General features: G+C 37.4%; 42 protein-coding genes and 2 tRNA genes (2 of these 44 cut by a window edge). 34 read left to right on the forward strand and 10 right to left on the reverse strand.

The features are described 5' to 3' along the window. The 13 genes from ACFSQJ_RS16145 to tsaB form a co-directional block, all read left to right on the forward strand. Positions 1–523: the 3' portion of a hypothetical protein gene (locus ACFSQJ_RS16145; RefSeq protein WP_377767997.1), read on the forward strand. Its footprint begins 110 nt before the window's first position; 523 of the gene's 633 nt are visible here — the last part of the coding sequence; the start codon falls outside the window, past its left edge; its stop codon occupies positions 521–523. Next, positions 504–1,247, forward strand: coding sequence for an SCO family protein (locus ACFSQJ_RS16150; protein ID WP_377767998.1), 744 nt, complete (start codon positions 504–506; stop codon positions 1,245–1,247). Before ACFSQJ_RS16145 ends, ACFSQJ_RS16150 begins: the two co-directional genes overlap by 20 nt. Continuing rightward, positions 1,248–1,781, forward strand: coding sequence for a DUF420 domain-containing protein (locus ACFSQJ_RS16155; RefSeq protein WP_377767999.1), 534 nt, complete (start codon positions 1,248–1,250; stop codon positions 1,779–1,781). Further along, the gene (locus ACFSQJ_RS16160; protein WP_377768000.1) at positions 1,778–2,008 is read left to right on the forward strand and encodes a hypothetical protein; all 231 of its coding nucleotides are present in this window, start codon (positions 1,778–1,780) and stop codon (positions 2,006–2,008) included. Before ACFSQJ_RS16155 ends, ACFSQJ_RS16160 begins: the two co-directional genes overlap by 4 nt. 93 nt (positions 2,009–2,101) lie before the next feature. Continuing rightward, positions 2,102–3,352 carry an ABC transporter permease gene (locus tag ACFSQJ_RS16165; protein ID WP_377768001.1) on the forward strand — a complete coding sequence of 417 codons (1,251 nt, stop codon included), beginning with the start codon at positions 2,102–2,104 and terminating at the stop codon, positions 3,350–3,352. Positions 3,353–3,356: 4 nt separating this feature from the next. Beyond that, the gene (locus tag ACFSQJ_RS16170; protein ID WP_377768002.1) at positions 3,357–4,616 is read left to right on the forward strand and encodes an ABC transporter permease; all 1,260 of its coding nucleotides are present in this window, start codon (positions 3,357–3,359) and stop codon (positions 4,614–4,616) included. A gap of 79 nt (positions 4,617–4,695) precedes the next feature. Continuing rightward, positions 4,696–5,808: an efflux RND transporter periplasmic adaptor subunit gene (locus tag ACFSQJ_RS16175; protein WP_377768003.1), complete on the forward strand. Its 1,113-nt coding sequence runs from the start codon at positions 4,696–4,698 to the stop codon at positions 5,806–5,808. A gap of 103 nt (positions 5,809–5,911) precedes the next feature. Then, positions 5,912–6,616: an ABC transporter ATP-binding protein gene (locus tag ACFSQJ_RS16180; RefSeq protein WP_377768004.1), complete on the forward strand. Its 705-nt coding sequence runs from the start codon at positions 5,912–5,914 to the stop codon at positions 6,614–6,616. Beyond that, the gene (locus tag ACFSQJ_RS16185; RefSeq protein WP_377768005.1) at positions 6,606–7,841 is read left to right on the forward strand and encodes an ABC transporter permease; all 1,236 of its coding nucleotides are present in this window, start codon (positions 6,606–6,608) and stop codon (positions 7,839–7,841) included. Before ACFSQJ_RS16180 ends, ACFSQJ_RS16185 begins: the two co-directional genes overlap by 11 nt. A gap of 1 nt (position 7,842) precedes the next feature. Continuing rightward, entirely contained in the window at positions 7,843–9,105 is a 1,263-nt protein-coding gene (locus tag ACFSQJ_RS16190; RefSeq protein ID WP_377768006.1) for an ABC transporter permease, read from the forward strand. Between the two features lie 34 nt (positions 9,106–9,139). Beyond that, positions 9,140–10,288 (forward strand): efflux RND transporter periplasmic adaptor subunit, encoded by a 1,149-nt coding sequence (locus tag ACFSQJ_RS16195; RefSeq protein ID WP_377768007.1) that lies wholly within the window; start codon positions 9,140–9,142, stop codon positions 10,286–10,288. Between the two features lie 31 nt (positions 10,289–10,319). After that, the gene (locus tag ACFSQJ_RS16200; protein WP_377768008.1) at positions 10,320–11,708 is read left to right on the forward strand and encodes a TolC family protein; all 1,389 of its coding nucleotides are present in this window, start codon (positions 10,320–10,322) and stop codon (positions 11,706–11,708) included. Between the two features lie 20 nt (positions 11,709–11,728). Continuing rightward, on the forward strand, positions 11,729–12,403 hold the full coding sequence (tsaB, locus tag ACFSQJ_RS16205) for a tRNA (adenosine(37)-N6)-threonylcarbamoyltransferase complex dimerization subunit type 1 TsaB (protein ID WP_377768009.1): 675 nt from the start codon (positions 11,729–11,731) through the stop codon (positions 12,401–12,403). Positions 12,404–12,405: 2 nt separating this feature from the next. Here the strand turns inward: tsaB and ACFSQJ_RS16210 are convergent, their stop codons facing one another. The 4 genes from ACFSQJ_RS16210 to ACFSQJ_RS16225 form a co-directional block, all read right to left on the reverse strand. Further along, the gene (locus ACFSQJ_RS16210; RefSeq protein ID WP_377768010.1) at positions 12,406–13,227 is read right to left on the reverse strand and encodes a mechanosensitive ion channel family protein; all 822 of its coding nucleotides are present in this window, start codon (positions 13,225–13,227) and stop codon (positions 12,406–12,408) included. A gap of 91 nt (positions 13,228–13,318) precedes the next feature. Continuing rightward, positions 13,319–15,346 (reverse strand): thioredoxin domain-containing protein, encoded by a 2,028-nt coding sequence (locus tag ACFSQJ_RS16215; RefSeq protein ID WP_377768011.1) that lies wholly within the window; start codon positions 15,344–15,346, stop codon positions 13,319–13,321. 132 nt (positions 15,347–15,478) lie between these two features. Then, entirely contained in the window at positions 15,479–15,679 is a 201-nt protein-coding gene (locus tag ACFSQJ_RS16220) for a dodecin family protein (protein ID WP_377768012.1), read from the reverse strand. A gap of 70 nt (positions 15,680–15,749) precedes the next feature. Beyond that, on the reverse strand, positions 15,750–16,646 hold the full coding sequence (locus ACFSQJ_RS16225; RefSeq protein ID WP_377768013.1) for a NifU family protein: 897 nt from the start codon (positions 16,644–16,646) through the stop codon (positions 15,750–15,752). A gap of 123 nt (positions 16,647–16,769) precedes the next feature. Between ACFSQJ_RS16225 and ACFSQJ_RS16230 the strand changes: the two genes are divergently transcribed. After that, the gene (locus ACFSQJ_RS16230; RefSeq protein WP_377768014.1) at positions 16,770–17,792 is read left to right on the forward strand and encodes a PorP/SprF family type IX secretion system membrane protein; all 1,023 of its coding nucleotides are present in this window, start codon (positions 16,770–16,772) and stop codon (positions 17,790–17,792) included. Between the two features lie 46 nt (positions 17,793–17,838). Here the strand turns inward: ACFSQJ_RS16230 and ACFSQJ_RS16235 are convergent, their stop codons facing one another. Further along, positions 17,839–19,023 carry a VWA domain-containing protein gene (locus tag ACFSQJ_RS16235; RefSeq protein ID WP_377768015.1) on the reverse strand — a complete coding sequence of 395 codons (1,185 nt, stop codon included), beginning with the start codon at positions 19,021–19,023 and terminating at the stop codon, positions 17,839–17,841. Between the two features lie 207 nt (positions 19,024–19,230). Between ACFSQJ_RS16235 and ACFSQJ_RS16240 the strand changes: the two genes are divergently transcribed. From ACFSQJ_RS16240 to ACFSQJ_RS16270, 7 genes are all read left to right on the forward strand, one after another. Then, positions 19,231–21,429 (forward strand): tetratricopeptide repeat-containing sensor histidine kinase, encoded by a 2,199-nt coding sequence (locus ACFSQJ_RS16240; RefSeq protein WP_377768016.1) that lies wholly within the window; start codon positions 19,231–19,233, stop codon positions 21,427–21,429. Then, the gene (locus ACFSQJ_RS16245; RefSeq protein WP_377768017.1) at positions 21,429–22,160 is read left to right on the forward strand and encodes a LytR/AlgR family response regulator transcription factor; all 732 of its coding nucleotides are present in this window, start codon (positions 21,429–21,431) and stop codon (positions 22,158–22,160) included. Before ACFSQJ_RS16240 ends, ACFSQJ_RS16245 begins: the two co-directional genes overlap by 1 nt. Before the next feature lie 11 nt (positions 22,161–22,171). Beyond that, positions 22,172–22,690, forward strand: coding sequence for a gamma carbonic anhydrase family protein (locus tag ACFSQJ_RS16250; protein ID WP_377768018.1), 519 nt, complete (start codon positions 22,172–22,174; stop codon positions 22,688–22,690). Positions 22,691–22,765: 75 nt separating this feature from the next. After that, positions 22,766–23,650, forward strand: a complete 885-nt coding sequence (gene fabD / locus ACFSQJ_RS16255) for an ACP S-malonyltransferase (RefSeq protein WP_377768019.1) — start codon at positions 22,766–22,768, stop codon at positions 23,648–23,650. A gap of 147 nt (positions 23,651–23,797) precedes the next feature. Beyond that, positions 23,798–28,699: a Calx-beta domain-containing protein gene (locus ACFSQJ_RS16260; RefSeq protein ID WP_377768020.1), complete on the forward strand. Its 4,902-nt coding sequence runs from the start codon at positions 23,798–23,800 to the stop codon at positions 28,697–28,699. A gap of 12 nt (positions 28,700–28,711) precedes the next feature. Next, positions 28,712–29,686 carry a PorP/SprF family type IX secretion system membrane protein gene (locus ACFSQJ_RS16265; RefSeq protein ID WP_377768021.1) on the forward strand — a complete coding sequence of 325 codons (975 nt, stop codon included), beginning with the start codon at positions 28,712–28,714 and terminating at the stop codon, positions 29,684–29,686. A gap of 11 nt (positions 29,687–29,697) precedes the next feature. Beyond that, entirely contained in the window at positions 29,698–31,641 is a 1,944-nt protein-coding gene (locus ACFSQJ_RS16270) for an OmpA family protein (protein WP_377768022.1), read from the forward strand. Positions 31,642–31,660: 19 nt separating this feature from the next. Here ACFSQJ_RS16270 and ACFSQJ_RS16275 read toward each other — a convergent pair whose 3' ends face one another. Then, on the reverse strand, positions 31,661–32,914 hold the full coding sequence (locus ACFSQJ_RS16275) for an NRAMP family divalent metal transporter (protein WP_377768023.1): 1,254 nt from the start codon (positions 32,912–32,914) through the stop codon (positions 31,661–31,663). 93 nt (positions 32,915–33,007) lie between these two features. Here ACFSQJ_RS16275 and ACFSQJ_RS16280 point away from each other — a divergent pair, with 93 nt between their 5' ends. From ACFSQJ_RS16280 to ACFSQJ_RS16320, 9 genes are all read left to right on the forward strand, one after another. Further along, positions 33,008–34,015, forward strand: a complete 1,008-nt coding sequence (locus tag ACFSQJ_RS16280; RefSeq protein WP_377768024.1) for an alpha/beta hydrolase — start codon at positions 33,008–33,010, stop codon at positions 34,013–34,015. A gap of 130 nt (positions 34,016–34,145) precedes the next feature. Further along, positions 34,146–35,159: a GntR family transcriptional regulator gene (locus tag ACFSQJ_RS16285; RefSeq protein ID WP_377768025.1), complete on the forward strand. Its 1,014-nt coding sequence runs from the start codon at positions 34,146–34,148 to the stop codon at positions 35,157–35,159. 156 nt (positions 35,160–35,315) lie between these two features. Beyond that, complete coding sequence (locus ACFSQJ_RS16290) at positions 35,316–38,387, forward strand: SusC/RagA family TonB-linked outer membrane protein (RefSeq protein ID WP_377768026.1); 3,072 nt, start codon at positions 35,316–35,318, stop codon at positions 38,385–38,387. A 31-nt stretch (positions 38,388–38,418) separates the two neighbouring features. After that, positions 38,419–39,999 carry a RagB/SusD family nutrient uptake outer membrane protein gene (locus ACFSQJ_RS16295; RefSeq protein WP_377768027.1) on the forward strand — a complete coding sequence of 527 codons (1,581 nt, stop codon included), beginning with the start codon at positions 38,419–38,421 and terminating at the stop codon, positions 39,997–39,999. A gap of 115 nt (positions 40,000–40,114) precedes the next feature. Continuing rightward, entirely contained in the window at positions 40,115–43,471 is a 3,357-nt protein-coding gene (locus tag ACFSQJ_RS16300) for a VCBS repeat-containing protein (protein WP_377768028.1), read from the forward strand. Further along, the gene (locus tag ACFSQJ_RS16305) at positions 43,468–45,237 is read left to right on the forward strand and encodes a glycoside hydrolase family 36 protein (protein ID WP_377768029.1); all 1,770 of its coding nucleotides are present in this window, start codon (positions 43,468–43,470) and stop codon (positions 45,235–45,237) included. Before ACFSQJ_RS16300 ends, ACFSQJ_RS16305 begins: the two co-directional genes overlap by 4 nt. 16 nt (positions 45,238–45,253) lie before the next feature. After that, positions 45,254–46,912, forward strand: a complete 1,659-nt coding sequence (locus ACFSQJ_RS16310; protein WP_377768030.1) for a solute:sodium symporter family transporter — start codon at positions 45,254–45,256, stop codon at positions 46,910–46,912. A gap of 217 nt (positions 46,913–47,129) precedes the next feature. Next, entirely contained in the window at positions 47,130–47,564 is a 435-nt protein-coding gene (locus ACFSQJ_RS16315) for a hypothetical protein (protein ID WP_377768031.1), read from the forward strand. Position 47,565: 1 nt separating this feature from the next. Continuing rightward, positions 47,566–47,766: a helix-turn-helix transcriptional regulator gene (locus ACFSQJ_RS16320; RefSeq protein ID WP_377768032.1), complete on the forward strand. Its 201-nt coding sequence runs from the start codon at positions 47,566–47,568 to the stop codon at positions 47,764–47,766. A gap of 140 nt (positions 47,767–47,906) precedes the next feature. Here ACFSQJ_RS16320 and ACFSQJ_RS16325 read toward each other — a convergent pair. From ACFSQJ_RS16325 to mutS, 3 genes are all read right to left on the reverse strand, one after another. Next, positions 47,907–47,993 (reverse strand) — tRNA-Leu (locus ACFSQJ_RS16325). 82 nt (positions 47,994–48,075) lie between these two features. Beyond that, a tRNA-Gly gene (locus ACFSQJ_RS16330) sits at positions 48,076–48,148 on the reverse strand. A 109-nt stretch (positions 48,149–48,257) separates the two neighbouring features. Next, positions 48,258–50,840, reverse strand: a complete 2,583-nt coding sequence (gene mutS / locus ACFSQJ_RS16335; protein WP_377768042.1) for a DNA mismatch repair protein MutS — start codon at positions 50,838–50,840, stop codon at positions 48,258–48,260. A 128-nt stretch (positions 50,841–50,968) separates the two neighbouring features. On the opposite strand from mutS, the gene ACFSQJ_RS16340 reads away from it, so the two are divergent. Beyond that, the gene (locus tag ACFSQJ_RS16340; RefSeq protein ID WP_377768033.1) at positions 50,969–51,499 is read left to right on the forward strand and encodes an RNA methyltransferase; all 531 of its coding nucleotides are present in this window, start codon (positions 50,969–50,971) and stop codon (positions 51,497–51,499) included. 148 nt (positions 51,500–51,647) lie between these two features. Here ACFSQJ_RS16340 and folK read toward each other — a convergent pair whose 3' ends face one another. Continuing rightward, on the reverse strand, positions 51,648–52,793 hold the full coding sequence (gene folK / locus ACFSQJ_RS16345) for a 2-amino-4-hydroxy-6-hydroxymethyldihydropteridine diphosphokinase (protein WP_377768034.1): 1,146 nt from the start codon (positions 52,791–52,793) through the stop codon (positions 51,648–51,650). A gap of 119 nt (positions 52,794–52,912) precedes the next feature. On the opposite strand from folK, the gene sppA reads away from it, so the two are divergent. The 3 genes in view from sppA to ACFSQJ_RS16360 are tightly spaced (at most 46 nt apart) and all read left to right on the forward strand, a layout consistent with a single transcriptional unit that may run on beyond the window. After that, positions 52,913–54,673 (forward strand): signal peptide peptidase SppA, encoded by a 1,761-nt coding sequence (sppA, locus tag ACFSQJ_RS16350; RefSeq protein ID WP_377768035.1) that lies wholly within the window; start codon positions 52,913–52,915, stop codon positions 54,671–54,673. Between the two features lie 46 nt (positions 54,674–54,719). Further along, positions 54,720–55,427: a queuosine precursor transporter gene (locus ACFSQJ_RS16355; protein ID WP_377768036.1), complete on the forward strand. Its 708-nt coding sequence runs from the start codon at positions 54,720–54,722 to the stop codon at positions 55,425–55,427. Positions 55,428–55,460: 33 nt separating this feature from the next. Further along, positions 55,461–57,671, forward strand: partial view of an AsmA-like C-terminal region-containing protein gene (locus tag ACFSQJ_RS16360; RefSeq protein ID WP_377768037.1) — the 5' portion only. The gene runs 498 nt beyond the window's last position; the window shows 2,211 of its 2,709 coding nt (coding positions 1–2,211); its start codon is at positions 55,461–55,463; the stop codon falls past the right edge of the window.

Here is a 57,671-nt window from a genome sequence, read left to right on the forward strand (position 1 = left end):
AGTCTCTGATATTTCCACCATATCCAAAAATTATACTTTTGAAGATAAAATCACCATCTTGGGTTTTGTAGGTAACGATGTTAATCGCGTTAAAGGGAATTTATTTAATCTAAATCAAAAAATTTACAAACGTTTTCACGAGTTTAATGATTTTCAAATGATAATGGTTGCCCCTATCGGGGTTGAAAAAGAAGTTGTAGATCTAAAAGAAGAATTAGGGCAACTGGCAGATGCGAAAAAATGGAATTTTGTATTTGTAAAACCTGAAGAGATAAAGAACCTTTTTGATGGTTTAAAAACTGATTTGTCACTTGATAAAAACCTTGGGAACCCTAATGTATTTATTATAGATAAAAAATTGAGCTTGAGAGGAAGAGATGATGACGAAGACGAGAAAGTGAAGTACGGTTTTAACACGATATCTGTAGCGGAATTGAACAATAAGATGGAGGATGATGTAAAAATCATTCTTGCTGAATATAGACTAGCCTTAAAAAAGAACAATGCCGACAGGAGCAAATAATAATAAAAAATACACCTATGTATGGGTCTCTTTAGTGATACTTGTATTTGGTATAATTTTTATCCCAAGAATTGTTGACCGTTTGAAAAGCGATTCTGTAGTGGTTAATGATAGGCTGGCAAATGCAAATACCATAAGCGATTTGTCTTATATCATGAATAATGGTAAAAAGCGCAAGGTCCCCAACTTTTCTTTTTTAAATCAAGACAGTGTTTTGATTTCCAATAAGGATTATCTGGGTAAGGTTTATGTTGTTGAATTTTTCTTTACCACCTGCCCGACCATTTGCCCTATCATGACGCAAAATTTGGTGACGCTACAGGAAACCTTTGAGAATGAAGCAGATTTTGGGGTAGCATCGTTTACCATAAACCCAAGGTACGATACGCCGACCGTTTTAAAAAAGTATGCCGTGAAACATGGGATTTCGAATCCTGATTGGCATTTAATGACCGGCGAGCAGAGCGAAATCTATGATCTGGCCAATAAAGGCTTTTACATTATGGCGAATGAAGAGAATGAAGCTCCTGGCGGGTTTGAGCACTCTGGCGCATTTGCTTTGGTCGACAAAGAGGGGTATATCCGTTCGAGAAATGATCGTTTTGGTAATCCGATTATTTATTACCGAGGTACTATAACAGAAAAGCAAGGAGTCAATGATGAGGGAGAGGTACAGCAGATTACTTCATTAAAAGAAGATATTAAAAATTTATTGGCCGAATAAGTGAAGACACAGAAAGTAAATGAGAAAAAAATAAGGGTTTGGATAACTATTTTGTCGATAGCCATACCCTTGGTTGTGGCTGTTCTTTTTGGGTATAAAATACCAAATGCTGAGCCACTCCGTTTTTTACCACCTATTTATGCTACAATTAATGGGCTAACAGCATTATTTCTAATTGCAGCAGTTATAGCAATAAAAGAAGGAAATCAAAAATTACATCAAAACCTTATGACCACCTGTATTTTGTTTTCGGTGGCCTTTTTGGGTATGTATGTGGCATACCATATGACATCGGAATCAACCTCGTACGGTGGTGAAGGCATAAGCAGGTATTTTTATTTTTTTATTTTAATATCGCATATCGCACTTTCTATAATTATAATACCATTAGTTTTAATCACTTACAGTAAGTCATACTTTTTTAAAGATTTTGTGGCCCACAAAAAGTGGGCAAGATTTACTTTTCCAATATGGTTGTATGTGGCTGTTACCGGGGTAATAGTTTATTTGATGATATCACCTTACTACCAATGAAAAAAAAGATAATAATAGTATTAATATTGGTTTTGATGCTTTTTCCAGAAATGGTTGAGGCACAGTGCGCCATGTGTCGGGCGGCCTTAGAAAGTGAAGCCGATAATAGCCAAGCAGAGGGTATTAATAATGGCATTGTATACCTGATGGCCATTCCTTATATCTTGGTTGCGGGGTTATTTTTCTTTATTTATCGCAAGTTAAAAACCAGAAGTACAGCGGTTTAACATTTTTTTTACAAAAAAGTGTAACAAATAAGGCTAACTTCAGTCTTATTAGGGTACGGTAACGTATTCATCAATCATCAAAAAACCAACCCAATGTTTGACATCGAGAGATGGCAAGAGATATTTGACACTATTCGCAAGAACAAATTGCGAACCTTCCTCACTGGTCTATCTGTTGCTTCAGGTATTTTTATTCTAGTTATTTTATTAGGTTTTGGGCAAGGCATGCAAAATGGTATTGAGGCCGAATTTAAAGGCGATGCCGCAACCAGTATCTGGGTATGGCCCAATAGAACTACAATTGAATATAAAGGTCTTAATCCGGGTAGAAGAATTCAGCTAAGAAATGAAAATTTTGATGTCATTGAAAATCAAATGGGTGATGAATATGACAGTGGTTCTGTACTATACTTTCCTAGAGGAGTAAAAGTGGTCTATAATAATGACCTTTTGGTCTATAATGTGGCTGGTACGACCGGCGACTTACAGCCCATTGAAAATGAATACTTATCAGAAGGGCGATATATAAACCAGGCAGATGTAGAAAATAATGCCAAGGTAGCTGTTATCAGTAATAAGATTAGAAGAGAAGTCTTTGCCCATGTAGATTCTCCGCTTGGAGAGTATTTGACCATTTCTGGAGCAGGATTTAAAATTGTTGGTGTTTTCGGTGAGTACGGTGATGATGAGGGAGAAGAGGAAAGAATATTTATTCCTATCACCACTGCTCAACTTGCTTTTAATGGCAGCGATAAGCTGAATAACTTAAATTATCTATTGCCCGATCAGGGATCGCTCAATGCAACTGTCGCAAATACAGATAGATTCATTAAAGAAATGAAAACCTACCTGAACGAATACCATGGAGTATCTCCCGAAGATGATAGGGCAATCCGCGTATGGAACCCTATTGAAGAGGCAAAACGCTATTACGGACTCACAGGTAACATTAAGTTTTTCTTCTGGTTTGTGGGAGTCTGTACCATAATTGCCGGGGTAGTTGGGGTAAGTAACATTATGTTGATCGTAGTTAAAGAACGGACGAGGGAAATAGGCATTAGAAAAGCTTTAGGTGCCAAGCCATGGGGAATTGTAGCCATGATTTTACAAGAATCTGTTTTTGTTACTGCTATTTCGGGGTTTTCAGGACTAATTTTTAGCATGGCCATTTTAGAAGTAGTGGGCCCTAATGTAGAAATAGATTATGTGGTTAACCCATCGGTGAATTTTACAGTTGCCTTTTCAACGGTGATTGTTTTGGTAGTTGCAGGTGCAATTGCGGGTTTTTTTCCTGCTTGGCATGCAGCTAGAGTACATACCATTGAAGCATTAAGAGACGAATAGCATTATGTTTAATAAAGATCGTTGGAAAGAAATTATTGAAGTGCTGACTAGTAATTGGTTCAGAACGATACTTACGGCTTTTGGTGTCTTTTGGGGCATTCTTATTTTGATTATACTTCTTGCTGCAGGTAAAGGTCTGGAGAATGGCATTAAGCAAGACTTTAACGGGGTGGCCACAAATACGATGTTTATGTGGACACAGAATACCACAATGGCATATCAAGGCCTACCTGAGGGGAGAAGGTTCAATTTTAAACTTGAAGACGTAGAACTATTGCGGCAGAATGTCCCCGAGCTCAAAATCATTTCGCCTAGAAATGCCCAACGAGGGCCAAGCGGTGTAGATAATGTGGTTTACGGCACGGAAACCGGATCCTACAGAATTTTTGGAGATTACCCTGAAATAATTCTGCAAAACCCCATGTATGTCGCCAAAGGACGCTTTATAAATTATAACGACATAAAAGAAAAGCGTAAGGTGGTTGTTATTGGAGATGGAATAAGAAAAGACTTATATAAAGAAGACGAGGAGGTTTTAGGTACTTATCTTAAGATTAGCGGCGTAAATTTTATGGTCGTTGGCACTTATAAGGAAAAAACAAGTAATGGTAGTAACCAAGATAGTGAGCGGCAGATCTATGCTCCATTTACATCGTTTTCCCAGGCTTTTAACAGAGCCGATAATGTAGGGTGGATGGCCTTGACCGCAAAGGATGGAAAATCAATAAGTAACCTAACGGATAAAATAATAAATACCGTCAAAAAAAGTCGAAAGGTACACCCTGATGATGAAAGGGCTATTGGCTTTTTTGATTTATTTAGACAGTATAATAGGGTAGAAACTCTTTTTTCCGCAATGCGATGGATAGCTATTATCGTTGGAACATTAGTTTTAATCTCGGGAGTTATAGGTATTAGTAATATCATGCTTATAGTGGTTAAGGAGCGGACAAAGGAAATAGGTATAAGAAGAGCACTTGGTGAAGCACCATGGTCTATAAAAAAACAGATTCTTATGGAGTCTATATTTCTAACTATAATCTCTGGCATGACAGGTATTATAACGGGGTCTTTGTTTATCTATGGTATTAACGCCCTTTTGGATAGTGTAGGCCCGGTAGACATGTTTTTAAATCCAAATGTAAGTGTTGGTGTAGTTGCAATGGCCTTAATAATACTAGTTGTTTCGGGCTTATTTGCTGGCTTTATACCAGCTCAGAGTGCCATAAAAGTAAGACCTATAGACGCATTAAGAACAGAATAAAAATAGAAGATAGCTAATTAAGAGATTTTCAAATTGAAAATCTTGGAGTGTAAATTCCGAATAAATAAATCAATCAAAAATGAAAAAATCAGTAACCATTATCATCCTTTTAATTATTGTTCTAGGTTTTGGAGGAGCCATGTATTATTTGTATCAAAAGAACGCTGAAGACCCTGTTGTATATGAGACGGAACAGGCAGAAAAACAAAATATTATAAAGAAAACCGTAGCTACAGGAAGTATTTTGCCTTTAGAGGAAGTATTGATCAAACCAAATATTTCTGGTGTTATTGAAGAAGTGTATGTTGAAGGTGGTGATTATGTGAAGTCTGGCGATCTGTTGGCGAAAATAAAGGTTGTGCCAAATTTGAATGCTTTGATTGATGCACGCAATGCTATAGAAGATGCAAAAATCAACTTAGCCGATCAAAAGCGTAATTATGATCGGCAGCTCTCCATTTTTAATAAAGGAGTAATTTCTCAAGCGGATTTAGATAGGGCGCAAGTCACTTATGATCAAGCAAAACAGGCCTATAGCGCGGCAAATAAGCGTTTTGACATTGTAAATACGGGTACTACTCGTGGTTTTGGCAATTCGGCCAATACATTGATAAAATCTACTGTAAGCGGAATGGTGTTAGAGGTGCCTGTAGAAGTAGGTAATCAGGTCATCGAAAGTAACAATTTTAACGAAGGTACTACGATCGCCGCCATTGCCGACGTCGAAAAAATGATTTTTGAGGGTAAAGTTGATGAATCGGAAGTAGGAAAAATTAAAGAGAATCTTCCTCTCGAAATAACTGTGGGTGCAATTGAAAATAAAGTTTTCAATGCGGTATTGGATTATATTGCGCCTAAAGGTAAAGAAGAAAACGGCGCCATTCAATTTGAAATTAAAGGAACACTTAAAAAACAGGATACTACATTTATTAGAGCTGGCTTGAGTGCCAATGCATCTATTATTTTGGCCAGAGTAGATAGTGTTTTGGCTATCAAAGAAGCCCTGGTGCAGTTCGATGAGGAGACAAAAAAACCTTTCGTGGAAATTGAAACCGGAAATCAGCAATTTGCGCGTAAAGATATCGAGCTGGGTATTAGTGACGGTATTAACGTAGAGGTCAAATCTGGTATTTCAATTGAAGATAAAATTAAGGTTTGGAACGGAATCGAGTCTGAAGAGGAGAACGACTAACCTTTTAACAAAACTTTTTAATATTTCTTGTAACAAATCTACAACTTGTAAGTCCTATTGACACAGGATTGCAAAGTTCTGTATAGCTAACAAACCAATCATCATGATAGAAATTAAAGATCTTCACAAATCCTATAAAATGGGGAGTAATTCCCTTCATGTTTTAAAAGGAATCAATTTTTCAGTAGAAGATGGCGAATTGGTCGCTATCATGGGATCCTCGGGTTCTGGAAAATCAACCTTGCTAAATATTCTTGGAATGCTAGATGAAGCGGATGAAGGAGAATATACCCTTGATAATGTTCCTATCAAAAACTTAAGTGAAACCAAAGCTGCTCAATACCGCAATAAGTTTTTAGGCTTTGTTTTTCAATCGTTCAATCTTATTAATTATAAGAGTGCAATGGAGAATGTAGCACTTCCTTTATACTATCAAAGGGTTGCTCGAAAAGAACGCACAGAAAAGGCGCTACAATATCTAGAAAGAGTAGGATTAAGGGAATGGGCAACACACTTGCCGAGTGAACTTTCGGGGGGTCAAAAACAACGTGTTGCCATAGCAAGGGCAATGGCGGCCGAACCTAAGGTGCTTTTGGCAGATGAGCCTACTGGAGCTTTGGACAGTACTACTTCGTATGAAGTGATGGATTTAATTCAAAAAATCAATGATGAGGGTAATACCATATTGGTAGTTACGCATGAAGAAGATATTGCCCATATGTGCAAACGTATTGTACATCTAAAAGATGGGGTTATAGTAGAAGATAAAAAAGTGAAACAAGTTAGAGCAGCGGAGTATGTTCAGTAGAGATACTTGGAAAGAAATATTTGAAACTATTCGCAAGAATAAACTGCGAACCTTTTTAACGGGGTTTACAGTGGCGTTGGGTATTTTTATCTATGTGGTGCTGTTCGGAATGGGCAATGGTTTAAAAAACACCTTTGCAAAGTTTTTTAATGATGATGCCCAAAATGTCTTTTTTGTATTCCCCGGTAGAACAACAGTTCCTTTTAAGGGATATAAAGCGAATAGAAGAATAGAATTCGAAAACGATGATCTAGTAGATATAGCCGAAAATTTCCCTATGTTCTTAGAGTACATAACACCTCGTATATCTAGAGGAGCATCGGTGACTTATAAAGAAGAATCTGATAATTATACTACAAGAGCAGTGGCCCCTGCACATCTTTTTGCGGAAAAAACCATAATTATGAAAGGGCGCTATTTGAATGAGACCGATATTATTCAAAAAACGAAGTATGCCGTTATTGGAAGGCTTGTAGAACAAGACCTTTTTAAAGGAGAGGAATCAATAGGGAAGTTTATAGATGTTAGTGGTAGTGTCTTTAAAGTTATCGGTGTTTTTCAAGATGATGGTGGCGATAACGAAGAACGTAATATTTATATTCCATATACTACAAGACAACTTATAGAAAAGAATAACGATAAAATAGACCAGATTATATTGGCTTTTAAGCCAGAAATTGGATATGCGGGGGCGATGGCTTTTGAAGGGAAACTTGATAAATTCATCCGAAATAAAAAGATTATTAGCCCAAGCGACCCTAATGGTATTTTTATAAGAAACGTGGCTGATCAGTTTAAACAGAACCAGCAATTCGCAGGGGTTTTGCAGACCATAATTTCAATAATTGCTTTTGCCGTAATCATCTCTGGTATGATTGGTATTGGCAACATCATGGTGTTCATGGTAAAAGAACGTACTAAGGAAATTGGTATTCGTAAAGCTTTAGGAGCTACCCCAAGAAGGGTAACCAATGGAGTTATTTTTGAAGCCATATTTATTACCACGATTTCTGGATTTGTTGGATTGCTGATTGGGATTTTTGTATTGAGGTCAATAGGGGGTAAAACTTTGGAAGATGACTATTTCATTACCAACCCAGAGATTAATATCACTAATGCCATTTTTGTAACCATACTATTAATAGTTTTTGGAGCAGCTGCAGGATATCTTCCTGCAAGAAGAGCAGCTAAAATTAAACCTATAGTAGCTTTAAGAGACGAGTAAAATGAAACAACTATTCGACGGAAATACTTGGCAAGAAATTTTTCAGTCTATTCGAAAGAATAAATTGCGGACTTTCTTAACTATGATAGGGGTTTTTGTAGGAATCTATATTTATATTGGCTTGTCAGGGGCTTCAAAAGGTTTGGATAACGGTTTTGAGCGTCAGTTTGAGACTATAGCAAAAAATAGCCTATTTGCTTGGGGGCAACGAACAAGTATACCTTATGCAGGTTTTAAAACGGGGCGTCAAATACAACTAAAATTAGGAGACGTTGAAGTGCTCTATAATAGAGTTCCAGAAATTGAAACAATCGCCCCGCGTAATGTTAAAGGCATCTTTGGTTCTAATCCTGGCATTATTACAAGAGGGTTGAAGTCTGGAAATTATGCCGTATATGGCGATTTTCCTGATTTTGCAGATATAGCCACAAAGAAAATCTATGATGGGGGTCGTTTTATCAATGATGAAGACATTGAGCAAGCAAGAAAAGTATGTGTAATAGGTGAGCGTACGCAAAAGGAATTGTTTGAAGAAGATGAAGACCCTATAGGAGGTTATATTAGAATCGATAACATCTATTTTCAGGTAGTTGGCGTGCACAAGTTTACTCCGGGTGGCGGTTTCGAAAGTGATAGCGATATCTACATACCCTTTGCTACATTTAAAAAATTATATAATACGGGAGATAATGTTTCTTGGCTTACCATTGCTGCTTATGATGATGCAGATGTTGTGAAGGTCGAGGAAGATATCAAAGCTACTTTACGAAGTATACACAATGTAAGCCCAAAAGATGAAAGAGCTTTCGGTTCTTTTAACCTTGGTGAAATTTTTAATAAGATTATGGGCTTTTCTAGTGGTATGACCTTCTTATCATTAATAGTAGGCATTGCTTGTATTCTTGCAGGGGTTATCGGTATTGGTAACATTTTATTGATCTCCGTTAAAGAGCGCACCAAAGAATTAGGGGTTAGACGCGCATTGGGTGCGACCCCTTCTGAAGTGCGTAATCAAATTATTATTGAAGCACTAACACTAACCCTATTAGCAGGTATTATAGGTATCATATTTGGCGCATTAACGCTTAAAATAATTGATACCTTGACCAAAGGTGGAGACTTCCCCTATGCTAATCCAACGGTGCCAATACCATATGTGATAGGGTCACTTTTATTAATGGTCGTTCTCGGTGTGCTAATAGGATTAATTCCGGCTCAAAGAGCTGTAAGCATAAGACCAATAGATGCTCTAAGAGAAGAATAACTAAATAACAACTATAAAACTAAATTGACATAAAATGAAGAAAATTTTAAAATGGGTAGGACTTGGGGTATTGATACTCGGTGCTTTATGGGCTGCAGCTTTTTTTGTGAAGTCCAATGGTAAGTCTGCTATTGAATACGAAACCCACAATCCTTTTATATCCAGTATCGAGAAGAAAACTGTTGCTACCGGAAAGGTCATACCTGAAGACGAAGTTGAGATAAAACCTCAAATTTCGGGTATCATAGACAAAATTTATTTAGAAGAAGGTGTTACGGTAAAAGCAGGTGATTTAATCGCCGTAATTAAAGTAGTTCCTAATGAGCAAGCCTTAAATCAGGCTAATGGCCGTGTAAGAAATGCCGAACTGGCCTTAAATAACGCTAAAATCGAATATGACAGAAACAAAACGCTTTTTGATAAAGGGGTGATTTCGAGTCAAGATTTTAATAATTTGGCTTTAACCTATAATCAGGCACAGCAAGAGGTTAAAAATGCTCGAGCAGATTATCAGATCATTAGACGGGGTTCAGCAGGTGGGTCATCTAGTGCTAATACAAACATTAGAGCTACAGTGGATGGAACCATTTTAGAAATACCAGTCGAGGAAGGTGATCAGGTAATACAAAGTAATAACTTCAACGATGGTACTACTATTGCATCAATAGCAGATTTGAGTAAAATGATTTTTGAAGGTAAAGTCGATGAAGGTGAAGTAGGGAAGTTGGAAGTTGGAATGCCTTTAGAGATAAGTTTAGGCGCAATTAGTGATAAGAAATTTGACGCGAACCTTAAGTTTATTGCACCAAAAGGAGTTGAAGAAGCTGGTGCGGTACAGTTTAAGATAGAAGGTGATGTAAAAGTTGACGAAAGTGTAATGATACGTGCCGGTTACAGTGCCAATGCCTCTTTAATTCTTGAGAAAAAGGATAGTATTTTGGTTATTCCTGAAGCGTTACTTCAATTCGATAAATCTACCAATAAACCTTATGTGGAAATTGCGACTGGAGAGCAGCAATTTGAGCGTAGAGACATAGAAATAGGAATTTCAGATGGGGTAAACGTAGAAATTGTTTCTGGCCTTGAAAAAGACGATAAGGTTAAACAATGGAATAAAACAGAGCCTATTAAAAAAGGTTTAGAGGAAGATGAGGAAGAGGACTCTGAAGAAACTGCCGAATAACCAATTTACAAACCGAAAAATCAAAAAACGAATGAGACATACGTTAACCTTACTACTAATCATAGGATCTTTATTTTCCGTTAACGGACAAATGAAGAAATGGACACTTGAAGAGTGTGTTACATATGCTGTTGACAATAACCTTACTATTGAACAGTTTGAATTGGATTTAGAAAACGCCAAAATTGATAAATCGGATGCAATCGGAGGATTCTTGCCAGATTTTAATGCAAATAGTAATATTTCAGAAAGATCAGGTTTAGTGGTTGATCCTAATAGTAATAGTAATGTTTCTGGAACTATATTCTCAGTTTCACCAAGTTTATCATCAAACATTACTTTGTTTGATGGATTAAGAAATGTTAAAAGGCTTCAAAGGGCTAAATTAAATACAATAGCAAATCAATACCGATTGGATGATTTAAAAGATGATATCCGCTTAAATGTAGCCAATGCCTATTTACAAGTTTTATCAAGTAAAGAGCAATTAAAAGTGTTTAAAGCTCAATATGCAGTGACGGAACAAGATTTAAAACGCACCAAAGAACTAGTAGAATCCGGGGTGTCACCAAGGGGCGATTTATTGGAAATTGAGGCGACAGCTGCAAATCAAGAACAACAGATTGTAAATGGTGAAAGCTTGGTTTTAATCTCTAGGGTAAACCTTGCGCAGTTATTACAGATTACGGATTATGAAAACTTTGATATTGCTGATGAGAGTTTTGCAGTACCACCCTCTGACATTTTAAATAATTCTGCCAAAGTGATTTTTGACAAAGCTCTTGGTTTTAGAAATGATATAAAATTTTCTGAAGCTACTGTAGACTTGGCAAAAAAAGATTTAGAAATTGCTAAAGGCGCAAATTATCCAACTTTAGGGGCTTTCTTTAGGTATAACACTTTTTATAGTAATCAATTTCAAGTAGTCAGAGACCCTCAAACAGGTCAGCCAATAATAAATCCTAACACAATGTTACCAGAATTTTTTAGGGAAGAATTTATTGATCAACTTTGGTTAAATGATGGCATTTCTTACGGCTTTCAATTGAATGTTCCAATTTTTAACGGATGGAGCACGAAAAATGGAGTCAAAAGATCAAAAATTTCTTTAGAGAGAGCAGAACTGCAATTCGAGCAAGATAAATTAGCACTAGAGGCTACCGTTCAGCAAGCCTATGTAGATGTCGGTACCTTTGAAAAGGCATATGAAGCTGCTTCAAAGACTCTGGAGGCACGTAGACTGGCTTATGATTATGCGAAAGAGCGTTTTGATGTTGGTTTGATGAACTCTTTTGATTTTAGCCAAGCACAGGCAAGAGTTGATAATGCAGAAGCAGATTTGATAAGAACTAAATATGATTATATTTTTAGACTGAAAATACTAGAGTTCTATTTCGGTCTTCCAATTTCATTGAACTAAGGGTTATCTTTGCGGTCGTTATGGCCAAAATAATAAACTTAGAAACCGCAACTACGAATTGCTCAGTGAGCATTTCCGTAGATGGTAAGCTAGTTAGCGTTAAAGAGGAAAATACGCCTAATTATTCGCATTCAGAGCAATTACACATATTCATAAAAGAAGCCTTAGAGGAGGCTTCTTTTTCATTTTCAGATATCGATGCTATTGCAGTAAGTAAAGGCCCAGGCTCATACACAGGATTAAGAATTGGAGTGTCTGCGGCAAAAGGCCTATGTTTTTCACTGGACTTGCCGTTAATTTCTGTTCCAACTTTAGAAAGTATGGCAAACCAACTTCATATTGAGCCAAATGAGATTGTCATTCCGGTTTTGGATGCGCGAAGAATGGAGGTCTACTCTTGTGTTTTTGATGATGCATATCATGAAATTAGAGAGACCAAGGCCGAGATTATTGATGAAAATTCATTTGCCCATTACTCAGGCTTTAAGAAAGTTCATATTATTGGGAGCGGGGCTGAAAAATGTCAAGAAGTTCTGAGTCATTCAAATTTTCAATTTTATAAAGAAGCCTTTCCCTCATCTAGAGAAATGGCAAAATTGGCACAAAAAAAATTCAAAGCAAACGACTTTGAAGATGTCGCCTACTTCGAACCTTATTATTTAAAGGACTTTATCCTTCAAACAAAGAAAAAATAGTTTTACTTAATACTATGCATAACACGTTGAGGAAATGGAATTTCAATTCCGGCTTCGTCAAAACGTAATTTAGATTCTTCGTGAACATAGAATTTGGCCTGCCAAAAATCCTCATTCTTTGCCCAAAATCGTAAGGACAGATTAACTGAACTATCCCCCAGGGAACCAACATAAACTTCAGGAGCAGGCTCGGTTAATATGGAATCATTATCGGCGCATATTTGTAGTAAAATCTCTTTGGCTGTTTTTATATTAGAACCATAGCCAATGCCTACGGTATAGTTTTCCCGTCTTATGGGTTCTGCATTATAGTTTATGACATTTCCGTTAGAAAGCTGTCCGTTCGGCACTATGGCCAATTGATTTCCAAAGGTGGTAAGCTTGGTATTGAAAATAGAAATTTCTTTTACGGTGCCATCTACCCCTTGTGCAGAAATAAAATCGCCCACTTTAAAAGGTTTGAACAACAATATTAAAACGCCACCGGCGAAATTGGCCAAAGATCCTTGAAGTGCCAACCCAATTGCCAGCCCTGCGGCACCCAACATCGCGACCAAAGAGGAGGTTTTTACCCCTAGTTGGGTTACCACAAGTACAAATAGTACAATCTTTAAGGTGATGCTGATAAAACTCTGTAAAAATGTCTCTAAGGTTTGGTCGTAGTCTTTCTTTTCAAAAAACTTTCGAACCATCCGGTTTAAAAATTTCACAACCCAAAGACCAACTATTAGCAATAAAATGGCCAAGACTAAATTGGGGAGTAACTTCCATATCCAATCTATGGCATTGTCTAAATGGGCCTGTAAATCTGTTAATTCTTTCATAGTGTTTTTATTGTTATCAAGACAACCTAAGAAAATGAGAAAATCAAGTCAAAAAAATAAGTCTAAACTTTGGTTAATGTTTCAAACGATTTTAAAGTTGTTTTAACACTTCTTCCGCACTTTGTACCGGCAACTTACAGGTTCCTTCAATACATACATAAATCAAGGTTTCTCCTTCACTATACCTGTTCTCGAGCAGTTCTATGGGCCCTTCTTCAGGCGAACCTACCAAAATACTATTGGGCAGGTAGTTCTGGGCTATTTCTCTACCAATACTTTTGTAGTCATCGCCTACAATCGCTATTTCATAAAAGTTTTGCTGCTTGTAAAGCACTAAATGCAACCAATTGGAATAGCTCTGTGCATTTTGATCAAAATTACCCTGTACATTTTTAAGCATTTCGTTCGCTAAATCGCCATAGCCTTTATCCATATAGACTTTATGAAGCTTTAAAAGGTTTTTGCCCATAATAGAATTGGATGCAGAGATAACATTGTCATTGGTTTCTATGCTTCTTCTAATTAGTGAATCGTCTTCATCAGAAGTAAAATAAAACAACTTACTATCCGTGTCTTGAAAATGAACAATGGTATAATCTGTAAGTTGTTGGGCCTCTTTTAGCCATTTAATATCAAAAGTGACTTCATAAAGTGAAATGTATGCTTCTATTACCGAAGCGTAATCTTCTAAAAACCCATTAATGTTACTCTTTCCTTTTTTGTGGTTTCTATAAAGTCCCCCGTCTGCTTTTTTCATTTTGGTTTGAATGAAAGTGGCATTTTTGAGTGCTAACTCTAAATAGCTTTTATCACCAAGATAACGATAGGCATCTACCAAACCTTGAAGCATTAACCCGTTCCATGAGGTTAAAATCTTGTCATCTAATCGTGGTTTTTCACGTTTAGTACGTTCTTGTTTTAAAATGCCTAAACTGTTATCAATTTTTTCTTTAAGTGCAGTAACAGAAATATTGTGTTTTTCGGCAATATCCTTATCGGATTTATCTCGTATCAAAACATAATTTTCTTCCCACTGGCCATATGAATTGATGTTGAAATAGTCTTTAAAGATTTCAAAATCGGCCTTTAATATGGTTTGGAGTTCTTCTGCCGTCCAAACATAGTAGGCACCTTCTTCCAAATCATTGTTTTCGTCTAAACTGTCAGCATCTAAAGACGAATAAAACCCGCCATTTTCATCGGCTAATTCTTCTAGTGCAAAGGCGATGCTTTCTTCGGCAGTTTTCTTATAGAGATCATTTTTTGTTACTGCATAGGCTTTTGAATACAAGCTGATCAATTGTCCATTGTCATAGAGCATTTTTTCAAAATGAGGAACATGCCATTTGGTATCAACGGAATAACGTGAAAAGCCTCCGCCTACATGGTCAAAAATACCGCCATAGGCCATTCTGGTGAGTGTGGTATTCACATATTCGAGAATCTTTTCATCTTTTTGTGAAGTGCCATAATGCAACAAGAAATCAATATTATTGGGCATCATGAACTTAGGCGCTCTTTTATACCCCCCTAAAAAGGTGTCAAAATAAGTTGCCCAATTCTCTACTGCGCTACTAAGCTGTTCGAGTGAGTAAGAAACGGTTTCTTCTTTGTTTTCAACAAGATTTATAGCTTTTATGCCTCTTTCTAGATCATCTGCATAACCCAATATTTTATCAGGATTTGTTTTGTACAGTTCTATGAGCTGTTCTAATGATTTTACCCAATTATGCTTTGGTAGATAAGTTGCGCCCCAAAATGGCCTTCCATCCGGTAGTGCTACGATATTGAGTGGCCAACCTCCGTTACCCGTCATCATTTGAATAGCGTCCATATATATCTGGTCTACATCTGGTCGTTCTTCTCTATCAATCTTTATATTAATGAAATTTTCGTTCATCATTTTTGCAACCTCCTCATCTTCAAAGCATTCATGTTCCATTACATGGCACCAGTGACAGGCGGCATACCCAATACTAATCAATAAAGGCTTGTTTTCTTCTGCAGCTCTTTTTAATACCTCTGGATGCCAAGCTTCCCAATTTACCGGGTTGTGCGCATGTTGAAGCAAATATGGACTAGTCTCATTGATTAGGGCATTGGTATATTTATGACTCATTTCTTCTTTTTTTTTGGCGCACCCGTTCAATAAAAATGAAACAACTAAAACTATAAGAGAAACTCTTTGCATACTCACTTTTTGACATAAAAAAAGCGCCCAAATACGGACGCTATTAATTTTTAAGACCGATTACTTTACTTCGAAAGTAATTTTGACATTAACACGATAGTCATCAATTTTACCATCATTTACCGTCGCGCTTTGTTCGTTTAAATAAACCGAGCGAATATTTTTTACAGATTTGGATGCCTGCGCTACAGCTTTTGCCGTGGCATCTTCCCAACCTTTGTCAGAATTCGCTAAAACTTCTATTACTTTTAAAATTGCCATAGTTAATGTTTTTTAATTTTCCTCAATTTAATAAATAAAAGAGAAGAACCTGCTTAAAGAAAACTAAAAATCATCCATTTAGGGCAACTACTTCGTTTACCTTATCGCCCATCATGTTTTTTAACATGGTTTCGATGCCATTTTTAAGGGTGAATGTTGATGACGGGCAACCACTACAGGCTCCTTGAAGTATTACGTTTACGGTTTTACTTTCTTCCTCATAAGATTGAAAAAGAATATTGCCTCCGTCACTTGCTACGGCAGGTTTTACATACTCCTCTAGAATATCTATAATTTGCTGTGAGGTATTGTCATAAGTTGTTTTCGCCGTTGTTTCCGATGTTTTGTCGGCTTCTTTTGCCAAAGCCCCTTCTGAAACTACCTCTTTATTGTCAGCAAGGTACTCACGGATAAATTCGCGAAGTTCCATAGATATTTCATTCCAATCGGCTACTTCATATTTGGTAATCGAAACATAATTTTTATCTATAAAAACTTCTTTTACATAGGGAAAGTGAAAAAGCTGTTTGGCCAACTCTGAATCTTTTGCCTCGTCTATATTTTTGAATTCAAAAATTGCCGGTACGATTACCTTGTTGGCAACATACTTCATAACTGCAGGGTTTGGCGTAACCTCTGCGTATACCGTTACCGCTGCTTTTTTAGAGGTCTCTTCTTCTAGAACAACGGGTTCGCCAGCGTTTAGGTATTCTGCCAATTGCTGCGCTACTTCATCTTTCACATCGTTCCATTCTACAATGTCAAAACGCTCCATGGCTATAAAATTCCCAGAAATGTATACGGTTTTTATAAAAGGTAGATAAAAGAGCTGCTGTGCCAAAGGAGAATTTTTAGCCTCATCTATATTTTTAAACTCATAATTCTGCTTTACTAAAAAATGATTGGCCTCAAACTTTAAAATTGCAGGGTTATTCGTTTCGATTACTGTAATATTGTATTCTTTCATTGCAAAAATTTGAACAAAAGTACAAAGTAAAAACCACGCAGAAAATATATAATAATGTGGTTTTAATAGCGTTATTTATATGATTAATCATCTAGCAACAGAACACTTAGCCCCAAACAATTTATGAAACGTCTGCTACTGCTCATACTTTTTACGTTATTTTTTTGCTCTAAATCGTGGTCTCAAGAAGGTATTCCTGTGTACTTCGATTACCTATCTGATAATTATTATTTGGTATATCCTTCAATGGCGGGTATTGGCGAGGGTGGAAAAATACGGCTTACGGCACGCAAGCAATGGTTTGATGTTGAGAACGCACCGAGCCTGCAAACTTTTAATGCAAATTTTAGGGTAGGTCAGAACAGTGGAATAGGGGGCATTCTTTTTAATGATGCCAATGGTTTTCATTCTCAGTCAGGTTTTAAAGCGACCTATGCCCATCATTTACAGTTGGGCGGAGATTTTAGAACATTAAATCAGTTGTCTTTTGGTTTGAGCGGAACAATATTGCTTAGTAGTTTAGATGAAACCGAATTTAGGTCTGTGAATCCGGACCCGGCAGTTAGAGGGGTCAAAACAACTGCAAGTTATTATAACGTAGACTTAGGAATGTCGTATAATTATTTTGAGTTTTACGCTCATTTTGCTGTGCAAAATGTGCTTGCATCTCAACGAAATTTGTATCGAATAGGTAGGGCAGACCCTGACAATGTACCCGTTATCGATAATCTGAGAAGATACCTGATATCTGCAGGTTACGTATTCGGAAAAGGAAGAACCAGGCTTGAGCCTTCAGTGCTTTTTCAACTTACCGAATTCACAGAAGAAAAAACGGTAGATATCAATGCGAAGGCGTATAGAGATATAGGTGACGACACCGTAATTTGGGGTGGTCTCTCTTACAGGAGGAGTTTTGACGGCGCTCAGTTTATTCAGAACGGAACTTTTCGAGAACAGCGTTTGCAGTTATTTACACCGATTGTAGGGGTGAACTATAAAAACTTCATGTTCTCTTATAACTATTCTTATCAATCGGGCGATATACGATTTGATAGTGGCGGTTTTCATCAGATTACACTTGGCTATGATATAGGTCAGAGTAATGAAAAACGTTACGATTGTTACTGCCCGGCTGCTAACAACTAAAAAAGCCCATCTTTTAAGATAGGCCTTTTGATTAATTGTAAGCTGCTTACTTCTTATCCCATTTGTAATTTTTCTTGGCGGCTTGAGTTTTAATGGCTCTTAAAAGAGCACTTTCAAGCTCACCCTTTTCTTCTTTCTGATTTTTAGCGATATAAGCTTCTCGTTTTTTATTCAATTCTTGAATTTCACTTTGAATCTTAGCACGTTCTACTTTTTTATCATCAATGTATTTTTCGATTTCTTTTACCGATTTTGCCTGTAGTTCTTTCGGCAAATCTTCTTTTCTAAGTTCAGATACCCTAAATTCTTCGTCTTCGGCGGCATCGACTAAATCCCAACTAGAATTATTGTAAAGTTTTGAACTCTTGCTAACCGCTCTTTTTAGGGCCACGCTTTCATTCATTTCATAGGCGTTTACATCTTGCTCTGCCTGTACTGCCATTTTTCTTGCTCCTGCATAACCATAACTAACATACGTTTTGTTCAGTTTCGAGTTTAATTGGATGATTATATCATCATATGGTGTAGCAACGTGTACTACCTGACGATTATGGTCTATTGCCATATATTCACCTCCGGTTAACTCGGCGCCATTTTTCCATTTGCTGCCTACGCCTTGATCGTAGTTTCCACAAAATATGGTATTAACAATAACGTCTTTTTCTTTAGCCTGTGAAGTGGCATCTTTATAATCAAGCCTACCTTGTGTAAAAGGTTCATTACCGGCAATAAATATCATTTTAAGGTCATCTGCGTTCTTGCCCCAATCCAATTGTTTTAATGAATTGTTTATTACCTGCCCACAAAATTCTTCTCCACCATTAGTGGTAAGCGAGAACAGTTTTTCTGATATCTCATCTAAATCACTACTAAAACCGATTACCTGTCTGATATATCCTTCTCGTGCCGAAATGTCATCATTACCATATTCGTACAAGGCGATTTGTAAACTTGGTCTCGCTTCATTGCCACATTTGGCATATGTAAACTCGTTTACGATGTCCCAAAGTTGTGCTTTTGCTTGATTTATAAGTCCGTCCATGCTATTACTTGTATCTAAAAGCAATGCTATTTTTACATACTGTTTTGCAGGTTTCTCATCTTCGGCAGGTATGACTTGGGCTATCAAAGGCTTATTTTTTGTATTCTCAACTTTTAAATTGCAACCATATATCGTGCTCATCGACAGGGCAAAAAACCCTATGGCTAATGTGTGATTTAGTTTTTTCATTATGCTTTATTTTTTAATTTCTGTAGTAAAACTAGACCCGTAATAGGTAAAGAAAAATCTAGAATGAGTAAACGCGACTTTTTAATGCGTGAGTTGGCTCATTAGTTTCGTAAAGTGCTTTTTTAGGCCTTGTTTTATAGGGTTTTAAAGGATTTGGCATTTTTTTAAGCCATTGAAATCAACTAAGTTTACCTTGATTATTTAAAAATGTTCAAGAAGACTTATATCATATTATTTTTAGTGCTAACCGCGACCAGTGTACTTGCACAGGTGCAACAACGCGCCAACGCTACTTTTGAATTAAAAGGAACCGTTAGGGGTAAAGAAGACTTCACACCAATATCTGGCGTACAAGTATCTACGGATAAAGGAAGTTATGCGACCACAAATGCACTAGGTGAATTTAAGATTAAAGCTGGTATCGGAGATTTACTGATTTTTGAAAGCACTGAGTTTGAAACAGTGCGCCACCGTATCACTTCTGATGAAGACATCAGTGTTCAGGTTGAAGATTATACATCAAATTCTAAAAGCACTTTGCAGGGTTCGAGGTCCGGCCCTAATTATACTTCATATTTAGATTCTGCTGAACATTATAAAAAAATTGATATTGAAAAAAGTATTGATTTTGTAGCACAGTCCATTTCAGCTTTGGGTAATAATCCAAATAAAACTGCACTTGCTAAATCGCTACGTTCCCTTGGTGAAATCTACATGTATCATAAACAATATGACTTGGCGATTACCAACTTTAAAGATGCTCAAAAAGCGCAGAAAAATACCAAGACATCCTTAGGTCTGGCCGAGGCTTACATTAAAACAGGTGAATTCGAGAAAGCAAACGAGGTGTTGCAACCCCTATTGAAAATTCGCAAGATGGTTCCGTACCAACGTATTCAATTGTACGAAGAGTTAGGCGATAGCCATAAAGGTTTCGGGGAAACCAGTAAGGCCTTGGAGTTTTATCAAGAGGGCTTAAAAATTGCCCAGAAGAATCAGGTTTCTCCGAAGGTTACGGATTTAAATTCTAAAATTGCCGATACGTATGCTATGGCCAATCGCGAGATTGAGGCAGAAGGGTATTTTAATAATTCATTGAAACTCTCAAAACAGGAAACGCCGGCCAGAGCCATTCAAGAGAACGAAAAAGTAGCTGACTTCTACAACAGATCAAATCGGTACGGAGATGAGATTCAGCTTCGGAAGAAAAGTCTGAATGAGTTGCGGCAGTTGCCTAAAAAGGCCGTAGCAAAAAATAAAGGTCTTGTAGACGCCGATTCTATAACCTCGCAACGTATCAACTATAAAATAGCCAATGCTTATATCGCGCAAGAGAAATTAGATGAGGCAATACCTTATTTAGAGAAAAGTATTGTTGAAGCAGATAGTGAAGATGATTTAATAGTTCAAAAAGATGCAACTAGAAAGTTATCCGAGGTTTTCGAATTTAAAGGCGATTTTGCCAAAGCATATAACACCTACCAAAATTATGTCGCTTTGGTAGATACCCTATATATAAGAAAAGAACAAGAGATAGCGCGCGCAGCAAGGCTCAACCGTGAAATTGCGATAAAACAAAACCGTATTTCAAGCTTAGAACAAGAGCGAGAACTCTCGCAAAGCAAATACAGCCTTGCCTTGACCGAACAGCAATTGTTCGAAGAGAACAACAAAAGACAAAAGTGGATTATCTATTCCCTTTTGCTAGGTATGCTGCTCTTTGCTTTAGCGGCATTCTTTTATTACCGAAGTAACAGGCAGCAGAAATTAGCAAACAACTTGCTGGCCTTAAAATCGTTACGATCTCAAATGAATCCGCATTTTATTTTTAATGCCCTAAACTCGGTCAATAATTATATCGCCAAGAGTGATGAGCGAAATGCAAATCGATTTTTAAGTGATTTTTCGGTATTGATGCGTACCGTTTTAGAGAATTCAGAAGAAGATTTTATTCCTCTGGCAAAAGAGTTAGAGTTGTTAGAGCTCTATGTAAAGCTAGAGCATTCACGTTTTCCTGATAAATTCGATTATGAGGTCAATATTGAAAAAGATATTGATATAAATTCTTTTGATATTCCACCAATGCTATTGCAACCTTATATTGAAAATGCTATTTGGCATGGATTGCGATATAAAGAAGAAAAAGGATTTTTAAAAATCAATGTCGCACAATTGACCAATGAATTGCTTCAAATAGAAATTTTAGATAACGGTATCGGTAGAAAAAAATCGGCAGCTTTGAAGACCGAAAATCAGAAAAAGCAAAAGTCGAAAGGCATGGGAAATATTAGAAAACGTATTGCCATTTTAAACGATATGTATAAGAATAAGGTAGCGGTATCGATTTCTGATTTACAAGAAGATAAAACAGGTACAAAAGTAATCTTAAAGCTTAAAAAAGACTAATGCAACTTAAAGCGATTATTGTAGAAGACGAGGCGAATAGTAGAGAAATTCTAAGGAATTACCTAAGTAAGTACTGTAAAAATGTACAACTTCAAGGAGAGGCTGCAACCATAAAAGAAGGCCTTGAATTAATAGAACTCCATAAACCTGATTTGGTTTTTTTGGATGTTGAAATGCCTTTTGGTAATGCTTTTGATTTACTAGATCAAGTTCCCGATAGAACTTTTGAGACGGTTTTTGTCACGGCGTATAATCAATATGCGATGGATGCATTGAACAATCATGCGGCATATTACTTGATGAAGCCCATTAATATTGATGAGCTGGTCAAGGCAGTTGATTATGTTGTTGAAATAAAGGAAAGAGAGAATGCACTTGAGGGCAAGGTGCTCCAAACCAAACTAAAAAAAGCCGAAGGAAAGATTACCTTGCCGCAACAAGATGGTTTTCAGGTTTTAGATGTAAACGATATCTTCTTTTGTAAGGCTGATGATAATTATACGGAGATTTATTTACAGGAAAAACGGATTGTTGTCAGTAAGACTTTAAAATATTTCGAGGAAGCCCTCAAAGAATTCTCGTTTGCAAGAATTCATAAATCGTATTTGGTAAACGTAAATGAAGTTCAGAAATATAAAAAAGGCAAGGGCGGGAGCGTTATTTTGTCAAATGGAAAAGAACTATCAGTGTCGGCCTCAAAGAAATCAGAATTACTTTCCTATTTTAAATAAAATATCGAGTTATGCTAATTAAAACTGTAAATGGTAAGTCACCGGAAATAGGAGAAGATTGTTTTATTGCCGAAAATGCGACCATTGTTGGCGAGGTTACAATGGGCAAACAATGCAGCGTTTGGTTTAATGCAGTGTTAAGAGGAGATGTACACTTCATAAAGATCGGGAACAAGGTAAATATTCAAGACGGTGCCGTAATCCATTGCACCTATAAAAAAGCACCTACGGTTATAGGCAATAATGTCTCTATTGGCCATAATGCTATTGTACATGGCTGTACAATTAAGGATAATGTATTGGTAGGCATGGGTGCTATTATCATGGATGATTGTGTTGTAGAGTCTAATGCTATAATTGCGGCTGGAGCGGTTGTTACAAAAGGAACCCATGTACCTTCAGGGGCTATTTTTGCCGGAATGCCCGCCAAAAAAATTAAAGATGTCAGTCCAGAATTAAGTTCCGGTGAAATCGACAGAATAGCGAATGCTTATGTTATGTATTCTGGTTGGTTTAAAGAGGATAATTGAAAGTGAAAATCCTAAGAATATTCACTGAATAGAAATAAGATAAATCCTTATTTTTGCCCAACTTAAGAGAATACTATGAAAGCATATATTTTTCCGGGGCAAGGTGCCCAATTTGTGGGTATGGGTTTAGATTTATATGAAAATCATGCTATCGCTCAAGAACTTTTTGAGCAAGCGAACGATATCTTAGGTTTTTCTATTACAGATATTATGTTTGAGGGAACACCGGAAGATTTAAAACAGACCAAAGTAACACAACCTGCTATTTTCTTACACTCGGTGATACTTAGCAAAGTAATGGGAGCGAATTTTAAGCCAGATATGGTTGCCGGGCACTCTTTGGGCGAATTTTCTGCTTTAGTCGCTAATGGAACTTTGAATTTTGAAGATGGGCTAAAGCTGGTTTCTCAACGAGCCTTGGCAATGCAAAAGGCCTGCGAGGTACAGGAAAGTACAATGGCGGCCGTATTGGGTTTAGAAGATGAAGTAGTAGAAAAGATATGTGCTGAAGTTCAGGGGATTGTGGTACCTGCGAATTATAACTGCCCAGGCCAATTGGTTATTTCAGGTGAAGTTGAAGCAGTTAATTTGGCATGTGAAAAATTAAAAGAGGCCGGAGCTAGAAGGGCCCTTCTATTGCCTGTTGGTGGCGCTTTTCATTCACCACTAATGGAGCCCGCTAGAGAAGAATTGGCAGCTGCAATTGACAGCACAAATTTTAGTGAGCCTTCTTGTCCGATTTACCAAAATGTGACTGCAACAGGTGTAACGGTGTCTAAAGAAGTGAAGGAAAATTTGATTGCCCAATTGACCGCTCCGGTAAAATGGACACAAAGTGTTCGTAATATGGTCGCAGACCGTGCAAGTAGCTTTGTTGAAGTGGGGCCAGGAAAAGTACTTCAAGGCTTGGTAAGAAAGATTGCTAGTGATGTTGAGACCAGTTCCGGTGCGATAGAATAATCATGTTATTCGTTAATTTATGTAGTTGGTCTAACAAAGCTGAATTTAATCTTTAAAGCAAAAAAAAGCGGTATTTTTTTAGTAATATTGAGGTTCTCATTATCCAAACAAAATAATAGTATTTTTCTGACAATCAAGAAAATAACAATGTTCAACGCTACTCAAAAAAGTGCAGTGACTAACTTTATAAAACTGTTATGCTTTGCTTGCTTGCTGTTGTTCTGCAATGGTCTTATAGCACAAGCTACAATTTCTGTAGAAGTTTTGGATGGGGATGTTCAAGAGCAGGGGTCCAATCCGGGAAGTTTCCGAATTTTTGAAACTACTGGTTTAACTGCTGGAGTCGATGTAACGGTTAATTATACTATTACAGGTACAGCTGCTTCAACGGACGATTATACAGCTCTTTCAGGTTCAGCAATCATACTTACTGGTAGTAATGATGTCATCGTCGATGTAAACGGAATTGTCGATGATCCCTTTATCGAGGGAAACGAAACAATAACTATAACCTTAAATAGTGTTAGCCCTTTAGTTCCAATAAATGGTGCCGCCAATACGGCCACAATAACAATTGTGGATAATGATTCCGCGGGAATAGATATCAATACCACAACCGGAACAACAACAGAAGGTGGTGGTACAACAGATTTTATCTTTACCTTAAGAAGTCAGCCTATAGCAGATGTAACTATTCCGATAGAACAATATGATAATACGGAAACATCCGGCCCGGCAAACCTTGTAATCACACCCGCAGAATGGGATACTGGAGTTACTTTAACTATTACTGGTATTGATGATGCCATAGTAGATGGTAATGTGGTAGATGATATACGAACAGGAAACCCAAGTTCAGCTGATCCAAATTATAACAGTTTAGGAAATAATGATGTGCCAGATTTAGAGGTCACCAATTTAGACGATGACCAGCAAATTAGTATCGGTAATCGTATAGCTTTTGAAGGGGATGTTGGTACGACAACTTTTGTTTTTACAGTCAGTGTTGATGGAGGTGGAAATGCAGATGGAGATATCGATTTCGACTATAATACGGTGGATGTAACCGCAACTGCTGGAGATGATTACGTTGCGGTAAGTGGCGCTAGTGGTACTATTAATGATGGGGAAAATAGTACAACTATTTCCATAACCGTTCTTGATGATACGGTGGTTGAACCCAATGAAGATTTTCGAGTAATTATCAGTAATGCTGTTAATGCTAATATCACCGATGATATAGGTCTAGGGAGAATACTTAACAATGACGGTGATACCATTGGTATTGATAATGTAAACCAAGCAGAGGGTAATACGGGTACCACAGATTTTATTTTTACGATAAGTCTAGATGGTGCAGGTACTGCCGCTAACGCGATAGCTTTTGATGTAGCGACCGAAACGACATCTACCACTGCCACCCCTGGTGTTGATTATGTGGCGATAATAGGAGGTAGCGGCTCCATAGCCGCAGGTGCGTCAAGTACTACGGTAACGATTTCTGTTACTGGGGATTCTGATGAAGAGGCTAATGAAACTTTTAGGGTTCGTATTACAAATGCCACGAATGCCACAATATCCGATGCTGTGGGGGTAGGGACGATAACAAATGACGATAATACCATCTCGTTGGACTCTGGAGTTACTTTAGACGAAGGTGACTCAGGTTCGACAGCTTTCGTATTTACCCTAAATCGCACAGGTAATTTAACAAATACCTCGACTGTTGATTATACCGTTGCCGGAAGTGGAACTTCGCTTACAGGCGGTTCTGACTTTGTTGGTGGCGTTTCTCCAAGTGGAACAGTACCATTTGCAGCTAACGAAGCAAGTACGACGGTAACCATTGAAGTAAATGGGGATACAGATTTTGAACCGGATGAAACCTTTACCATAGCCTTAAGTAATCCCAGCGCTGGATCTTCAATTGGAACGGCAAGTGCGGTAGGAACCATTACCAATGATGATAGCCCTACGGTTAGCATTGTAAATACTTCCAATGGTTCAGAAAATGGAGCTGGAGCGGTAACCAACGGAATTCTGACGATTTCTCAGACAAATGCTACAACTACTGATACTGATATAGTTTTTAATATAACGGGCACAGCGGCAGCTGGAGTTGATTACACGGCATTTGGCAATACTGCAACTATTACGGCTGGGGATTTTTCTACCGATGTTACCATTCCCGTTTTAGAAGATGCTATTGTCGAAGGCAATGAAACCGTTACGATAACCTTAACCGGAATTACCTCCGGAGATGTGGTTTTAGATCCTATTCCCGTAAATCGAACGGCCACCAATACCATATTGGACGATGATAGGGCCGAGGTGACAATTGCAGATATTAGCTTTCCTGAGGATGGTGGTCCAGGTAGTATTAATATAAGTCTAGATAATGCTGTTGTAGGTGGCTTTAGGGTTGAGGTCTCTACTGCAGATGGCACGGCAACTACTGCCAATAATGACTATGCTGCAATAACGAACCAAGCCTTAAACTTCTCTGGAACCGCAAATGAGATTCGAACGGTTACTTTTGCACCTCAGGCAGATGGTACGATAGAAGGTGATGAGAATTTAACAATTTCAATGGCAAACTTAACGGGAACTACGCTTAGCGTAGACATATCCGATACAGCTACCATTACAATTCTTGATGATGATGCTTGTGCCGCCGGAAATACGGCGCCAGCTTTGGATGCAGCAGAGGAAACTGCTTTTTGCGATACTTTTAATAAAGATTTAGACGATTATACGATAAGTACACCACCTGTAAATGCAGTGCTAAGGTGGAGTGAAACCAACACCGACCTTGCGAATAGCGCTACACATTTATCATCTAGTGTTATAAATACTGCTGGCACCTATTTCGGCTTCTTTTTTGACGAGGTGAATAATTGCGCAAGTCCTGCTTTACAAATAACAATAAGTGCAAGTACAACTCCTTCTCCGGGTACACCGGCAAATGCTGCTGCTTGCAGTATTCCTGCCAACGGAATATCTGTCATAGATCTAGATGATCAATTAACCGATGCGGATGCTGGTGGCTGGTCTTTAGTAAGTGCTCCCGCAGGCAGTTCAACGACTATAAATGCTGGTAATGAGGTAAATTTTGCAGGTCAACCAGATGGTACTTATACTTTCAGATATACCACTACAGGGGCGATCGCCCCGTGTGCCGATCAAATTTCTGAAGTTACCATTACCGTATCACAATGTATTTTGCCTTGTAATGCGGGTAGTATTGCCCCTACTTTGGATACCTCGCAACCGATTGACTTTTGTGACAGTATCAATGTTGATTTAAATGATTATGTAACCAATACAGCTCCTGCAGGAAGTACCTTAACTTGGAGTACAAACTCTGATCCATTACAAGAAAGTGCCCATAGAAGTAGTGTTGTGAACGCACCAGGTACCTATTATGGATTTTTCTATGACGATACGAACAATTGCGCTAGTCCCACACTTGAGATTCCGCTTACCATAAATATTACCCCAACTATCGACAGTTCTGTTGGTGGTGTTCGTTGTGAAGAGGGTACTTTGACCTTAACGGCTTCTAGCAATCAAACCGGAGCTTCGTTAAATTGGTACAACGTGCCGACAGGCGGTGCAATTTTAGGTACAGGAAGCACTTTTGTAACTCCAAATATTACTGCTACCACTTCATTTTTTGTAGAGGCGACGTCTAATGGATGTACTTCTGCCAGAACAGAAGTTATAGCGACAATAAACAACCAACCCTCTGCTGGCACTCCAACAAGTACAACTGCTTGCAATGCTTCTGGTAATGGGGGCGATACAACAGTAGATTTAGATTTCACGCTTAGTGGGCAGGATGCCGGTAACTGGACTTTTTCAAGTGGCCCCGCAGGTGCAACACCAGTAATTGGCACCGATAATATCGTAGATTTTATTGGTTTGCCTGTTGGAGATTATATTTTTACCTATACTACAAATACCGCTGCAGCCCCATGTACAAATGTTTCTATAGATGTGACCGTAACCGTTCTTGAATGTGATTTTGATGCCGATAGCGATGGTTTATCGGACAATGAAGAAGGAGTGCTTGGTACGGACCCTAACAATCCAGATACCGATGGTGATGGCGTTGAGGATGGGCAAGAAGTAAATACAGACGGAACCGATCCTTTGGATGATTGTAGTTCGGTAGGAGGAACGCCTTTAGGAACCAGTGATTGTGATAATGACGGGCTAACGACCGATGAGGAAACTGATTTGGGTACGGACCCTAATAACGCAGATACGGACGGGGATGGACTTACAGATGGGGAGGAAGTTCTAATAGTTGATGATGCCTCTACTGTCGCAGTGCCAGAAAGTGCGACCGATCCTTTAGATCCATGCGATCCGTTTTTAACACCTGATTGTAATCCTGAACCGATAGATTTATTGATAGAAAAAATTGTTGATAATGACAGACCCCTCATCGGAGACAACATTACTTTTACGATATCGGTTACCAACTTGACCATGGATAGGGTTATAGATATTACTGTCAGTGATGTGTTGCAAACAGGATTTTTATACGTTTCCGATGCGACTTCAAGTGGTGAATATGACGAAGTAACAGGTGTTTGGACTATCGACGAGTTATTAGCAGAAGAAATAGTCAATTTAGAAATTACGGTTACCGTAGTAGCTTCCGGGTTGTTAGAAAATACCGCTATATTAACCAGTTCTTTTCCATTAGATAACGTTAATGTAGACAATAACGAAGCCACGGTTACAGTGCAGCCAGTGGTGAGTCCTTGTAGTGATTGCGGCACAATTTGTAATATATTCTCGCCAAATCAAGACGGAACAAACGACTTTTTGATACTAAATTGTGCTGGTACCTATCCTAATAACTCTTTGCAGATCTTTGATAGATATGGAAACAACGTATTTGAAGCTGCATCTTATGATAGTACATGGGATGGTACCTATAAAAATGGAGAACTGCCGAAAGGCACTTATTTCTATATTCTTGATTTAGGAGATGGTAGCGAAGTTACTAAAGGATGGATTCAAATAATTCGATAATCTAAGATGTTTATGAACGGTTTTCTAAAATATAAGATTATCATTATTGCGCTTCTATGTGGAGCATCCGCCTTGGCGCAAAGAGAGCCCCAATACACACAGTATATGTATAATATTGGAAGTTTTAATCCAGCATATGTTGGTTCTGTAGAATCTACTGAATTTTCTGCTTTGTATAGGGCTCAATGGATCGACATTCCTGGTGCACCTAAAACGTTAAGATTTGGAGCTAACGTGCCATTATCCAATGAAAAAATGGGAATAGGTTTTAATGTGGTAAGTGATCAAATTGGGCCATCATCTCAAACATATATAGATGTTTCCTATTCGTATCAGGTTAATCTTAGTTCAGATTCTTGGTTGTCTTTTGGTTTAGATGCGGGTGGCTCTTTTCTTAACTTGAATTATTCCGATGGTAATTTTGAGAACCCTTCTGAGCCCATTATAGGAGGAGATAATTTAAATCAGTTCTACCCAATTCTAGGGGGTGGATTGTTCATGTATGGAGAGAATTGGTATACAGGTCTATCTACACCCAACTTTCTAACCCTTGGTATTTATGACGAAGAGTTGGAATCTGTTATAGATAATGACTTGCAGGTCGATTTTATAGCGGGTTATGTTTTTGATATCTCTGATAATACCAAGTTCAAACCTGCGGCACTTATTAATTACATCCCTCAGGGCCCGCTAACGGTAAACTTGTCAGCTAATTTCCTGTTTTTAGATGCTTTTACGCTTGGAGCCTCTTACCGTTTTGATAATGCTGTAAGCGGACTGGCCGGATTTCAGATATCTAACACCCTATTTTTGGGCTATTCATATGATTATAATACTAACGGATTGGGTGATTACACGAATGGCTCGCATGAAGCTATTTTAAAATTTTATCTGGGACGTGAAGGTGGAAATCGCAACAAAAACAAACAGAAAAATAATAAGCTGAAAGGAAAACCAAAACAAGTAGATTCCCCCAGATTTTTTTAACCCCCATTTAGATGAGAACAACGCTAATTTTATTCTTTTTTTCATGTTCACTCTGTTTTGCGCAACAAAAGCAGTCTAAGGGAGATCAGTTCTTTTTTCAATATGCTTATAAGCAAGCTGTAAGAGCATACGAAGCGGATTTGTCGAAAGGTTATTTAAATGCCGAACAATACCTGAATCTTGCGGATTCTTATTATCAAACAGGAAATTTCGAAAAAGCTTCAACGACTTATCTTGATGTTATTTCTGGGGATAACAAGTTAGACTCGATTATGAGCAAGCATCGTTTCAATAAGATGTTGCAAAGCCTTATAAAGGTGGGTAAAACTGCTAAAATCGATAGTTTGTTAAAGAATAATCGTGATGTTTTCTCAAGAGAACTCTTTGAGAACGCCAAGTTCAATAAAGAATTATTGAATACAGTAGGCAATAGTGATTTAAACTACAAGATATTCAATTTAAATAGTAATAGTAATCAAGAAGATTTTTCGCCTGCTTTTTACAATAACAAACTATTGTTTACAAGCGGAAGACCAAAAACTAAAAAACAGAATTTTGCTCCTTCAGGGCAAGCTTATTTGGATATTTTCGGAGGCACTCCAGACGCATCTGGGCAATTGGCGACTGCCACTAAATTTATGGAAATTGAAGATTCAAATTTCCATAAGGCGACCCCATACTTTTCTAATGAACTAAACAGTCTTATCTATGTGTTGTCAAACACTTCGGATGGAGAACTTTTGTTCGATGATAATGGAAAAAATGCGCTGGCCATTGGTATGAAACCCATGAATGGAGCGTTTCGATTTTTGTTAAGGGATTTAAGCACTTCGTTTTATTACCCATTTTATGATGCTAATAGTGGTAAGCTATACTTTTCGGCGAAGTTCGACGATGGTTATGGAGGTACTGATATTTACTTTGTTTACACCAATAATGGACAAATAATGTCTGCCCCGATTAATCTTGGTCCGCGAGTCAATTCCCCCGGTAACGAAATAGCGCCCTATATTTTTGAGAACAGCCTATATTTTTCTTCGGATATCTTTTACGGTTTAGGCGGAATGGATGTGTATAAAACGAACTTTGAATCTGAGGATAGTTTTAGTATCCCTGTGAATTTGGGGAAAGCTATCAATTCTGAAAAAGACGATTTTGGATTCATCATTAGAAATAATGGCGACGGATTGTTAGGCTATTTTTCATCGAACAGAACTGGAGGTAAAGGCAGTGATGATGTTTATGGCTTCTTGGTAGATGAAAAACCAGGGCTAAAAACATTGACAATACGTGGTAAGGTTCAAGAGCCCTACGGCAGTCAAAAGGCGATTGCGAATGTTTCCGTCAAATTATCGAATAATGATGGAAGTATTATTAGTGAGTTGATATCCGATGACGATGGTATGTATCGCTTCGAGATTCCATGGCGAAAAGAGGTCATTTTACAGGCGTCTAAAGAAAGATATTCCCGATATACTAAACAAATGGTTGCGGCAACTGGTGATGACCAAGAAACTATATTTGATGTAGATATAGCCTTGTCTTTATATGATGATTTGGTAGAGGAAAAAGAAGGTCAAACAGTTGTAAAATTGCGCAAGTTCTTTTTCGGAAGAAATAAGACCACGATAACACCTGAAATAGCTATTGAACTGGATAAAGTAGTTGAGGTCGTAAAGTCTTTTCCAAATATTCAACTAAGAATAGAAACACATACCGATAGCAGGGGGGGGAGCAGCACTAACTTTAGACTTACTCAGGCAAGGTCTGATGCTATTAAAAAGTACTTGCAAGCCAATGGAGTTTCTGGCACTAATATTTTATACTCAATCGGCTATGGTGAAGATAAAATCCTTAACAATTGTACCAATGGGGTGTTTTGTTTAGAGATGCTCCACAAACAAAACCAACGTTCTTTAATTGTTGTGTTAAACGATAATGTGCTTTTTGAATAAAATAAACAGAAAGACAGATTTAAAAGAGAACCATCCAACAATAATAGATAGAGAAAAACGCTAAAAAGACCATGCCTATATAGGCCAAAAGCTTTAAAGTCTTATTAGGTTTGTGTTCATCTTTTATATCGTTTCCGGTAACGGTCTTTAAATTCATCCAACCAACAACTGGAGCCATTACAAAAGAAACAAAGGTGGCCAAAGCAACTAAGGTTCCCATATTTGCTCCGAATGAACTGATAACTATCCAATTAATGAGGGCAAGAAAAATAACCATAAAGGCAAAGGAGCGGTTTTTAGTGAATAGCGTGTTTGTTGGATATAGTTTATTAATAACATCTAAGCTAACTCTTGATACTGCATCATGTGCGGTCATACATGTGCTGAACATAGTTGCAAATGCTGCGGTTGCGATTAAAAAATAAGCCCAAGAACCGATATGCAATGTAAAAAGATGTACCACTTGGTCAGCAAAAGTCACTGCATTTCCACTAAGCTCGGCACCTGTTCCGTAAAGTGTCATACAGCCAATCACCAAAAATAAAACAGCTAGCAAAGCGGTAAGTATATAACCTAAATTGAACTCATATAAAGACTCCTTTAAACTAGGAGTCTTTTTCATTGATTTGAGCTTTTCCATACTCCACATACTAACCCAGCCTGAGGCTTCTACCGCTGTAGGCATCCAGCCAACCAAGCCAATTAAAAATAGGATTCCTACTTCATTAAAAACCGTTGGCCTTTGAAAGTTGGAAACTGGAGTGATTTGGCCTTTGTTTATAACTAAAATTGTAGTAATAATAAGGGCAATAAATAAAACGGAGACAACTAATTTTAATGAAATCTCTAAAAAACGATAGCGACCAATAATTAATAAGGCACTAATAAAAATAAAGAGTCCAAATGCTGTTAAACTTAGGTTGACACTTGAAATTTTAAAAAGGTTAATTAGTAGTCCGGCAGTAACTACATACAAGGCAGCTAAGATTGTAAATACACTGATCAAGGTTATTAAGGCATATAGCCAGAGGTATTTCCTCCCCATATTTAAATATCCTTCAATAAGGCTTTTTTTGGTGACATTGGTGTAGCGAACACCAAATTCAAAAAATGGATATTTTAGAACATTCGCAAGAATAATGGGTATTATCATGATCCAGCCATATTGCGCTCCTGCCTTTGTAGATAGCACCAGGTGAGATGTGCCAATAGCCATACTTGCAAAAAGTAGCCCAGGACCTAGATTTTTTAATAAGATTTTTAATGAAGACATAAACTTTTTATCAGAATATAAGTAACTAAAATAGCTCTTTTATAGAATCAAAGAAATGGTATATTAGCTTTCTTTGTATTTAAATAGTTGATTATGAGAATAATTTCAAAAATGCTTAAAGCCTTACTCATTTTTGTTGCTTTGCTTGCATTAACCTATTTTTTAGGTCCTAAAGTTGAAGCTCCGAATTTAGATACTGTATTACCAATAGTTACTTCAGACTTGGCCACCTTGGAATATGAAATTAATAGAGCGGAAGCTCAAAATAAGAATATCAGACCAGACAATGAAGCAAGGATAATTTGGCATGATAGTATTCCTTCAAAAACAGCATATAGTATCGTATATCTGCATGGTTGGTCAGCAAGCCAAGAAGAAGGAGACCCCATTCATAAGGAAACTGCAAAACGCTATGGATGTAATTTGTATTTACCAAGACTGGCAGGGCATGGGTTAGATGAAAAAGCACCTATGAAAAACTTAACTGCAGACAAAGTTATAAGCTCTGCAAAAGAAGCTATTGCGATTGGCAAGCAGTTGGGTGAGAAGGTCATTTTAATGGGTACTTCTACAGGTGGTACATTGGCATTACATTTAGCCGGTAATGATTCAGATATTGCTGCACTACTTCTCTATTCGCCAAATATTGAAATTTATGATGGCAGTGCAAAGCTTTTATCGAAGCCATGGGGTTTACAATTGGCAAAATTTATTAAAGATTCTGATTACCACGAGTTTGATACCGATATTGAATTAAAAAATCAATATTGGACTACTAGATATCGATTAGAAGCGCTAACACATTTGCAGGCTATGATGGATTATACCATGGTTCCTGAAACTTTTGAAAAGATTAAGCAGCCTGTTTTCTTGGGTTATTTTTATAAGAATGATTCAATTCAAGATAATGTGGTCTCGGTTCCTGCAATGCTAAAAATGTATAATGGGCTTGGTACTACTAATGAAAAAAAGAGAAAGAAAGCATTTTCTGAGGTGGGCGACCATGTAATGACTTCACATATTACCTCAAAAGACTTAAAATCGGTGAGAATTGAAACCAACAAGTTTTTGGAAGAAATTCTAGGTTTAGAACCCAGGTAATAACTCTTTAACATACTTGCTCAGAATTAACATTAATCGTTTTATTTCTACATCATTTCTTTAAAAATTTCTGAAAGGCTTATTTTTTTCGTATTATTCAAACTGTGAACAACCAATCCAATCAATTTTTGTGAAACTAGCCAAATTCATCAAAAAACTTGAAGAGATTAATTCGTTGTCCAAGCATGAACAACTGGTCTTGGGTATTATTGAGGCAATTGATTCAGGTCATCTTATGGTGGGCGACCAAATGCCATCAATAAATACAATGGTAGATGAAGTAGGTTTCGCCCGAAAAACTATTGTAAAGGCCTATGAAGAACTAAAAGATAGAGGTCTTGTAGAGTCAAAAAAGACCAAGGGTTATTTTGTAGTAAGCGATAAAACTAAAGTCTTTTTAAAGATTGCCCTTTTAATGTATTCTTTTCAACGATTTCAACAAGAATTTTACAATACGCTTAGAAAAGAGTTAGGTGCCAAGGTGCAGATCGATGTTTTCTTTCACCATAACAATGAAGAGGTTTTTCAGACTATTTTCATGAATATAAGAGCAAAGTATGGTCTATATGTGGTTGCCCCTATTGAAAGTGACGGTGTAAAGCATTTGCTCAAAACATTAAGCCCTGAGAAATTACTGATTGTGGATAGATTTCTTAATGTGGGTAATGAATATACTTATGTTACACAAGAATTTGAGCAAAGTACCTATACTAATTTAATTAACCTTCTACCCCAAGTAAGGAAGTATAAAGAAATCGTGCTTTTTTATAGAAATGATTTTGACTACCCCAAAGGCATCTTATCAGGATATTTAAAATTTATAAAGGAGTATGGGTTTAAAGGGAAAGTTGTTGAGAGCTATGATTCAAATACTGTGCAAAAAGACTATTTATATCTTTTTATTGGCGATGCTGACTTATGGTCCCTCCTTAAGGATTGCAAGAATTCAGATTTAAACGTTGGTATTGATGTTGGTGTTCTTTCTTTCAATGATCACGTGGTAAAGGAAATAGTTTTTGGAGGAATTACTTCTATCTCTGCAAATTTTAATGAAATGGCCACCTTGACGGCAAAGAACATCAAAAAGTTGAACTACTCCAAGTCGGTGGTGCCTACCAACCTTATCGATAGAGGTTCTTTATAAGGGGCCTGAAAAATCAAAATCATATTTTTTTAATTTAAATTTTACGATAACCGTATTTTTTAGCCTTTAAACTTTGATATTAACAAAACTTTCATATTTTTGTTTAATAGCATAGACTATCATAGCATATTAAAAACTAATCTAAACTCAATCTTTATGAAAAAAAGCCATCTTAAAAAACTTCTGGTTTTGTTGGTGTTCATTTATGCGAATAGCACATTTGCACAGCAGAACACTGTCACAGGTACTGTCTCCGCTTTTGACGGGCCTCTCCCAGGGGTAAACATTATTGAAAAAGGAACTACAAACGGGGTAACCACTGATTTTGATGGAAATTTTACCATCACAGTTGGTGATGATGCTACTTTGGTTTTTAGTTATGTTGGTTTTAAAACACAAGAATTAGCAGTTGCCGGGCAAACTTCAATAAATGTATTGTTAGAAGAAGATTCCGCATTGCTTGACGAAGTTGTCGTTGTTGGTTTTGGATCACAAGCAAAAGTAGATGTAACAGGAGCAATTTCTCAAATCAAACAAGAAGAAATTAAGCAGATTGTAAGTGCCGACCCTACTAACGCCCTGCAAGGGAGGCTAGCTGGTGTGCAAGTTGAAAGTGGAGGCGGGCAGCCAGGTGCTCCCACCAATGTAATTGTTAGGGGAATTAGCTCATTAACAAACACTTTCCCGTTATATGTTGTGGATGGGGCTATTGTAGACGATATTACTTTTTTAAACCCTAAAGATATTATTGATATTCAGGTATTAAAAGACGCTACTTCTGCAGCCATTTATGGTACCAGAGCGGCAAATGGCGTTATCATTGTTTCGACCAATCGAGGCACTGCTAATTCTGCGCCAAAAGTTTCTGTAGATATACGTGGAGGGGCCAATACGGTTGCTAGAACACTAGACTTCTTAGATGGACCAGAGTTTGTTCAGTTCTTAAATCAAAGAAGTGCCAATGAAGGGCTTCCGGCTAATATTGTAGATAATGGTGTAAATACTGACTTTCAAGATTTATCTTTAAATTCTGGAACAATACAAGATATTGGCTTTAATATCACTGGAGGTGGCGAAGGTTCTTCTTATTATTTCTCTTCTAATTATTATGATGAAGAAGGTATAGTCACGAGTACAGATTTTCAACGTATCAATATTCGCTTGAATAGCCGTTTCACCTTTGGAAAATGGAAAATCGAAGAATCTCTTTCCTATAATCAAAGAGACTTGAATCAGAATCCATTCTTTGGCAGCGGTACTTTTACCGCACCAGTTGTTAGAGCCTCAGCGCCAGAAAGACTAGGTGGGTTTGAAGCTATTGATTCTAATTTATTTGGTGGTTCTGGAGGTACCAATAATTATGCATTGGCACAATTGGTGGATGACCAAACTACGCAACGTAACGTTCTAGGCAATTTTAAAGTAGAATATGAAGTGATAGATGGCCTGACACTTGGTTTAAACTATGGTGTTGATTATCGTAATACATACGTTAATTTTAGAAGACCTCGCTTTGATATGAGCCCAACGGATGCTCAGGTTAATTTAAATGCTTTAAATGATTTGACTGAAGTACGCGGTGAGATTTTATCCACTAACATCGAACCAACCATCAACTATAAAAATAGTTTTGGGAAGCATGATATTGATGTGTTACTTGGTGGTGCTAGACAACAGATAGATAACAATTCTATTGCAATACAAGCAGAAGGTCTGCCTTCAGATGATATTACCAATATAGCTGGCTTTACAGATGCTATTGTAAATTCTGGAGGGGGTAGATTTTTATCAAGAATTTTCTCAGTCTTTGGAAGGGTAAATTATAAGTTTGATGATAAATACATTTTTAACGCTATTGTCAGACGAGATGCTTCCTCACGATTTTCGGCGGATGGTGATTTTAACAGTATTGTATTACCTGCGTTCTCAGCAGGTTGGGTAATTAGTAATGAGGATTTTTGGCCAGAGGATTCTGTTTTTAATTTATTAAAGTTCCGCGCGGGTTATGGAGAATTGGCTTCTCAGAATATAGGTGATTATTTATTTCAATCAGTACTTAATCCAGCTTCGAACGTAAGTTTTAACAATACGACTGCGGGCGGTTTTGCAATTACTTCGCTAGTAGACCCCAATATTTCATTCGAAACTGCAGAATCAACAAGTTTTGGTTTGGACGCTGTTTTATTGAATAACAAGCTTTCCGTAGGGATGGACTACTACGTGAGAAATAACAATGATGTTCTTGCTGCAGTTGCTGTTCCTTCTACTACAGGTTCTGCTACGCCGGTAACTCAAAATGCTGCTTCGATCCGTAATTCTGGTTTTGAACTACAAGCAAATTATGATCATGATAACGGTGGAGATTTTAAGTTTAATGTAGGATTGACATTTGCAACTTTTAGTAATGAACTAACAGCTTTACCAAATCCTCTAGTCGGACCATCCATAGATGAAGAAGGGAATACTCCCAATAGATTTGAAGTTGGACAGCCAATAGGTTTTTTCTTTGGATTTCAAAACGACGGACTTTATAGAAGCCAGGGTGATATCGATAATGACCCAGCTTTGGCAAATGACCCAGAAAGAAGAGCCATTTTACAACCAGGTGATTTTAGAAGAGTTGATATCAATGGTGATGGTCAAATTAACAACGATGATAGAACCAATTTAGGGTCTCCAATCCCTGACTTTACTTATGGTATAAACTTTAATGGAACTTATAAAAATTGGGATTTTGGTCTTAATTTAAATGGAGTTCAAGGAAACGAGATTTACAACGCCCAATTATTCACAGGAACATTTTTCTTAGATGGAAACAAATTTGGTTTCTTAAGGAATGCTTTTGGATCGCCAGGGGCAGATAACGCAACTACAAATATTCCTAGAGCTTCTTTGCCAAATGCGGCTGGTAATCAATTACCGTCAGATTTCTTTGTAGAAGACGGCTCTTATTTAAGATTAAGGTCTATTGAGATAGGTTATGATTTGACACAGGTAATCGATTTGCCATGGGTGAGTAGCGCTCGCGTCTTTTATAACATGCAAAATGTTTTCACAATTACAGGATATAGTGGTTATGATCCCGAAATTGGATCTACTCTAGTAGGTACTGGAGGTGGGTTTTTTGGTTTCCCAAATAATACACCACCAATTCTTGGTAGAGGTATTGATTTAGGCGCACAACCTAGACCAAGAACATTCATCTTAGGATTACAGGTATCGTTTTAAATTGTTTATGAATAATTAGAAAATTGACAAAATGAAATTAAAAACAAGTAAAATTATGATTGTTACGCTATTGGCGGCCATGCTGGTTCCGCTAAATAGTTGTAACGAGGATGAGCTTCAAATATCCAACCCAAATACAGTATCACAATTAGCTTTCTTTAATGATGAGGCAGATTTTAGAGTTGCTGTAAATGGAATGATACACCCTATTACCGCAGTATTTTTCTGGGGTAGGGTTGTGCATACGGGTCCAACTCTTAGATCAGATGCATTTAATGTAGTGCCTTTTGCAAATAACACAACCATGTCTACACTACAGGGTGTTCCAGGTGTTAGTCGTTGGTCATCAAATATGTTTCCGCAACTGTACCAAACTATATTTAGGGCAAATACCATTTTAGAGGAAGCAAATGATGAAAACCTACCTGCAGGTAGTGGTAGGGATGAAGTATTAGGACAGGCTTACTTTATGAGAGCTTTTGCAAATTGGTATTTGGCGGCTTTTTGGGGCAATGTGCCTTTAGTTTTAAGCACTCCTGAAAATCAAGAAGAGTTTTTTCCATCTCCTGCGACTCAAACAGAAATCTTTAATTCGGTGTTATCTGATTTAGCTATGGCTGCAAGTATGTTGCCAGCAACATGGTCTGATAATGATTTGGGAAGACCAACTTCTGGGTCAGCATTGGCACTAAGAGGAAAGACGAATTTATATATGGGCAACTTTTCAGAAGCTGCAACAGATTTAAGAGCTGTGGTGACCAGCGGAGTGTATAGTTTACTTCCTGCTGAACAGTATGGAGATAATTTTAATGTGGTAGGTGAAAATAATTCAGAATCTGTTTTTGAATTGCAATTTGCTGCGCAAGATAATTTTGTATGGGGATCAGATATACCGCTTACAGGATCTCAAAGTAACTATATTATTGATTATGCACCACCGACTTACAGTTTAGATAGAGGGCACTACATTAATCCGCATATATTACAAGCGTTTGAGGATAATGGAGATACAGTCAGAAGAAATGAAACAATAGCGTTTGATTATCCAGGTGCTACCGGTTATGGTGGAACCCCATTCTTGGAAGATTTTGCTGGAGACATTGAAGCAGCACAAGTAGCAGGGGTGGATCCTTTGTTTACTCGTAAATATGCCATGCTGTTTGCGGGTACTCGTGATCAAATTTCACCCTTTGGAGAAAATATTGGATTGAATTGGAGAATAATTAGATACGCAGATGTGCTTTTAATGTTAGCTGAAGCAGAAAATGAAAATGGAAATACTCCGGAAGCAATCGCATTGGTTAACCAAGTGAGGCAACGAGCGCAAATAGCTGACTTGCCAAATACATTAAGCAGTACTGAGGTTTTTGATGCGATAGTTGAAGAGCGAATTATGGAGCTTACAGGTGAAGGCCATCGCTATCTAGATTTAGTGCGCTGGGGCTTGGCGGAAGAGGTGCTAGGTGCAGGTTCTACGATAGCAGGCGGAAGGCACCCAAAATCTCTAGCTGGAGAAAGTGCAGTATTCACACCAGGACGTGACGAGCTAATTTGGATTCCGGTTCCAGAATTAAACGCCAATCCAAATTTGAACCAAAACCCAGGGTACTAAACACAACCTTTGATTATAAATATTTAGTTTGATTTAGTTTAAGTTCAGTAGTTATTAAGAGCCAAGTGATGTATTATTGCTTGGCTTTTAATTTAAAAAAACCGTGGGATTAAAAATGAGGATGAGTATCCAAAAACTAGCTTTCTATAGTGTAATTGTTTTTCTGTTTTCATGTGAAAACAAACAGGAAACTAGACTTTTTGAATATGCGGATACAGAACTTACCAATATAGACTTTTCAAATACAATTACCATAAATGAGAAAATCAATGTTATTGATTTTCAATATTGCTATAATGGAGGGGGAGTTGGGATAGGAGATTTTAATAGCGATGGGCTTCCTGATATTGTATTTACAGGTAATCAGGTTAATTCTAGAATTTACCTAAATAAAGGTGATTTAAAATTTTTTGATACTACAGAAGAATCAAATTTTAAAACAAAAGGTTGGATAACCGGGGTTTCTATAATTGATATAAATGTCGATGGCCTAGATGATATCTACCTTAATGTTGGTGGTGCCAATTGCGATGGCAACTGTAATAATTTATTGTTTATAAATCAGGGAGTGAATGAAAATGGAATTCCCGAATTTGTTGAGAATGCGAAGGCATATGGCTTAGATGATGCAGAGTATTCGCAACAGACGGTTTTTTTTGATTACGATTTAGATGGTGATTTAGATGCTTACATCGTTAGAAACGGAAATGTGCAGTTTGATAAAAACTCTCCAATACCAAAACGTTATTTTCCCAATCATTTAAGTGATGTTCTTTTACGTAACGATGATTCTGAAACTGTAGGACATCCTATTTTTAAAGAGGTTTCAGAAAAGTTGGGAAAAGTTGAAAAAGGTTTCGGACTAGGCGTAGGTATAAATGACTTTAATAATGATGGTTTGATAGATGTCTATGTGGCAAATGACTTTATTACCAATGATTTACTCTATATCAATTCAAAAATTTCGGACACGACAGGTGCTTATTTTAAAGAATCATCTAGCGAATTATTGGCACATCAAACCTATAACGGTATGGGGGTTGATATTGCCGATATAAATAATGATTCACACCCTGATATTATAGTTTTGGACATGCTGCCCAAAAATTATAACCGCCTCAAAACAATGATAGGTTCCACAAATTACGATAAGTACGAACTAAGCCTAAAGAATGGGTACTCGCCGCAATATATGCGGAATACATTGCAAATTAATAACGGTCTCAGTGATGGCGGTCCGTTAAAGTTTAGCGAGGTTTCATTTGCTGCCAAACTAGCGCAAACCGATTGGAGTTGGGCTCCTCTGTTGGTCGATTTAGATGCAGATGGCGATAAAGATATTTTTATTACCAATGGATACGGTTTAGATATCACCAACTTAGATTTTATAAACTATACCAATCAAGCTAATGTCTTTGGAACACCAGAAAGCAGAGATAAGAGAATTAAGGAGTTGGTAAAAAACCAGAAATCGGTTAAGCTCCAAAATTATTTTTTTGAAAATGATGGAAATGTAAACTTCAATGACGTTTCTACCTCTTGGAGCATTAAGAGACTTTCTTTATCCAACGGTGCTGCCTATTCCGATTTAGACTTGGATGGAGACTTGGACCTAATCGTAAATAACATTAATGAGAAAGCATTTATTCTTAAAAATACTGCTTCCTCAAGGGAGAACTATAATTATTTGAAAATAAAACTTTTAGGACCAGAGCAGAATAAAGATGCAATTGGTGCAAAGGTTTCGGTTTGGAGTCAAGGAGAATTACAAACGCATTTTCAATCAATCATTCGCGGCTATCTTTCTTCGGTTGATCCTACCGTTTTTTTCGGTCTCAAAAACAACAGAATTGATTCGTTAGAAGTGAAATGGCCAACAGGTGAAATTACTAGAAGAACAGGTCTTATGCCAAATCAAACTTTAGTTTTAGATATTGTCGATGCAACTATCGAAAATTTTGAAGATTCTACCGACGAGACATACTTCGTTGACAACACCGACACTTTTGTTTTTAAACATCAAGAGAATTCATCCAACGATTATCGCTCCCAACAGTTACTGCTGACACAGTACTCTAAAGAGGGGCCCTGTTTTGCCTCGGGAAATAGTGACGATGAAGATGGTGATGAACTATTTGTTGGGGGCAGTAAGGGAGAACCAGGTACAGTTTGGAGCCTAAATGAACAAAATGTATACGTACTAACACAAAAACTAGATTCCATTTATGAAGACACGGCTGCGGCTTTTTTTGATTATGATTCCGATGGTGATCTAGATTTATATGTGGGTAGTGGTGGAAATGAGTTTGATGCCGAAGCACCGGAATATCAAGATAGATTATATGAAAACGTTGGAAGTAAAGGATTTAAACTAACAGAAGAAAAATTGCCTCTGAATACATCAGCCACCAGTTGTATTAAACCTTTTGACTTTGACAAGGATGGGGATATCGACCTTTTCGTTGGTTCGAATATAGTTCCTGGTAATTATCCCGTAGCTCCTAAGAATTCCTTTTTGTCCAATGAAAATGGAAGTTTTTCTGATGTAAAAGTTGAAGGTTTAGCAGATATCGGTATGGTCAGGGATGCTGTATGGACAGATATTGATAATGATGGATGGACGGATTTAGTGCTTACAGGCGATTGGATGCCAATAACAATTTTTAAAAATGATTCGGGAGTTTTAAAGAAATGGAATATTGAAATTCAGTCCGAGAATAACGAAACAATCGTTTCCAATGGGTGGTGGTATTCCATTGCAAAAGGTGACTTTGATAATGATGGGGATATTGATTTTTTAATAGGCAATCAAGGACTCAACAATTTTGTCAACCCCAGTCAAGAATATCCAATCTACATTTATAATAGAGATTATGATAAAAACGGCAGTATTGACCCCTTAGTAGCCGTTTATTACGACACAGGTCAAGGAAAAAAACTAAAGCCCTTGCAGTCTAGAGATGATGTTATGAAGCAATTAACGCTTCTTAAGGATAGGTATCAGAGTTACCAACAGTTTGCAGAAGTAGATTTTAAGACATTGTTGAATATTGAAGCATTGAACGAGGTATCCTTAACGGCCAGTGTTTTTGAAAGTGCTTATTTAGAAAATATAGGAGATGGAAAGTTTAAGCATATTTCTCTGCCATTTGAGTGTCAGCTAGCACCTTTGAAGTCGATAATGGTAAAAGATTTCGACGGCGATGGTAATTTAGACGCGCTTTTGGCTGGAAACGATTTTTATTCCGAAAGTAATTTTGGAAGGTACGACGCGCTGAACGGGATTTTTTTAAAAGGAAGGGGTAATGGTAGTTTTAAACCAGTGCCAGTAGATGAAAGCGGCTTTTATGCTCCCGGGCATACAAGTCAAATAGTTGAGATTAAAGATAGAGAGAATAATAGCCTGTTTCTTGTTGGTCAGAATAATGAGAGCGTTAGGGTATTTGAGTGGAACAAAAAAATAACACAATGAGAAGTGTTCTAAACAGAGTGAGAGAGGAGATAAAGATTGTTGAAAACCGAAACAATGCAGATTGCGCCTTAAATACGATTTTTGATAAAGATGATATTGTAATCTATAAACTAGATGTACGATCTAATGAAAAGTTTATTCCCGAACCTATAGAGCTAGAGTGGAAGATACCCGCTTTAAATGTTAAAGGGATATGGAAACCTACTTCCGACTTTTCGAAACGAATAGAGGCAGATTGGGAGTTGGAGAATCATGAATCAAGAATCTCAATAGATTCTCCCGTAATCTCCCTTTTTGGTAATAAAGATGAAAACATACTTTGTTTTTCGTGTTCCAATGCGATTAATAAAATTGAGTTAGGGGCAAAGTATCGCGAAGAAGATGATTTTGTGTATTGTAAAATAATCCTGTTTACCGAGTGCAAGTATGCCATTAAGGATTTTAATATAGAAATACGATTAGACTATAGAAATATCCACTTTTCACGGGCACTTAAGGAAACAGGGCTTTGGTGGGAAAGCTTTGCGGCCCTAAAACCGTGCGCCGTTCCCGCAATAGCAAAAAAACCCTTGTATTCTACTTGGTATCAATTTCATCAGAATTTAGATGAGGCTTTATTGTTAAAAGAATGTGGTTTGGCAAAAGAATTAGGTTTTGAAGCCATTATTATAGATGATGGCTGGCAGACCGAAGATAACAATCGTGGTTACGATTATACGGGCGATTGGCAATCAGAGCGTTTTGAAGATTTTGGGGCAGTGGTAAGAGGTATGCAAAATCTCGGAATGAAAGTAGGGCTATGGTATTCCGTGCCGTTCTGTGGTAAAAAATCCAAGGCCTATCAAAGATTTAAAGGTAAATTTTTGACCGAGAACCATCGATGGGCACCTGTTTTTGACCCTAGGTTTCCTGAAATCAGAAATTACTTGGTAGGTATCTATGTTGCAGCTGCCAAAGACTGGGGCTTAGATGGTTTTAAACTAGACTTTATCGATGATTTTAAGGCTTACCCAGATACGTGTTTTGAGCCAAATGCAGAACGCGATTTTGCCTCCATAAATGATGCTGTTGATGCATTGTTAACGCAGGTCAGTGATGAGGTCAAAAAAGTGAATCCAGATATTTTTATAGAATTTCGACAGAAATATACGGGCCCGGCGATGCGAAAATATGGTAATATGCTTCGTGCTTTTGACTGCCCGGGAGATTATACCATGAACCGCGTACGAATAGCCGATATTAAAATGTTATGCGGTGAGACAGCAGTTCATTCTGATATGGTTACCTGGCATTTTGATGAAAGTGTAGAAAACGCCGCTTTGCACTACCTTAATACAATGTTTGGGGTTCCGCAAATCTCGGTTATGCTGCATGAGGCCCCTTTGGCCCATATAAATATGATTCGTTTCTACACCGATTTTTGGAATAGTAATGCCGAATTATTGTTGTCAGGTGATTTTATACCGACCTCGCCTATGGCAAATTATCCATTAAAATCGGTTTCATCTGATAAAAAAGCAATAATAGGTGTCTTTGAAAATAACTTTATCGAATTGGAATCTGCTCATAATCAAATCGATATTTTAAATGCAAAACCTTCAAAATCCATAATTCTTGTTGCTAAACATAATTTTGGTACTTTTAAATGCCAAATTTTTGATTGCGAGGGAGCGATTGTTAATGAAAAAACCCTAGAATTAATGGAAGGGGTTAACGCTTTAAAAGTTCCTATCTGCGGTATGGCTCAGTTACGACTGACTAACTAACTAAAACAACCAACATATGGGGACATTATCCATTATTTCCTTTCTAGGCTTTACACTATTGGTAGCTGGGGTGGCGTGGTACGCCACAAGAAAAACGAATGAAAAATCTGCCGATGGCTTTTACCTTGGTGGAAGAAGTCTAGGTGCGCTTACCATTGCCGGATCATTACTATTAACCAACCTTTCTGCTGAACAGATTGTCGGACTAAACGGTCAGGCATTTACCGAAGGTATTTTGGTAATGGCCTGGGAAACCCTTGCTGCAATCGCAATGGTGATAACGGCCATTTGGTTTTTGCCCAAGTACATGAAAAAGGGCATTACGACCATTCCTGAATTCATTCAGGGTCGTTTTGATGAGAATACAAAGGCGATTCTGTCAGTTTTGTTCCTTATTGCTTTTGGAATTGTATTGTTGCCTACAATATTATATGCAGGGTCCAAGGCATTTATTACCATGTTTCAATTGCCCGAGGTATTAGGTATTTCTGAAACGGCTTGTTATTGGATATGTGTGTGGAGTATTGGATTAATAGGTATCGTTTATGCTATTTACGGTGGTTTAAAAGCGGTAGCAGTATCAGATTTGATGAATGCTATCGGTTTGTTAATTGGGGGATTATTGATTCCATATTTCGGATTGACCATGATTAGCGATGACGGTACTATCTCAGGGGGTCTGACCAAACTATGGTCTGAAAATCAAGATAAATTTGATGTTACTGGTGGTCCAACTTCGTCCATTCCGGTCGGTACAATTTTCACGGGTATGATGATAGCTCAGATGTATTATTGGGGTACCAACCAGTCTATTTTACAGCGTGTGTTCGGGGCGAAAAGTCTAAAAGAGGGTCAAAAAGGGGTTTTGCTCGCGGCCTTTGTGAAGTTTTTAATTCCTGTAATTGTAGTACTTCCAGGTATTATTGCCTATAACATGTTCGGCGCCGAATTGAATGATGCAGATGCCTCTTATCCCGAATTAGTGAGAAGGGTTTTACCTGCCAGTTTATTAGGTTTCTTCGCAGCTGTATTGTTTGGGGCTATTTTAAGTTCGTTTAATAGCTTATTAAATAGTAGTGCCACATTATTCGGATTTGATTTATATAAAAAATTCTTTAAAAAAGGGGCTTCAGAGCTGCAAACAGTAAAAGCGGGTAAACGTTTTGGTTTAGGTCTTGCAGTTATTTCTATGACTATAGCGCCATTTATCAGAAATGCTCCTGACGGCTTATTTGCTTATATACAGGAGTCGCTCGGTAGTTTAAGTGTTCCAATTTTGGCTGTTGTGCTTATTGGCATTCTAACCAAAAAAGTACCAGCTGTAGGAGCAAAAATTGTACTTATAGGTGGAGTGTTAATGTATCTTATAAGCCAATTTATTATTAGTCCTCGTATGGTCGAAAGTGCTATGGAAAAAGCAAAGGTTTCAGGCATAACCAATGCTGCTGAATTGGCACTGATTAAGGCAGAAGCATATCCACACTTTTTGCATATTATGGGGATACTATTTGTAGTAAATGTAATTATCATGTTAATAGTAGGGCTTATTAAACCTAAAACAGATATTTATGTACCAAAGGTTACCGATGTGATTGATACGACACCTTGGAAATATGCCTGGATAGTTGGTGGTCTAATAACATTATTGGTACTAAGTACCTACCTTATTTTCTAAAAATAATACTTAGGCTGTCTAAAAGTGGGGTCAATGTGTCATATTGAGCCTGTCGAAATATTTTAACTTACTGATAATCAATATCAGTTTCGACAAGCTCAACTTGACAAAAAGGATTTCAATGTCTTTTTAGACAGCGTTTTTTATAATAATAAATGTAAAGTATATTTGTCATTATGGAAAATAAAATATACATTTAAACTTTACTTTTAATAGTATGAAGAATATATGTGAATCTGAACGTAACAAGTTACATCGTTGGGGTAAGTTTCAATTGCCCAATAAGTACAAGAAGATAGGATGGGCAATTATAATAGGTGCTTTTGTGCTTATGATAGCAAAGAAATTTGTTGATGAACCTACTTGGGTAAAACCAGTCTTACGTAATGTTATGATTTTAGGTTTTTTAATGGTTTCTATCTCTAAAGAAAAAATAGAGGATGAACTTATGGCTAGCCTACGAGCAACTTCTTATCGGTTGGCATTGATTATAGGTGTTTTGTATGCTTTAATACAACCCTATGTGACTTATGGTATCGAATCTTTATTAGACCCTGCAAATGCGAAAATAGACAATGGTTACTTTCAAGTATTGCTCTATATTTTGTTGGTTCAGATTATGTTCTTTCATGCTTTAAAACGCAGTGCTTAAGATGAAGAATAACTTAAAAGTACAACGGGCTATTAAAGATTTGACCCAAGAAGATTTGGCAAAACTATTGGGGGTTTCTAGGCAAACGATTAATTCTATTGAAAAAAACCGCTATGTCCCTTCCACAGTTTTGGCTTTAAAACTTTCTAAGGTGTTTGGAATTTCTGTAAATGATATTTTTAAGTTAGAAGTCGAAGATTAAATTAAAAAGTCGAAACAATTGTTTCAGCTTTTTAGGTACTCGGGGCGAGAACCTCAATACTTCGGTAGTATAAATAAATCCCTTTTTATGTTGTTTTATTCCATAAAAAAACCAAGGTATAACCTTGGTTTTTCATTTAGTGGTACTCGAGGCGGGACTTGAACCCGCACGGACTAATGTCCATTGGATTTTAAGTCCAACGTGTCTACCAATTCCACCACTCGAGCTTGCCTGCCTATGGCATGGCCTGATAATTGGTATCAGAATAAAAAAAACTCCACCCACGGTGAGAGAGCGGAGTTGAAATTGAGCGAAAAACGGGATTTGAACCCGCGACCTCCACCTTGGCAAGGTGATGCTCTACCAGCTGAGCTATTTTCGCATTTTAATGAACGTGCACTTTCATAAGTGCGGATGCAAATTTAATACAATTCTTGAAATCTAAAAGAATTTTTAAATGAAAAGATAAAACTTCTTAGCACCTACTTTTTTTAAGAACTTGCCTTTTTCTTTTTACTGAGTAGGCGTTTAATTTCGTTAAGTTTCATCAAAGCTTCAACAGGGGTTAAGGTATCAATATCTAAATGAAGAATTTCCTCTTTTATTTCTTCCAGAAGGGGATCATCAAGATTAAAGAAACTTAATTGCATTTCGTTTTGAGCAGTTTCTAAATTAGCGGCTAATTCTTCACTTGAATGTGATTTTTCAAGCTTTTTCAGCATTTTGGTGGCTTTTTGAACTACCTGCTGTGGCATTCCGGCCATTTTTGCTACGTGTATTCCAAAACTGTGTTCACTGCCCCCTGCAACAAGTTTTCTTAGAAAAAGTACGTTATCTTTTAACTCTTTGACCGATACATTATAGTTTTTAATTCGACCAAAGGTATTGGTCATTTCATTAAGTTCATGATAATGCGTCGCAAAAAGTGTTTTGGCTCGAGAGGGGTGTTCGTGAAGGTATTCAGATATCGCCCAAGCAATTGAAATACCGTCATAGGTGCTTGTACCACGCCCTATTTCATCTAAAAGTACCAAACTACGTTCTGACAGGTTGTTTAAGATGGATGCGGTCTCGTTCATTTCTACCATAAAGGTAGATTCGCCCATAGAGATATTATCACTTGCGCCGACTCGCGTAAATATTTTGTCCACTACGCCTATTTTTGCCGAAGCGGCCGGTACAAAACTTCCCATCTGCGCCAATAAGACAATCAAGGCCGTTTGCCTTAAAATCGCTGATTTACCGCTCATGTTCGGCCCGGTAATCATAATAATTTGTTGGTCTTCTCTATTCAAGAAAACATCATTGGTAATATAACTTTCGCCCAATGGAAGCTGTTTTTCTATAACCGGGTGGCGACCCTCTTTAATTTCTAGAGCAGTGCCATCGTTAATTTCGGGTAGCGAGTAATTGTTATCTTTTGCCAATTGGGCAAAACCACAAAGACAATCTAATTGTGCAATTAATTGTGCATTTTGCTGCACTTCCACAATATGTGCTTGCATCCAAACCAATAATTGCTCAAAAAGTTGCTGCTCTAAACTAAAAATACGCTCCTCGGCACCTAGTATTTTGGCTTCGTATTCCTTTAGTTCTTCGGTAATATAACGTTCGGCATTTACCAAAGTTTGCTTGCGGATCCAAGTTTCGGGTACTTTGTCTTTATGTGCGTTCCGTACCTCAATATAATATCCATAAACGTTGTTTGAAGCAATCTTTAATGAAGTGATACCGGTAGCTTCGGTTTCACGTTCCAACATTTTGTTCAAATAGTCTTTACCCGAAAATGCCAAACCTCTCAACTCATCTAACTCTTCTGAATACCCTTTGGCTATGGTATTTCCTTTGGCAATATTTATTGGAGCTTCTTCATTGAGCATTTCCTTTATTTTGCTCCTTAGTTCTTCGCAAGAAAATAACTTGTGTCCAATTTCTTGAAGTGAGACATTCGAGCTTTCTTTTGCCAACTGTTTTATAGGCACAATGGCCTCTAAAGAATTTTTAAGCTGAACGAGTTCCCTGGGGTTAATTTTGCCAGTAGCGACTTTTGAAATTAAACGCTCCAAATCGCCCATTTGCTTGATCCAGTGCTGTATTTTTTGCAGCTGTGTCTCCTCTTCTTTTAAATAAGAGACAACCTGATGGCGTTGTTGTATTTTTTCAGCATTTTTTAATGGAAGTGCCAACCATCTCTTTAATAGACGACCACCCATGGGTGAAATGGTCTTATCAATAATTACCAATAAAGTAACGGCATTAAGATTGGTAGACTGGTACAGTTCTAGATTACCTATGGTAAAACGGTCCATCCAGATATATTCTTCTTCCGCAATGCGCTGTAAGGTATTGATATGTTGTAGTTGGCGATGCTGGGTTTCAGAGAGATAGTGTAAGATTGCCCCTGAAGCGATAATACCGTATTGCAAATGTGATACGCCAAAACCTTGAAGTGTTTTGGTCTTAAAGTGTTGGGTTAAACTTTCATTGGCATAATCTTCCTGAAAAATCCAATCTTCGAGAAAAAAGGAATGCAGTTGACTGCCAAAAAGCTCTAAAAACTCCTTTTTATGTGCCTTGGAGACAAGAATTTCATTGGGACTAAAATTTTGGAGCAATTTATCAATTTGCTCTGCAGATCCTTCCGAAGTTAAAAACTCCCCAGTGGAAATATCCAAAAATGAAACCCCCAATTTTGTTCTACCAAAATGGACCGATGCCAAAAAATTATTGCTTTTGGCGTTCAAAATATCATCGTTTAAAGCAACACCAGGCGTCACCAATTCTGTAACACCGCGTTTGACGATACTTTTGGTTTGTTTTGGGTCTTCCAATTGGTCGCAAATGGCTACGCGCTGACCAGCCTTTACCAGTTTTGGTAAATACGTGTTTAAAGAATGGTGCGGAAAACCGGCAAGTTCTGTTTTATCACCCCCATTATTACGGTGGGTTAAAACAATGCCTAGTATTTGCGCAGCCTTTACGGCATCTTCACCAAAAGTCTCGTAAAAATCACCCACACGAAAAAGCAGAAGCGCATCAGGATGTTTGGTCTTGATAGTATTGTACTGCTGCATTAAAGGGGTAACCTTTTTTGTTTTTGTTGAACTCGCCAATTCTAAAAGTTTAATTTTACCGAAAATAGGAACTTCGAAATGTTTCTTAAACCATTGTTGATATTATAAGGCCAAAAGTGGATAAATTTATGCGTAAGCTTGCCAATGACGAATTAGGAAGATTAGATGTGGAAGGATATAAAAAAGCCAAGAAAACCCCGCTTATTTTAATTCTAGATAATATTAGAAGCCTAAACAATATTGGTTCGGTATTTAGAACCGCAGATGCCTTCTTGATAGAAAAAATATATCTGTGCGGTATTACGGCAAAACCTCCCCATAAAGACATTCATAAAACCGCTTTGGGCGCTACGGAAAGCGTTGATTGGGAATACCGTGAAAGTACGCTTGATTTGGTTGAAGGTCTCCAAAAAAGAAACGTTGAGGTGATAGCAATAGAGCAAGCTGAAAATGCTACTATGCTAAATAATTTTAATACTGAAGAAAATAAGACGTATGCCCTTGTTTTTGGTAATGAAGTGAAGGGGGTATCTCAAGATGTAGTTTCTAAGAGTGATGTAGTATTAGAGATTCCTCAATTTGGCACAAAACATTCTTTAAATATTTCAGTGAGTGCAGGTGTAGCGGTATGGGATTTTTGGACGAAGCTAAGCGTTTAAATTTAAGTTGCAGTGGAGTAGGCAACAAAAAACCCCCGACTTGTGGTCAGGGGCATAACATATAGTTTGAGTTAGTTAGTTTCTGTCTAAGCAGGATGCTAATAAATAAAAACCATTCGTTATATCCAAATATTTTCTAAAAATTATCTTAATGTGTAAGCTCGATTATACGTGTTTCGAGTAGTGCTAAGATAACCTCGTAATCATCATTATTCTCAACAAAATCAAGGGTTCCCAAATCAATCATTAAGGTGTTTTGATGGGGGTGACTTTTAATGAAATCCAAGTATCCTCTATTTATCTTTTCTAGATAATCGGCACTAATATTCTGTTCATAGTCGCGTCCGCGTTTCTTGATATTAGATAAAAGTCGGCTCGTATTCTGGTATAAATAGACGTAGATGTCAGGTTTTTTAACTTCGTTATACATAAAACCGAACACCTTTTTATAGAGCTCAAATTCCTCTTTTTGCAAAGTAATTTTCGCAAAAATGAGTGATTTAAAGATATCGTAATCGCTCACCATAAATTTTTTGAAAAGGTCAAACTGCGAAGTGTCATCGGTAAATTGTTGATAACGATCCGCCAGAAAAGACATCTCTAAAGGAAAGGCATAGCGCGCTTGGTCTTTATAAAATTTTGGCAAAAAAGCATTATCTGCAAAACGTTCCAAGACGAGTTTTGCATTAAAATCTTCGGCTATTTTTTTGGCAAGTGTGCTCTTGCCTGCTCCGATATTTCCCTCAATCGCCAAGAACTGCAATTGAGAAAACAGCTCCATCCTACTTTTATAAAGGCGGTGTTCTGTTTTTTGTAATTTGTTTTTGTCCTTGCATTCCTGTAAAAGATTTCTGGTGTCTTTGTGAAGAACAGGATGATATACTTGTGGGGCAATATCGGCCAAAGGTTTTAAAACAAAGTTTCGTAGGGTCATTCTAGGGTGAGGTATGGAGAGCCCCGCCCCGTTAAGAATTAAATCATCAAAATAAAGAATATCCAAATCAATGTTTCTCGAAGCGTAACCTTCTTCAGCATCTTTTTTTCTTCCAAAACCAGACTCAATTTTTTTGAGCTGCTCCAAAAGGTCCGTAGGTGATAAAGACGTTTCTGTCAAGATACAAGCATTTAAAAAATCTTCACCATCAAAACCCACGGCTGCATTCTCATAAACCGCTGAGGTCTTAAGAATAGTGACTCCTTTTTTACACAAGGCTAATAGGGCCTTTTGTAGGTTTAGGTGTCTATTGCCCAAGTTGCTGCCAATAGATAGATATGCCTGATTCGAATTATTCATATTTCATGGCAAAATAACTAAAACATTTGAAGAGCTAACGCAATTATCTTGTAACATATTTCGTAAAAGGGAGACATACTAACAATGGTTATCTTTGTAGCCGATTTAAATAAAGTAAAATGAAGTTTTTGAGAAATTTACTCGCGGCTATTCTAGGCTGCTTGATTGCTTTTGGTGTGCTATTTTTTATGTTTTTTGTCTTCGCGGCACTTGTTGGCAGTGGTGATGACGGTGTGGTAGTTAAAGAAAACTCGATTTTGGAGTTGAGTTTAAATTCGCCTATAAGGGATTATGAAGGAAAAAATAACTCAGACCCTTTCGGAGCATTATTTGAAGAAGGTCAGGGCTTGGATGAAATACTACATACCATAGCGGTAGCCAAAAATGATGATAAAATAAAAGGGATAAGTATGACCACCGGTTTCTTGCAGGCAGGATTGGCCCAAACACAAGAAATACGGGCAGCTCTTGCCGATTTTAAGGCTGAGGGTAAGTTTATCTATTCATACTCTGATTTTTATACACAAAAAAATTACTATCTGGCAACTATCGCGGATAAACTGTATTTAAATCCATTGGGTGCTATGGATTTTAAAGGTTTGGCCTCTGAGGTATTATATTATAAAGATTTACAAGAAAAGACAGGGGTAAAAATGGAAGTAATTCGCCATGGTAAATACAAGAGCGCCGTGGAGCCCTATTTATCGAACACCATGAGCGATGCGAATCGTTCGCAAATAAAAGAATTGATCACTTCTTTATGGACGAGTATGCTAACGGATATAGCTACTTCAAGAAATATTGACATTTCCAATTTAAACGTCATTGCAGATACTTTGGGAGGTAGAACACCTGAATACGCCGTCGCTTCAGGACTCGTAGACGGAAATATGTATTTTGATGAATATGAATCCTTGTTAAGAGAAAGTGTTGCTGTTGAAGCCGATGCAAAGCTGAATTATGTTGATTTTGAATATTATGCAAAAGTAGCCAGTAAAAAGACCTTAAAAACCGGTGCCGATAAAATTGCTGTTATCTATGCTCAGGGTGAGATTTTATATGGCGAGGGCGGTAAAGATTTTATTGGACAAGGAGTTGTCAACGAGGCCTTAAAAAAGGCAAGGGATAATAAGAGTGTAAAAGCGATTGTGATGCGTGTGAATTCCCCGGGGGGAAGTGCCTTGGTCTCCGATATAATTTGGAGAGAAATAGAACTGACCAAAAAAATAAAACCTGTGGTCGTTTCTTTTGGTAATGTAGCTGCCTCTGGCGGATATTATATTGCTGCCGGAGCTGACAAGATTTTTGCCGAGTCAACAACCATTACGGGCTCCATCGGGGTTTTTGGAACGATACCGAATATAAATGAATTAGCTGCTGATATCGGTGTGAATGCCGAGCAAGTGGGTACCAATAAAAATTCGGTCGATTATTCTTTGTTTGAGCCGATGACCGATACCTTTAGAAATCAAGTTCAAGAAGGTATTGAACAGACTTATGATACTTTTTTACAGCGTGTTGCCGATGGTAGAAATATGTCGATTGCCGTGGTCGATTCTATTGCACAGGGTCGTGTTTGGAGCGGAGTTGACGCCAAAGACTTAGGCCTGGTCGATGAAATAGGAAATTTAGATGACGCCATTGCCGCAGCGGCCGAAATGGTAGATCTAGAAAGTTATGGTATTCGTAAGTATCCAAAATATAAATCTGATTTTGAAAAATTAATGGAAGACTTTGGTGGTGCAAAGGCAAAAGTAGGTGAAGCTTTCATTAAAGAAGAATTGGGCAATGAAGCTTTTCAGATTTTAAAAGAATTTAAGCAACTATCTAAACAAAAGGGAGTTCAGACTAGAATGCCTTTTACCTTAAACATAAAATAAAACCTTGCTATTGTCCCCTTGATGGGACTTTAGGGGTGTTTTGAATATGACCCAAAAAGACAAAAGAGTTGCGTTTCAAATTTACCTCTATCTTGGAGCTTTGTTTATTACCTCACTGGTAGTATCGAACCTAATTTTTCAAAAGTTTTTTTATTGGAACCCTCTCGGAGATATTAAGATTTTTGGCGCTTCGATATTTGAGATTTCTGTGGGTATTTTGCCTTACCCGATAACCTTTTTGATTACGGATCTAATTTCGGAGATTTTTGGTAAGCGTAAGGCCAACCAAGTGGTGATTGCCGGCATTTTTGCCTCTTTTTTCTCTTTGGCTATTGTCTATACCGCTTCTGCCGTTCCGGCTACGGAATGGTCTCCGGTTTCAAACAGTATGTTTTCAGATGTTTTCGGTAATACCATTGTGGCTGTTTTTGCTTCAATGATGGCCTACCTCTTAGCGCAATTTGTAGATATACAGATTTATCATTTTTGGAAACGTGTGACCAAAGGCAAATACTTATGGTTGCGAAATAACTTTTCTACGTTCTCTTCCCAATTCATAGACACTTTTACCGTGGTACTGCTTTTATGCGCTTTTGGTGAGATTCCGTGGGAGCTTTTTTATGGATTGGTCATCAGTGGGTTTATTTTTAAGATTTTTATAGCATTTCTCGACACCCCTTTGCTTTATCTTTTCGTATATCTATTGCGAAAAAGATTTAACTTAAAAATAGGAGAAGAAATTGAGTTGGATTAATTCAACTTCTTATTTTATTGTAAAACATAAACCATGGCAAAAACAAAGAAGAAATTCTTAAAGATTTTCGGAATCATTTTTTTAGTATTGTTGGCTTTGCTGATTGCAATTCCGTTTTTTCTAGAGGGTAAAATAGCAACCATTGTAAAGAACAAAGTCAATCAGAACGTCAATGCAACGCTAGATTTTGAGGATGTAAAACTTAGTCTTATCAAGAGCTTTCCGAATGCCTATGTAGATTTCACGAATACTTCTTTGGTGAATAAAGCTCCTTTCGAGGGCGATACACTTTTTGCAGCAGGTAACGTGGCCTTAAGTATGTCGATAAAAGAACTCTTTAAAAGTGCTGAAGAGCCGATTAGTATAAAAAGCCTGACAGTAGACAATGCCAAACTACATATTAAGGTAGATGAAGCAGAAAATGCCAATTATGATATCGCCAAAGAGACAGTAGATGAAGTGATCACGACTCCAGAAGAAGCTTCGGATAGTTTTACACTGGCTTTAGAATCGTATGAGATAACGAATTCTGAGGTCATATATGATGATTTTGCAACGAAAACACATTTGGTGGTTTCTGAAATCAACCATGCTGGAACGGGTGATTTGTCCTTGGAACAATCAGAATTACAAACCAAAACGGATGCCTTGGTTTCTTTCGAGCTCGATAGCACCAAATACCTGAATAAAAACAAGGTTTCTTTGGATGCGCTTATCGGGATAGATTTAAAAGAAAACAAATATTCCTTTTTAGAGAATAAGGCTTTGGTGAATCAACTACCACTGGTTTTTGATGGTTTTGTAAAGGTCAACGAAGAAAACCAAGAGGTGGATATTAGTTTTAAGACACCATCTTCAGATTTTAAGAACTTTCTTGCCGTAATTCCTGAAGAATATTCCAAGAATATTGAAAGCGTAAAGACCACTGGAAATTTTGAGGTAGACGGGGTGCTAAAAGGTATTGTTGATGATACGCACATTCCAATGTTCAATATCAAATTAAAGTCCGATAACGCATCATTTAAATATCCAGATTTGCCCAAAGCGGTCAAAAATGTATTTATAGATACGGATATCAACAACGAAACGGGTATCACCGAAGACACCTATGTAAGCATTAATAATCTTTCTTTTCAAATAGATGAAGACCGTTTTAATGTAAATGCAAAAATTAGAGAGTTGCTGGGTAATACAAAAGTAAACGCCCATATGGACGGTAAAATGAATTTGGCCAATATCTCCAAGGCATATCCTATTCCTTCAGATTTAGATTTATCGGGGCTTTTGACGGCTGATGTTACCACGGCTTTTGATATAGCTTCTATAGAAAATAAAAAGTACGAGAATACAAAGACCAGTGGTAAAATGGATTTAACAGGTTTCAAATACAATTCTGAGGAATTGAAAAATCCAGTGGCCATCAACACAGCTGCCGTTACTTTTAATCCAGGTACGGTTTCATTGAATTCTTTCGAGGGTAAAACAGGCCAGACCGATTTTAAGGCTACTGGTACCATAAACAATTTGTTGGGTTTTTTGTTTAATGATGAAAACGTAGAAGGTAACTTTAAGTTGCAGTCCAATACCTTTGCATTAAATGATTTTATGGTTGATGAAGAGGTTTCAACCGATGTAACTTCAGAAACACCAACAACCAATGAACGTATTAAAATACCTTCTTTTTTAGACGCTACTATTGATGCCACGGCAAACAATGTGCTTTATGATAATCTTAATTTAAAAAATGTTTCTGGGCGATTGAAAATTAAGGATGAAGCTGCGACATTACAGAACTTAACTTCAGATTTGTTTGACGGTAAACTAAATATGAACGGTTCTGTGTCTACAAAAAGCGAAATATCCACCTTTGATATGGCTTTGGGGATGGACGGTTTTAAAATAGGGGAGTCCTTTAAAGCTTTGGACATGTTTAAGGTATTGGCCCCAGTAGCTAGTGCTTTACAAGGAAAACTAAATTCTACCATAAAACTATCCGGAAATCTAAAAGATGATATGACGCCCAGTCTTGGAGCGCTAACGGGTAATATTCTAGCCGAGGTGTTGTCTACCAATATAGATACCAAAAATGCATCTTTGCTTAAAGCTTTAGATAGTAAATTGAGCTTTTTAGATATGGAGGCAATCGACTTAAAAGGATTGAAAACAGCCTTGTCCTTCGAAAATGGAACTGTGAAAGTGAAGCCTTTCGCGCTAAAATACAAAGACATAACCGTTAATGTGAAT

The organism is Croceitalea marina, assembly GCF_042684265.1.
Classification (GTDB): domain Bacteria; phylum Bacteroidota; class Bacteroidia; order Flavobacteriales; family Flavobacteriaceae; genus Croceitalea; species Croceitalea marina.

Bases quoted from the DNA above. Each gene is read 5' to 3' on its own strand.
- ACFSQJ_RS16150 (WP_377767998.1), top strand. From the start codon at position 504: ATGCCGACAGGAGCAAATAATAATAAAAAATACACCTATGTATGGGTC.
- ACFSQJ_RS16160 (WP_377768000.1), top strand. From the start codon at position 1,778: ATGAAAAAAAAGATAATAATAGTATTAATATTGGTTTTGATGCTTTTT.
- ACFSQJ_RS16165 (WP_377768001.1), top strand. From the start codon at position 2,102: ATGTTTGACATCGAGAGATGGCAAGAGATATTTGACACTATTCGCAAG.
- ACFSQJ_RS16170 (WP_377768002.1), top strand. From the start codon at position 3,357: ATGTTTAATAAAGATCGTTGGAAAGAAATTATTGAAGTGCTGACTAGT.
- ACFSQJ_RS16175 (WP_377768003.1), top strand. From the start codon at position 4,696: ATGAAAAAATCAGTAACCATTATCATCCTTTTAATTATTGTTCTAGGT.
- ACFSQJ_RS16180 (WP_377768004.1), top strand. From the start codon at position 5,912: ATGATAGAAATTAAAGATCTTCACAAATCCTATAAAATGGGGAGTAAT.
- ACFSQJ_RS16185 (WP_377768005.1), top strand. From the start codon at position 6,606: ATGTTCAGTAGAGATACTTGGAAAGAAATATTTGAAACTATTCGCAAG.
- ACFSQJ_RS16190 (WP_377768006.1), top strand. From the start codon at position 7,843: ATGAAACAACTATTCGACGGAAATACTTGGCAAGAAATTTTTCAGTCT.
- ACFSQJ_RS16195 (WP_377768007.1), top strand. From the start codon at position 9,140: ATGAAGAAAATTTTAAAATGGGTAGGACTTGGGGTATTGATACTCGGT.
- ACFSQJ_RS16200 (WP_377768008.1), top strand. From the start codon at position 10,320: ATGAGACATACGTTAACCTTACTACTAATCATAGGATCTTTATTTTCC.
- tsaB (WP_377768009.1), top strand. From the start codon at position 11,729: ATGGCCAAAATAATAAACTTAGAAACCGCAACTACGAATTGCTCAGTG.
- ACFSQJ_RS16210 (WP_377768010.1), bottom strand. From the start codon at position 13,227: ATGAAAGAATTAACAGATTTACAGGCCCATTTAGACAATGCCATAGAT.
- ACFSQJ_RS16215 (WP_377768011.1), bottom strand. From the start codon at position 15,346: ATGAGTCATAAATATACCAATGCCCTAATCAATGAGACTAGTCCATAT.
- ACFSQJ_RS16220 (WP_377768012.1), bottom strand. From the start codon at position 15,679: ATGGCAATTTTAAAAGTAATAGAAGTTTTAGCGAATTCTGACAAAGGT.
- ACFSQJ_RS16225 (WP_377768013.1), bottom strand. From the start codon at position 16,646: ATGAAAGAATACAATATTACAGTAATCGAAACGAATAACCCTGCAATT.
- ACFSQJ_RS16230 (WP_377768014.1), top strand. From the start codon at position 16,770: ATGAAACGTCTGCTACTGCTCATACTTTTTACGTTATTTTTTTGCTCT.
- ACFSQJ_RS16235 (WP_377768015.1), bottom strand. From the start codon at position 19,023: ATGAAAAAACTAAATCACACATTAGCCATAGGGTTTTTTGCCCTGTCG.
- ACFSQJ_RS16240 (WP_377768016.1), top strand. From the start codon at position 19,231: ATGTTCAAGAAGACTTATATCATATTATTTTTAGTGCTAACCGCGACC.
- ACFSQJ_RS16245 (WP_377768017.1), top strand. From the start codon at position 21,429: ATGCAACTTAAAGCGATTATTGTAGAAGACGAGGCGAATAGTAGAGAA.
- ACFSQJ_RS16250 (WP_377768018.1), top strand. From the start codon at position 22,172: ATGCTAATTAAAACTGTAAATGGTAAGTCACCGGAAATAGGAGAAGAT.
- fabD (WP_377768019.1), top strand. From the start codon at position 22,766: ATGAAAGCATATATTTTTCCGGGGCAAGGTGCCCAATTTGTGGGTATG.
- ACFSQJ_RS16260 (WP_377768020.1), top strand. From the start codon at position 23,798: ATGTTCAACGCTACTCAAAAAAGTGCAGTGACTAACTTTATAAAACTG.
- ACFSQJ_RS16265 (WP_377768021.1), top strand. From the start codon at position 28,712: ATGAACGGTTTTCTAAAATATAAGATTATCATTATTGCGCTTCTATGT.
- ACFSQJ_RS16270 (WP_377768022.1), top strand. From the start codon at position 29,698: ATGAGAACAACGCTAATTTTATTCTTTTTTTCATGTTCACTCTGTTTT.
- ACFSQJ_RS16275 (WP_377768023.1), bottom strand. From the start codon at position 32,914: ATGTCTTCATTAAAAATCTTATTAAAAAATCTAGGTCCTGGGCTACTT.
- ACFSQJ_RS16280 (WP_377768024.1), top strand. From the start codon at position 33,008: ATGAGAATAATTTCAAAAATGCTTAAAGCCTTACTCATTTTTGTTGCT.
- ACFSQJ_RS16290 (WP_377768026.1), top strand. From the start codon at position 35,316: ATGAAAAAAAGCCATCTTAAAAAACTTCTGGTTTTGTTGGTGTTCATT.
- ACFSQJ_RS16295 (WP_377768027.1), top strand. From the start codon at position 38,419: ATGAAATTAAAAACAAGTAAAATTATGATTGTTACGCTATTGGCGGCC.
- ACFSQJ_RS16300 (WP_377768028.1), top strand. From the start codon at position 40,115: ATGAGGATGAGTATCCAAAAACTAGCTTTCTATAGTGTAATTGTTTTT.
- ACFSQJ_RS16305 (WP_377768029.1), top strand. From the start codon at position 43,468: ATGAGAAGTGTTCTAAACAGAGTGAGAGAGGAGATAAAGATTGTTGAA.
- ACFSQJ_RS16310 (WP_377768030.1), top strand. From the start codon at position 45,254: ATGGGGACATTATCCATTATTTCCTTTCTAGGCTTTACACTATTGGTA.
- ACFSQJ_RS16315 (WP_377768031.1), top strand. From the start codon at position 47,130: ATGAAGAATATATGTGAATCTGAACGTAACAAGTTACATCGTTGGGGT.
- ACFSQJ_RS16320 (WP_377768032.1), top strand. From the start codon at position 47,566: ATGAAGAATAACTTAAAAGTACAACGGGCTATTAAAGATTTGACCCAA.
- mutS (WP_377768042.1), bottom strand. From the start codon at position 50,840: ATGCAGCAGTACAATACTATCAAGACCAAACATCCTGATGCGCTTCTG.
- ACFSQJ_RS16340 (WP_377768033.1), top strand. From the start codon at position 50,969: ATGCGTAAGCTTGCCAATGACGAATTAGGAAGATTAGATGTGGAAGGA.
- folK (WP_377768034.1), bottom strand. From the start codon at position 52,793: ATGAATAATTCGAATCAGGCATATCTATCTATTGGCAGCAACTTGGGC.
- sppA (WP_377768035.1), top strand. From the start codon at position 52,913: ATGAAGTTTTTGAGAAATTTACTCGCGGCTATTCTAGGCTGCTTGATT.
- ACFSQJ_RS16355 (WP_377768036.1), top strand. From the start codon at position 54,720: ATGACCCAAAAAGACAAAAGAGTTGCGTTTCAAATTTACCTCTATCTT.